This is a genomic window from Marinobacter sp. VGCF2001, assembly GCF_049943275.1.
In the GTDB taxonomy this organism is placed as follows: domain Bacteria; phylum Pseudomonadota; class Gammaproteobacteria; order Pseudomonadales; family Oleiphilaceae; genus Marinobacter.
The window spans coordinates 169,629-226,261 of sequence record NZ_JBNFVX010000003.1; the positions used below are offsets into that span (position 1 = coordinate 169,629).

50 protein-coding genes and 1 tRNA gene (1 of these 51 only partly in view) are annotated in these 56,633 nt (G+C 58.5%); 21 read left to right on the forward strand and 30 right to left on the reverse strand.

Translation table 11 applies throughout. The annotated features are described in order from the left end of the window. Nucleotides 1-119: 119 nt before the first annotated feature. Nucleotides 120-854 carry an SDR family oxidoreductase gene (locus ACP2AU_RS06155; protein WP_426375231.1) on the forward strand — a complete coding sequence of 245 codons (735 nt, stop codon included), beginning with the start codon at nucleotides 120-122 and terminating at the stop codon, nucleotides 852-854. A gap of 30 nt (nucleotides 855-884) precedes the next feature. On the opposite strand, the gene ACP2AU_RS06160 is transcribed toward ACP2AU_RS06155, so the two are convergent. Further along, the gene (locus ACP2AU_RS06160) at nucleotides 885-1,523 is read right to left on the reverse strand and encodes a ChrR family anti-sigma-E factor (protein ID WP_426375232.1); all 639 of its coding nucleotides are present in this window, start codon (nucleotides 1,521-1,523) and stop codon (nucleotides 885-887) included. Further along, nucleotides 1,520-2,119, reverse strand: a complete 600-nt coding sequence (locus ACP2AU_RS06165) for a sigma-70 family RNA polymerase sigma factor (RefSeq protein WP_426375233.1) — start codon at nucleotides 2,117-2,119, stop codon at nucleotides 1,520-1,522. The genes ACP2AU_RS06160 and ACP2AU_RS06165 overlap by 4 nt, the downstream gene beginning before the upstream one ends. 235 nt (nucleotides 2,120-2,354) lie before the next feature. Between ACP2AU_RS06165 and ACP2AU_RS06170 the strand changes: the two genes are divergently transcribed. Continuing rightward, the gene (locus tag ACP2AU_RS06170; protein ID WP_426375234.1) at nucleotides 2,355-3,392 is read left to right on the forward strand and encodes an AraC family transcriptional regulator; all 1,038 of its coding nucleotides are present in this window, start codon (nucleotides 2,355-2,357) and stop codon (nucleotides 3,390-3,392) included. Nucleotides 3,393-3,404: 12 nt separating this feature from the next. Here the strand turns inward: ACP2AU_RS06170 and speA are convergent, their stop codons facing one another. Then, a complete protein-coding gene (gene speA, locus ACP2AU_RS06175) occupies nucleotides 3,405-5,315 on the reverse strand; it encodes a biosynthetic arginine decarboxylase (protein ID WP_426375235.1) in 1,911 nt (636 codons plus the stop codon). A gap of 137 nt (nucleotides 5,316-5,452) precedes the next feature. On the opposite strand from speA, the gene speE reads away from it, so the two are divergent. Then, nucleotides 5,453-6,334 carry a polyamine aminopropyltransferase gene (speE, locus tag ACP2AU_RS06180; protein ID WP_426375236.1) on the forward strand — a complete coding sequence of 294 codons (882 nt, stop codon included), beginning with the start codon at nucleotides 5,453-5,455 and terminating at the stop codon, nucleotides 6,332-6,334. An 88-nt stretch (nucleotides 6,335-6,422) separates the two neighbouring features. On the opposite strand, the gene ACP2AU_RS06185 is transcribed toward speE, so the two are convergent. Beyond that, nucleotides 6,423-7,694, reverse strand: coding sequence for an ammonium transporter (locus ACP2AU_RS06185; RefSeq protein ID WP_426375237.1), 1,272 nt, complete (start codon nucleotides 7,692-7,694; stop codon nucleotides 6,423-6,425). Between the two features lie 67 nt (nucleotides 7,695-7,761). Continuing rightward, on the reverse strand, nucleotides 7,762-8,100 hold the full coding sequence (glnK, locus tag ACP2AU_RS06190; protein ID WP_008940573.1) for a P-II family nitrogen regulator: 339 nt from the start codon (nucleotides 8,098-8,100) through the stop codon (nucleotides 7,762-7,764). 379 nt (nucleotides 8,101-8,479) lie between these two features. On the opposite strand from glnK, the gene ACP2AU_RS06195 reads away from it, so the two are divergent. The 3 genes from ACP2AU_RS06195 to trmB all read left to right on the forward strand — a co-directional run bounded on the left by ACP2AU_RS06195 (nucleotide 8,480) and on the right by trmB (nucleotide 11,117). Further along, nucleotides 8,480-8,731, forward strand: coding sequence for an accessory factor UbiK family protein (locus tag ACP2AU_RS06195; protein WP_426375238.1), 252 nt, complete (start codon nucleotides 8,480-8,482; stop codon nucleotides 8,729-8,731). A 66-nt stretch (nucleotides 8,732-8,797) separates the two neighbouring features. After that, on the forward strand, nucleotides 8,798-10,330 hold the full coding sequence (locus ACP2AU_RS06200; RefSeq protein ID WP_426375239.1) for a YifB family Mg chelatase-like AAA ATPase: 1,533 nt from the start codon (nucleotides 8,798-8,800) through the stop codon (nucleotides 10,328-10,330). A 70-nt stretch (nucleotides 10,331-10,400) separates the two neighbouring features. Next, nucleotides 10,401-11,117, forward strand: coding sequence for a tRNA (guanosine(46)-N7)-methyltransferase TrmB (trmB, locus tag ACP2AU_RS06205; protein ID WP_426375240.1), 717 nt, complete (start codon nucleotides 10,401-10,403; stop codon nucleotides 11,115-11,117). 2 nt (nucleotides 11,118-11,119) lie between these two features. On the opposite strand, the gene ACP2AU_RS06210 is transcribed toward trmB, so the two are convergent. From ACP2AU_RS06210 to ACP2AU_RS06255, 10 genes are all read right to left on the reverse strand, one after another. Continuing rightward, entirely contained in the window at nucleotides 11,120-11,671 is a 552-nt protein-coding gene (locus tag ACP2AU_RS06210; protein ID WP_426375241.1) for a hypothetical protein, read from the reverse strand. Then, a complete protein-coding gene (hemW, locus tag ACP2AU_RS06215) occupies nucleotides 11,671-12,819 on the reverse strand; it encodes a radical SAM family heme chaperone HemW (RefSeq protein WP_426375242.1) in 1,149 nt (382 codons plus the stop codon). The genes ACP2AU_RS06210 and hemW overlap by 1 nt, the downstream gene beginning before the upstream one ends. Before the next feature lie 4 nt (nucleotides 12,820-12,823). After that, the gene (rdgB, locus tag ACP2AU_RS06220) at nucleotides 12,824-13,423 is read right to left on the reverse strand and encodes an RdgB/HAM1 family non-canonical purine NTP pyrophosphatase (protein WP_426375243.1); all 600 of its coding nucleotides are present in this window, start codon (nucleotides 13,421-13,423) and stop codon (nucleotides 12,824-12,826) included. A 4-nt stretch (nucleotides 13,424-13,427) separates the two neighbouring features. Beyond that, a complete protein-coding gene (locus ACP2AU_RS06225) occupies nucleotides 13,428-13,877 on the reverse strand; it encodes a DUF4426 domain-containing protein (RefSeq protein WP_426375244.1) in 450 nt (149 codons plus the stop codon). Continuing rightward, the gene (gene metW / locus ACP2AU_RS06230) at nucleotides 13,874-14,479 is read right to left on the reverse strand and encodes a methionine biosynthesis protein MetW (RefSeq protein WP_426375245.1); all 606 of its coding nucleotides are present in this window, start codon (nucleotides 14,477-14,479) and stop codon (nucleotides 13,874-13,876) included. Before metW ends, ACP2AU_RS06225 begins: the two co-directional genes overlap by 4 nt. Then, the gene (gene metX / locus ACP2AU_RS06235; protein ID WP_426375246.1) at nucleotides 14,476-15,624 is read right to left on the reverse strand and encodes a homoserine O-succinyltransferase MetX; all 1,149 of its coding nucleotides are present in this window, start codon (nucleotides 15,622-15,624) and stop codon (nucleotides 14,476-14,478) included. Before metX ends, metW begins: the two co-directional genes overlap by 4 nt. A gap of 168 nt (nucleotides 15,625-15,792) precedes the next feature. Next, nucleotides 15,793-17,757, reverse strand: coding sequence for a dynamin family protein (locus ACP2AU_RS06240; protein WP_426375247.1), 1,965 nt, complete (start codon nucleotides 17,755-17,757; stop codon nucleotides 15,793-15,795). A gap of 258 nt (nucleotides 17,758-18,015) precedes the next feature. Next, the gene (locus tag ACP2AU_RS06245) at nucleotides 18,016-18,600 is read right to left on the reverse strand and encodes a YggT family protein (RefSeq protein WP_426375248.1); all 585 of its coding nucleotides are present in this window, start codon (nucleotides 18,598-18,600) and stop codon (nucleotides 18,016-18,018) included. A 22-nt stretch (nucleotides 18,601-18,622) separates the two neighbouring features. After that, entirely contained in the window at nucleotides 18,623-19,456 is an 834-nt protein-coding gene (proC, locus tag ACP2AU_RS06250; protein ID WP_426375249.1) for a pyrroline-5-carboxylate reductase, read from the reverse strand. Nucleotides 19,457-19,518: 62 nt separating this feature from the next. Then, entirely contained in the window at nucleotides 19,519-20,232 is a 714-nt protein-coding gene (locus ACP2AU_RS06255; protein WP_426375250.1) for a YggS family pyridoxal phosphate-dependent enzyme, read from the reverse strand. Between the two features lie 52 nt (nucleotides 20,233-20,284). Here ACP2AU_RS06255 and ACP2AU_RS06260 point away from each other — a divergent pair, with 52 nt between their 5' ends. From ACP2AU_RS06260 to ACP2AU_RS06270, 3 genes are all read left to right on the forward strand, one after another. Next, nucleotides 20,285-21,319, forward strand: a complete 1,035-nt coding sequence (locus tag ACP2AU_RS06260; RefSeq protein WP_426375252.1) for a type IV pilus twitching motility protein PilT — start codon at nucleotides 20,285-20,287, stop codon at nucleotides 21,317-21,319. Between the two features lie 21 nt (nucleotides 21,320-21,340). Continuing rightward, complete coding sequence (locus ACP2AU_RS06265) at nucleotides 21,341-22,462, forward strand: PilT/PilU family type 4a pilus ATPase (RefSeq protein WP_426375253.1); 1,122 nt, start codon at nucleotides 21,341-21,343, stop codon at nucleotides 22,460-22,462. Between the two features lie 144 nt (nucleotides 22,463-22,606). Beyond that, nucleotides 22,607-24,121 (forward strand): OmpP1/FadL family transporter, encoded by a 1,515-nt coding sequence (locus tag ACP2AU_RS06270; RefSeq protein WP_426375254.1) that lies wholly within the window; start codon nucleotides 22,607-22,609, stop codon nucleotides 24,119-24,121. Between the two features lie 92 nt (nucleotides 24,122-24,213). On the opposite strand, the gene polA is transcribed toward ACP2AU_RS06270, so the two are convergent. Next, entirely contained in the window at nucleotides 24,214-26,940 is a 2,727-nt protein-coding gene (gene polA / locus ACP2AU_RS06275) for a DNA polymerase I (protein ID WP_426375255.1), read from the reverse strand. Nucleotides 26,941-27,028: 88 nt separating this feature from the next. On the opposite strand from polA, the gene ACP2AU_RS06280 reads away from it, so the two are divergent. Then, a complete protein-coding gene (locus tag ACP2AU_RS06280) occupies nucleotides 27,029-27,367 on the forward strand; it encodes a DUF2782 domain-containing protein (RefSeq protein WP_426375256.1) in 339 nt (112 codons plus the stop codon). A 14-nt stretch (nucleotides 27,368-27,381) separates the two neighbouring features. Here ACP2AU_RS06280 and ACP2AU_RS06285 read toward each other — a convergent pair whose 3' ends face one another. Then, nucleotides 27,382-27,882, reverse strand: coding sequence for a fibronectin type III domain-containing protein (locus ACP2AU_RS06285; protein ID WP_426375257.1), 501 nt, complete (start codon nucleotides 27,880-27,882; stop codon nucleotides 27,382-27,384). Between the two features lie 257 nt (nucleotides 27,883-28,139). Here ACP2AU_RS06285 and ACP2AU_RS06290 point away from each other — a divergent pair, with 257 nt between their 5' ends. Then, a complete protein-coding gene (locus ACP2AU_RS06290) occupies nucleotides 28,140-28,559 on the forward strand; it encodes a hypothetical protein (RefSeq protein ID WP_426375258.1) in 420 nt (139 codons plus the stop codon). Between the two features lie 66 nt (nucleotides 28,560-28,625). On the opposite strand, the gene ACP2AU_RS06295 is transcribed toward ACP2AU_RS06290, so the two are convergent. After that, nucleotides 28,626-29,273, reverse strand: a complete 648-nt coding sequence (locus ACP2AU_RS06295) for a DUF4124 domain-containing protein (RefSeq protein ID WP_426375259.1) — start codon at nucleotides 29,271-29,273, stop codon at nucleotides 28,626-28,628. 3 nt (nucleotides 29,274-29,276) lie between these two features. After that, nucleotides 29,277-29,915, reverse strand: a complete 639-nt coding sequence (gene pyrE / locus ACP2AU_RS06300; RefSeq protein ID WP_426375260.1) for an orotate phosphoribosyltransferase — start codon at nucleotides 29,913-29,915, stop codon at nucleotides 29,277-29,279. Between the two features lie 81 nt (nucleotides 29,916-29,996). On the opposite strand from pyrE, the gene ACP2AU_RS06305 reads away from it, so the two are divergent. Continuing rightward, nucleotides 29,997-30,803: an exodeoxyribonuclease III gene (locus ACP2AU_RS06305; RefSeq protein WP_426375261.1), complete on the forward strand. Its 807-nt coding sequence runs from the start codon at nucleotides 29,997-29,999 to the stop codon at nucleotides 30,801-30,803. A 147-nt stretch (nucleotides 30,804-30,950) separates the two neighbouring features. On the opposite strand, the gene rph is transcribed toward ACP2AU_RS06305, so the two are convergent. Further along, the gene (gene rph / locus ACP2AU_RS06310; RefSeq protein WP_426375262.1) at nucleotides 30,951-31,667 is read right to left on the reverse strand and encodes a ribonuclease PH; all 717 of its coding nucleotides are present in this window, start codon (nucleotides 31,665-31,667) and stop codon (nucleotides 30,951-30,953) included. 180 nt (nucleotides 31,668-31,847) lie between these two features. On the opposite strand from rph, the gene ACP2AU_RS06315 reads away from it, so the two are divergent. Next, nucleotides 31,848-32,717, forward strand: a complete 870-nt coding sequence (locus tag ACP2AU_RS06315; protein WP_426375263.1) for a YicC/YloC family endoribonuclease — start codon at nucleotides 31,848-31,850, stop codon at nucleotides 32,715-32,717. A gap of 72 nt (nucleotides 32,718-32,789) precedes the next feature. Here the strand turns inward: ACP2AU_RS06315 and ACP2AU_RS06320 are convergent, their stop codons facing one another. Continuing rightward, entirely contained in the window at nucleotides 32,790-33,668 is an 879-nt protein-coding gene (locus ACP2AU_RS06320) for a universal stress protein (RefSeq protein ID WP_426375264.1), read from the reverse strand. Nucleotides 33,669-33,812: 144 nt separating this feature from the next. Here ACP2AU_RS06320 and gmk point away from each other — a divergent pair, with 144 nt between their 5' ends. The 4 genes from gmk to ACP2AU_RS06340 all read left to right on the forward strand — a co-directional run bounded on the left by gmk (nucleotide 33,813) and on the right by ACP2AU_RS06340 (nucleotide 37,531). After that, on the forward strand, nucleotides 33,813-34,445 hold the full coding sequence (gene gmk / locus ACP2AU_RS06325; protein WP_426375265.1) for a guanylate kinase: 633 nt from the start codon (nucleotides 33,813-33,815) through the stop codon (nucleotides 34,443-34,445). Nucleotides 34,446-34,534: 89 nt separating this feature from the next. Then, complete coding sequence (gene rpoZ / locus ACP2AU_RS06330; protein WP_426375266.1) at nucleotides 34,535-34,747, forward strand: DNA-directed RNA polymerase subunit omega; 213 nt, start codon at nucleotides 34,535-34,537, stop codon at nucleotides 34,745-34,747. Nucleotides 34,748-34,924: 177 nt separating this feature from the next. Further along, nucleotides 34,925-37,069: a RelA/SpoT family protein gene (locus tag ACP2AU_RS06335; protein WP_426375267.1), complete on the forward strand. Its 2,145-nt coding sequence runs from the start codon at nucleotides 34,925-34,927 to the stop codon at nucleotides 37,067-37,069. Nucleotides 37,070-37,144: 75 nt separating this feature from the next. Beyond that, nucleotides 37,145-37,531, forward strand: coding sequence for a RidA family protein (locus ACP2AU_RS06340; RefSeq protein WP_426375268.1), 387 nt, complete (start codon nucleotides 37,145-37,147; stop codon nucleotides 37,529-37,531). Here the strand turns inward: ACP2AU_RS06340 and ACP2AU_RS06345 are convergent. After that, nucleotides 37,524-38,402 (reverse strand): NAD-dependent epimerase/dehydratase family protein, encoded by an 879-nt coding sequence (locus ACP2AU_RS06345; protein WP_426375269.1) that lies wholly within the window; start codon nucleotides 38,400-38,402, stop codon nucleotides 37,524-37,526. The two genes, ACP2AU_RS06340 and ACP2AU_RS06345, sit on opposite strands and share 8 nt — an antisense overlap. Before the next feature lie 76 nt (nucleotides 38,403-38,478). Between ACP2AU_RS06345 and ACP2AU_RS06350 the strand changes: the two genes are divergently transcribed. From ACP2AU_RS06350 to ACP2AU_RS06360, 3 genes are all read left to right on the forward strand, one after another. Beyond that, nucleotides 38,479-39,438, forward strand: a complete 960-nt coding sequence (locus ACP2AU_RS06350) for a hydrogen peroxide-inducible genes activator (protein WP_426375270.1) — start codon at nucleotides 38,479-38,481, stop codon at nucleotides 39,436-39,438. Between the two features lie 7 nt (nucleotides 39,439-39,445). Next, nucleotides 39,446-41,521 (forward strand): ATP-dependent DNA helicase RecG, encoded by a 2,076-nt coding sequence (gene recG, locus ACP2AU_RS06355; protein WP_426375271.1) that lies wholly within the window; start codon nucleotides 39,446-39,448, stop codon nucleotides 41,519-41,521. 117 nt (nucleotides 41,522-41,638) lie between these two features. Then, on the forward strand, nucleotides 41,639-43,009 hold the full coding sequence (locus ACP2AU_RS06360) for an HDOD domain-containing protein (RefSeq protein ID WP_426375272.1): 1,371 nt from the start codon (nucleotides 41,639-41,641) through the stop codon (nucleotides 43,007-43,009). Between the two features lie 275 nt (nucleotides 43,010-43,284). On the opposite strand, the gene ACP2AU_RS06365 is transcribed toward ACP2AU_RS06360, so the two are convergent. From ACP2AU_RS06365 to rpsU, 8 genes are all read right to left on the reverse strand, one after another. Continuing rightward, nucleotides 43,285-43,743, reverse strand: coding sequence for a DUF2489 domain-containing protein (locus tag ACP2AU_RS06365; RefSeq protein WP_426375273.1), 459 nt, complete (start codon nucleotides 43,741-43,743; stop codon nucleotides 43,285-43,287). Between the two features lie 51 nt (nucleotides 43,744-43,794). Beyond that, on the reverse strand, nucleotides 43,795-46,065 hold the full coding sequence (locus ACP2AU_RS06370; protein WP_426375274.1) for a molybdopterin oxidoreductase family protein: 2,271 nt from the start codon (nucleotides 46,063-46,065) through the stop codon (nucleotides 43,795-43,797). A gap of 164 nt (nucleotides 46,066-46,229) precedes the next feature. Then, entirely contained in the window at nucleotides 46,230-49,541 is a 3,312-nt protein-coding gene (locus ACP2AU_RS06375; protein ID WP_426375275.1) for an Ig-like domain-containing protein, read from the reverse strand. A 13-nt stretch (nucleotides 49,542-49,554) separates the two neighbouring features. Continuing rightward, a complete protein-coding gene (gene aupA / locus ACP2AU_RS06380) occupies nucleotides 49,555-50,892 on the reverse strand; it encodes an alkane uptake protein AupA (protein ID WP_426375276.1) in 1,338 nt (445 codons plus the stop codon). A 400-nt stretch (nucleotides 50,893-51,292) separates the two neighbouring features. Next, nucleotides 51,293-51,369: transfer RNA gene (locus ACP2AU_RS06385), tRNA-Ile, on the reverse strand. A 60-nt stretch (nucleotides 51,370-51,429) separates the two neighbouring features. Next, nucleotides 51,430-53,274, reverse strand: a complete 1,845-nt coding sequence (gene rpoD / locus ACP2AU_RS06390) for an RNA polymerase sigma factor RpoD (protein WP_426375277.1) — start codon at nucleotides 53,272-53,274, stop codon at nucleotides 51,430-51,432. Between the two features lie 118 nt (nucleotides 53,275-53,392). Further along, a complete protein-coding gene (dnaG, locus tag ACP2AU_RS06395; protein ID WP_426375278.1) occupies nucleotides 53,393-55,144 on the reverse strand; it encodes a DNA primase in 1,752 nt (583 codons plus the stop codon). 154 nt (nucleotides 55,145-55,298) lie between these two features. Further along, entirely contained in the window at nucleotides 55,299-55,514 is a 216-nt protein-coding gene (rpsU, locus tag ACP2AU_RS06400; protein ID WP_007153483.1) for a 30S ribosomal protein S21, read from the reverse strand. A 233-nt stretch (nucleotides 55,515-55,747) separates the two neighbouring features. On the opposite strand from rpsU, the gene tsaD reads away from it, so the two are divergent. Next, on the forward strand, nucleotides 55,748-56,633 hold the 5' portion of the coding sequence (gene tsaD, locus ACP2AU_RS06405; protein ID WP_426375279.1) for a tRNA (adenosine(37)-N6)-threonylcarbamoyltransferase complex transferase subunit TsaD. Its footprint extends 170 nt past the window's final position; only the first 886 of its 1,056 coding nucleotides appear in the window; its start codon is at nucleotides 55,748-55,750; its stop codon lies beyond the right edge, outside the window.

Sequence of the window (56,633 nt, forward strand, 5' to 3'; positions counted from 1 at the left end):
GATTCAAGTGCCTTGTTCATACGGGTGTTTGAAAAATTTGGTTTACTCGCCGGTGGCCTGAGAGCATTGAATTTTCGTATCACCGGTGTCGTGTTGATTGATAATGTGGAGGTTTGCCGATGACAACGGTGATTGCCGGTGTGTCCGGTGCGATTGGCGCGGCGTTGGCGCGCCGCTATCTGGAAGTCTGCCCGGGCCAGACGTTGATCGGGCTGTGTCGTGATCCGGAATCGGCGCCCGAGGCGCTCCGGTGTCATGAGTCTGTCCGTGTGCTGGCCTGGGACGCGGAGGACGAGCAGCATCTTGACAGCAGAGGCCTGAAAGCGGCGCTGGAGGCATCACCATCGGTAGAGAACATCATTTACGCTGCAGGATTGCTGCACGACGACGAGATGTCTCCGGAAAAACGTCTTGAGGATATAGACAGTCAGAGCATGATCCGGGCGTATCGCGTGAACTGCCTGGGGTTCGCCCTGTTGATGCCGCACCTTGCTCCGGCATTGCGAGGCAAGCATTTCAAGAGGATAGCGGCGGTATCGGCGAAGGTTGGGTCGATTGCGGATAACCGGCTGGGAGGCTGGTACGCCTATCGGACTTCCAAGGCAGCGTTGAATATGCTGGTCAGGAATCTGTCGGTTGAGTTATCCCGGCGCTATCAGCCGCTTGCCTGTGTGGCGTTGCATCCGGGCACCACACTGTCGGGACTGAGTGCGCCGTTCCAGCAGTCGCTTGAACAGTTAACCGTGCATGAGCCAGAACAAACGGCCGATAACCTGTTCGCGGTATTGGAGCAGCTGGGGCCTGACGATAATGGCCGATTTTTCAGCTGGGACGGTTCGGAGTTGTCCTGGTAGAGGTCGCTGCGGCACAGCCGCAGCATCCGGTTAACCGAGGAAAGGGTTGAGCAGGCGGGTAAAGGTGCCGGTCAGTTTCAACGGCGCACTCAGCACCGACAGAGTGATGCAGTCTTCACACCCAACGGCAACAGGGCGATGTTCGTCGTGTTCGTTCAGAACCACGAAATCCCACTGATTGAACACACCTTTCTGATCGGCGAACGCTCCCTGCAACACGATGGTGGTCTCGTCCCCCCGGTGGGTATGCGCCGGGGCTTTACCTCCGGCCACCAGTTTTTGGAGCACCACCCGCTCGTTCTGGCCGGGAAACTTATCGGTAATGTCCAAAACGCTGACGTCCGCCAATTGCCGCTTCCACGGCAAAGCGTTGATGTCTTCGCCCAGCAATTTCTGCAGTGGGCTGACTTTCGGCTTCGGCACGGGCGGAGCAGATTCCTCGGGTGCACTGTCAATCCTGGCCATCAGCTGATCGAAGCTAGAGGACTCCACCGTTACTTTCGGCTGTTGGTCCATCATGACAGCGCCCAGGCTGTTGAGCGTGTCAACACGGCTGCAACAGTGTGGGCACTGCTCCAGGTGCAGGCGGATACACAGGGCATGTGGATCACTGAGATTACCCGCGCTGTATTCCATCAAACTGAGACTGTCGGGATGATGCCGTGTCATACGTTTTGATCCTGCAAAATCACTTTTAACTTGTTCAGTGCCAGGCGTACCCGGCTTTTCACCGTACCCAGCGGAATCTCGAGCTCGTCGGCCACCATCTGGTGCGACTTGTGCTCCATATACACCTTGGCAATCACCGTAATCTGCTCTTCGGGAAGATGGCTGAGGGACTCCCGTACTCTGCGCTCGGACATCAACCGGTGCAGTGACGCCACGGGTTCGTCTTCGTTATCGCCGGGGATCTGCCAAAGATCTTCCGTCTCGACTGCCATCTCCGCACTGGTGCGCTGCATCTTTCGCAGCATATCAATACGCTGGTTCCGCGCGATGGTGAAGATCCAGGTCGACGCCGCGGCTTTCCGCCAATCGTAAAGGCAGGACCGGCGCCAGATGGAAATAAAGACTTCCTGGACCAGTTCTTCGGCGTGGCTGGCAATTCCGTTGGAAATTGCATAGTACTTGATCTGCGGGGCGAAGTGCTCGAACAGAGCATGGTAAGCGGCCCGATCGTGATGCTTGCCGACTTTCTCCAGCAGAACACCCCAGGGATCTTTGCGCCCTTCGGTTTTTGCTGGTTGCTGCTCCAGTGTGGTCACCGAGCGCTCCTTGACAGTGGTCGTATTTGAGCGGGCTAATGTCATCATTGTATGCACTCGTAACGGATTTGTCAGTCGAAGGTTTTACGGCCCCGATTCGCCAGCGGATCGGTATTCCCCCGAAAAAAATACCGGAGTGGCTCAAAGGCCGGGCAGCGGCGTCACCGGAGTGATTGTCGGTTACACAGGCAGGGATTAGTCTGGCTGGTAAAACAATAACCACCTATTGCAGATTATGAACGGATTGCTTTCTGATGGCTCTTTGCCCGGTATGCGGGTGCATTACGCTGAAATTCTGTGCCAGCTGGCAGAGGAAAGACATATCTGTCGCACGGAGCTGCTGCTGGCATCCGGTATCCGCCACCACCAGCTCAGTCATCCCGACAACTTCATCACACTCAACCAGTTCATCGCACTGTGTGAGGCGGTGCTTGCCCGCTGTGATGACGATTGTCTCGGCCTGGAGTATGGCACACGCCTGAAGTTCACCGCCCATGGTGCTTTGTCTCAGGCGGCGATCAGTTGCGATACGCTGGAGCAGGCGCTGCAGGTGCTGATTAAATATTTCCGCACCCGTTTTGCCTATATGTCACTCTCATTCTTTGTGGAAGAGCGAGACGCGGTACTTCAACTCGAACTCCGTCATGGCACGGCAAGGCTGCATCGGTTTAACGTTGAAGTGGTGCTGGCAACGCTGATGGAGGTCAACTATCTGCTGTTTGGCACCCGGCTGCTGGATGGCGGGCGGTGCCTGGTGGATTACCCGCGCCCGAACCGTGCCGGGCGTTACCAGTCGTTGTTCGGTGGCGAGATCGAGTTTTCCAGAAACGTGAATCAGCTGCGCTTTCGCCGAAAGTTTTTGTCGTTGCCGATGTCGTTGTCCAATCCTGTGGCCCGGCGTGTGGCCGAGGCCCAGTGCGAAGAGGAAATGCGCCAGATTGAAGCCGCCACATCTGTGGCCGGGAGAGTGCTCAGGCTGCTGGAGACAAGGCGGGATGGGCGTTTGCCCGGCGTTGAGGAAGTGGCGCTGCACATGGGGGTGTCCCCGCGGACCCTCCGGCGACAGCTTGCCGCCGAAGGAAACGGGTTCCAGACGCTTCAGGAGAGGGTGCGCCAGCAGCGTGCTCTGGAACTGTTGCGGGGACACTCGGCCATGACCATTGACCAGATTGCCGAGCATCTCGGCTACAGTGACCCCTCCAATTTTGGCAGGGCGTTTCGGAAGTGGCAGGGTGTCTCGCCGTCAGTCTGGCGAAAGCAGAACCAGGTTTAGACTGCCGCCGCGTTATTCCTCAAGATAGGTGTAGCCGTCCAGCCCGGCCGATACTTCATCAAGCAGGGCTTTTTGCAGTTCCGGCTCAAGATTGCTGAGCTGGAACTTCTGCCGGTAGGACTCGAGTAATGCGTCGGGCTCGAAGTTTACGTAACGCAGTACTTTGGCCACAGTGTCTCCGGTTATTGGATGCCCCACCTGATAGTGCCCGTGTGCGCTCAGTTTCACATCGACCGAATGGGTATCCCCGAACAGGTTGTGCATATCGCCGAGAATTTCCTGATAGGCACCGGTCATGAAAAAGCCCATCAGCAACGGTGAGTCGGGGTTGTGTTCCGGTAACGGCAGGGTGCTTTCTATGCCCTGGCCGTCCACGTACTGATCAATCCGGCCATCGGAGTCGCAGGTAATATCCTGAATAATGGCGCGGCGGTTCAGCGGGCGATTGAGCCCGTTAATCGGCATGACCGGGAAAATCTGGTCAATACCCCAGACATCCGGCAGCGACTGGAACAGGGAAAAGTTCACAAACAGCTTTTCTGCCAGTTTCTCGTTCAGTTCGTCAATAATCTCCCGGTGTGCCCGGTTGGCGCTGTCCAGCTCACCCCGCAGAATCCGGCAGCATTTCACGTACAGGGTTTCAGCCTGGGCCCGTTCGGATAACGACAGCAGTCCGTGGGCAAATTGCGCGTTAACATCGGCTATAGCGTGCAGGATGTTGTGGTAGACCTCTGCCAGAGAACGGGGGGAGTGCGCATCCTGCAGGCTTTCCAGATCGCGCCAGAGGTCGTGTAACGGTGCGGGAGCAGCCGCAGATGGTGCGGACGGTTCGTGATGGTTTGGAGTCTCCCGGTCGATGACGTTGGTAACCAGCACTGAATGGTGTGCGGTCAATGCCCGCCCCGATTCACTGATGAGATCCGGGTGCGGAATGCCCTGGCGATCACATTCTGCCTGTAGCACGTGCACCACGTTATACGCGTATTCGAACACGCTGTAATTCATGGAACAACTGCTGCGCGAACGGGTGCCCTCGTAGTCCACACCAAGGCCGCCGCCGATATCCACGGTGCCGATCGGGGCGCCAAGGGCGTGGAGCTCGGTGTAAAAACGCGCGCATTCGCGCAGGCCGGTCTGGATGTCCCGGATGTTGGCAATTTGCGAGCCCAGGTGAAAATGCAGCAGTTGCAGGGTGTCGAGGGCGCCGGCCTGTTTCAGGGTATCCACCACCTCCAGTATCTGGCTGGCAGACAGGCCAAATTTGGATTTTTCGCCTCCGGTATTCTGCCAGTTGCCCTTGCCAATGGTTGCCAGACGGGCCCGTACACCGATCAGCGGCGAAACGCCAAGCTGTTCTGCCTCCGCCAGAATCAGGGGCAGTTCGGATTGTTTTTCCACCACGATAAACACCCGGTGCCCCAGCTTCTGGCCAATCAGCGCCAGCCGGATGTATTCCCGGTCTTTATAGCCATTGCAGACAATGACTGAGCCCGCTTGTCTGGCCAATGCCAGCACGGCCATCAGTTCGGGTTTGCTGCCGGCTTCAAGGCCCACCTGGTTGGCCGAGGCTGCAGGTTCGGCCGCGAGTAATTCCTCCACTACCCGGCGCTGCTGATTAACCTTGATCGGGTAGACGGCGGTGTAGCGGCCCTGATAGCCCTGCTCCCGGGTAACCGTGTTGAACGCATTGCAGAGCTTGCTCACCCGATCGTGCAGGATGTCGGTAAAGCGGATCAGTACCGGTAAAGCAATGCCTGACTCCGCGAGTGAGCGGGTCAGGGCGGGCAAGTTGATGCGCGCGTTGCTCTGGCCTCGGTCAGGGCAGATTTCCACCTCGCCCTGATCATTGACCGCAATGTAGCCGTCACTCCAGTGCGCGATGTTGTAGACCCTGTGAGCGGGTGATGCAGCGCTTTCAGCCATAATTGCTATCCTGTCAGGAAACCGGGGCGGCCGGCAGGCCAGTAACAGGCTGCATTGTAGGAGTTGACTACTGCACCTACAATACGCCCCTTTCAGATGCCCCGGCAGATCGCAGCGGCACATTGTGGGAGGCAGACATGACCGCATTGAACGAAGGTTGGTTCACCGAAGTATTTCAGGATCAGGGCACGGCTTTTTCCCTGCAAGTAAAGCGCAAGCTCCATGAAGAGCAGACGCCGTTCCAGACCCTGGAAATTTACGAAACGGAAACCTTCGGCAACCTGATGGTGCTGGATGGCTGCGTCATGCTGACCACCCGGGACAATTTCCTGTATCACGAGATGATGACCCATCCTGCGCTGTTCACCCACAAGGCCCCGAAGAAAGTGGTGATTGTGGGGGGCGGCGACTGCGGCACCCTGAAGGAAGTGCTGAAGCACCCCGGCGTGGAAGAAGCCTGGCAGGTGGAGATTGATGAGCGGGTAACCCGTGTGTCCGAGACGTATTTCCCGGAGCTGTGCTCGGCCAATGGCGACCCCCGGGCAAACTTCTTCTTCGGCGATGGCATCCAGTGGATGCGCGATATCGAACCCGGCAGTATCGATGTGTTGATTATCGATAGCACAGACCCGGTCGGCCCCGCCGAAGGTCTGTTTGCGCTGGATTTTTATCGCGATGCCATGCTCGCCCTGAAGGAGGGCGGGATCATCGTGCAGCAGAGCGAATCTCCCCTGTTGCATACCGACAGCATCATCAAGGACATTCACCAGGATATGCGCAAGGCGGGCTTTGATCATGTGCAGACGTTGCCGTTTCCCCAGCCGGTATATCCCACAGGCTGGTGGAGTTGCACCATGGGCAGCAAGGAAAACCCGCTGAAGTATTTCCGAGAGGAAGACGCCAACGACCGTCCTTTCGTTACCCGTTACTACAATTCCGGGGTTCATCATGGAGCCCTGGCCATGCCGCAGTTCATGGTGGACGCATTGGAAGACGAGGTGCGCCCGGAAGAGGGCTGACTCGGGGTTGGCCACAGGGGAGGGAAAGCACCTATAAGAAAGGGGCGCCCGGATGGGCGCCCCTTTTGGGTTCCGGGTTGCTGGCGGTTTACTGCTTGCCGCTGACAAACTCCGGGTAGGCTTCCATGCCACATTCGGACAGGTCGACACCTTCGTATTCTTCCTCTTCGGTGACGCGGATGCCCATGACGGCCTTGAGAACACCCCAGACTACCAGGCTGGCTACGAAGACCCAGATGAAGATGGTCAGGGCGCCGATGATCTGGCCGCTGAAGGTGGCGCCGTCATTGGTGATTGGCACCAGCAGGAGGCCCAGCAAACCACAGACACCGTGGGCCGAAATGGCGCCAACCGGATCGTCGATGCGCAGCTTGTCCAGAGTGACGATGCTCAGGACCACCAGGACACCGCCCAGAGCACCCCAGACCGTAGCGGTCAGCGCGCTCGGCGTGGACGGCTCGGCGGTGATCACCACCAGCCCGGCGATAGCGCCATTCAGCAGCATGGTCAGGTCCGCTTTGCCAAACATCAGGCGCGCGGTGATCAGGGCGGCGAGGGCACCACCGGCAGCGGCGGCATTGGTGTTCAGGAACACCATGGCGACCGAGTTGGCGCTGGCCACGTCACCGAGTTTCAGAACCGAACCACCGTTGAAGCCGAACCAGCCCATCCACAGGATGAAGGTACCCAGCGCCGCGAGCGGCATATTGGCACCCGGGAAGGCACGGATTTCACCGTTGGGGCCGTACTTGCCCTTACGGGCGCCGAGCAGGAGGACACCGGCCAGGGCGGCAGCGGCACCAGCCATGTGCACGATGCCGGAGCCGGCGAAGTCACTGAAGCCAAGGTCGCCCAGGTTATACATTCCGAAAACGTCGGCACCACCCCAGGTCCAGGCACCCTCGAGCGGGTAGATGAAGCCGGTCATGAATACCGCGAAGATCAGGAACGCCCAGAGTTTCATGCGCTCGGCGACCGCACCGGAGACAATCGACATGGCGGTGGCCACGAACACAACCTGGAAGAAGAAGTCAGAGGCAGCCGAGTAGATGGAGCCGCCGGTGAAGCCGTCTTCGCGGGTTGCAAAGTCGCCCAGTACGCCGTCTACGTCTACATCGGCAATGCCGGACAAGAAGACGTTACCGCCATACATGATGGCGTAGCCACACACCAGGTACATGGTGCAGGCCACCGCAAACAGCGCGACGTTTTTGGTCAGGATTTCGGTGGTGTTTTTAGCACGCACCAGGCCGGACTCGAGCATGGCGAAGCCGGCTGCCATCCACATGACTAATGCGCCACACACGAGAAAATAAAAGGTATCTATTGCGTACTGCAGGTGAAAGAGATTGCTTTCCATGGGAAGCCCTCCGCACAAGGCTCTTCAGGTTATAAGTTTTTTGCGTTGGCTGAGTGTCAGTTCAGAATCAGACCGCTTCTTCGCCGGTTTCGCCTGTCCGGATTCGGATAGCCTGTTCCAGTTCCGTCACGAAAATCTTGCCGTCGCCGATCTTGCCGGTGTTGGCCGCCTTGGTGATGGACTCGATGACCTGGTCCAGTAGATTGTCGCCGATGGCGATTTCCACTTTGACCTTGGGCAGGAAGTCCACCACGTATTCCGCGCCACGATACAGTTCTGTGTGGCCTTTCTGCCGACCGAAGCCTTTGACTTCAGTGACGGTTACGCCTTGTACGCCAATCTCGGATAGTGCCTCACGGACATCATCCAATTTGAAAGGCTTGATGATCGCTGTCACAAGTTTCATTGCTTTCTCCTTGGTAAAGCCGTCCCAACAGTGAGGGCCGCCGGCCAGTTGTTGAGCTCGGGATGCTGCCACCTCGCACATCAATTGTGCGGATTGTGTACGTAGGCTTTAGCATCGGGTGTGCCAACGCAAAAAAAGTTATTTAAAACAAATTGTTATGTATCGGTTGTGCCGAAATGGCGCAATCTTCTGCACCATAGTGGTGCGCTGCGCCCGCGACTGTCTCAAAACAGCGCAGTCTCGCCTTCGGCCGCGGCCATTATAATGCCGACCGGGCACAGTATGGCAGGGGGGTGGGTGTGATACACTGGTTTCAACGCGCCCGGCGAGAGATAAAATGGTCTTATTGTGCCGGTAATCCAAATTGACGAGGTGATTGATGAAAGGGCCGCAGGAAATTTTTTCTCAGTTGCAAGGCCAGTTTGGCCAGTTTGTTCCGGATATGGCCCGCGCGGCGCGGGAAGATTTCGAGGCCCAGGCCAGGGCCACGGTGATGACGGTTCTGTCGCGGCTCGAGCTGGTGACCCGTGAAGAATTTGATGCCCAGCAGGCGGTGCTGATGAAAACCCGTGAAAAGGTAGAGGCTCTGGAAAAGCGCGTGTCCGAGTTGGAGCAGCGCCAGAGTTCCTGACGGGTCAGATGGGTGGCAGGGTCGCTGCCCGCAACGATTGATGATTATTTGCCAGGGAAGGTTACCATGCTCGCTATTGTCCACTCGCGCGCCAGTGTTGGCGTGTCTGCTCCGCCCGTAACGGTTGAAGTGCACCTGTCGGGCGGCTTGCCTGCGTTGTCCATTGTTGGCCTGCCGGAAACCGGTGTACGGGAAAGCAAAGACCGGGTCCGCAGCGCCCTGCTTAATGCCGGCTTCGAGTTTCCCGCCCGGCGCATCACCATCAATCTGGCACCGGCTGATTTGCCGAAGGAAGGCGGGCGCTTTGATCTGCCGATTGCGCTGGGGATTCTGGCGGCATCGGGCCAGATTCCCCCGGAGAGCCTCCGCAATCAGGAATTTCTCGGTGAGCTTTCCCTGGATGGCGCACTCCGGCCCCTCAAAGGCATTCTGCCGGCTGTGCTGGCTGCGCGTGCCGCTGGCCGGTCGTTACTGGTGCCTCAGGACAATGCCCGTGAGGCAGCCCTGGCCAGCCGTGAAGATGTGTTAGCGGCCAGCCACCTGCTGGCGGTGTGTGAGCATTTGTCGGGGCGCGCCCGCCTGGTGCCGGTGCCACGGTCTCAGGCTAACGATGATGATTCATCCCCGGCCGCGACGGCCGATCTTGCCGATGTGCGCGGCCAGCCGGTACCCAGACGCGCGCTCGAGGTAGCGGCAGCGGGTGGGCACAACCTGCTGTTCTTTGGCCCGCCGGGTACCGGCAAGAGTATGCTTGCCAGTCGTTTGCCCGGCATTTTACCGGCGCTGGCGGATGAAGAGGCCATGGAGGTTGCCAGTGTGCACTCGGTGGCGGGCCAGCCGCTGGCAGCCGGGGGCTGGCGCCGGCCGCCGTTCAGGGCACCGCATCACACGGCCTCGGCCGTGGCCCTGGTAGGCGGTGGCAGTAGCCCCCGGCCGGGAGAAATCTCGTTGGCGCACCGTGGAGTGCTTTTTCTGGACGAGTTACCCGAGTTTGAGCGCCGGGTACTGGAGGTTCTCCGGGAACCCATGGAGACCGGAGTCATTTCGATCAGTCGGGCGGCCCGGCAAGTGACGTTTCCTGCCCGGTTTCAGGTCATTGCAGCCATGAATCCGTGTCCCTGTGGTTACAGCGGTCATCCCGGTATCGAGTGTCAGTGCTCGCCCACGCAGGTAACGCGATACCGCGCGAAGATATCGGGTCCGTTGCTGGACCGGTTCGATTTGCACGTGGAGGTGCCGGTCCAGGCTGGTGGTGTTTTGCTGGGCTCAGCCGAGGCCGGGGAAAGCAGCGACTGTGTCAGGGCCAGGGTGCTGGCGGCCAGGGCGCGACAGGACAAACGGGGCACTCTCAACGCGGCTTTGTCGGGCAGCACCCTGGATCGGGCCTGCAAGCTGGATATGGCCGGTGAGCGTTTGCTGACCCGGGCCATGGAACGCCTGGGCCTTTCGGCCCGGGGCTTGCACCGTGTCTTGAGGCTTGCTCGCACGCTGGCCGATCTGGAAGGGGTTGAATCTCTGAGTCAGTCGCATTTGATGGAGGCGTTGGGGTATCGCCAGCTCGACCGTCAGGCCGGGCAGGGGTCGGTTGTCTCCGCCTGACGTCCCGGACTCTGGTAAACTCAGGTTCTGACTTTCATACAAGACGTGCTTTGAAGCTTGAGGACATACAATGAGTGACCAGAACGAGACTCCGGACACCAACCCGGTCACCACGCGCCGTGGTGTTCGCAGCTTTGTGCTGCGCCAGGGGCGGATGACCGAAGGCCAGAAAAAAGCCTTCGACCGTAATTGGCCGAAATACGGTCTGAGCCGCGAGCACGGCATGATCGATCCGCGCGAAGTATTCGGGCGGGATAATATGCTCAACCTTGAAATCGGCTTCGGTATGGGGCAATCGCTGGCGCAAATGGCAGAAGCTGCGCCGGAACAGGACTTTATCGGGGTTGAGGTTCACTTGCCGGGCGTTGGCGCATTATTGAAAGATGTCGAAGAGCGGGGCCTGGAGAACGTTCGGGTTTACAGCATCGACGCCAATGACGTGATTGATCTGTGCCTTCCGGACGCCTGCCTGGACCGCGTGATGGTGTTTTTTCCGGACCCCTGGCACAAGAAAAAACATCATAAGCGCCGCCTGATCCAGTCTGAGTTTATTCAGCGCATCCGTCATAAACTGCGGGTGGGTGGCATCCTGCACCTGGCCACCGATTGGGAGAATTACGCCGAGCATATGTTAGACGTGATGAATGCCTCGGAAGGTTTTGCCAACACCCAGGAGCAGGGCGGCTACTCGCCAAAACCCGAAGACCGGCCCATCACCAAGTTTGAAAAGCGCGGTGAAAAGCTGGGTCATGGGGTCTGGGACTTGCTGTTCTATCGCACCAACTGAGTTCAGTGGGGTGTGCTTAGCGGCCGCCGGCGGGACGCCCGGATAACGACCAGTCCCGCCATCCCCAGTATCAGCCCGGTGAACTTGAGCAGGGCCAGAATCGTCGCCGTCAGGCTGAGAGTGTCTGAGGGCGGGTTGAAGTTGTTCAGCAAAACGATGTTTTCGGCGACATCACTGAGGCCGGCGATCACGAACAGCACCCGCACCCAGCGCGCAACCATGCGCTCGCGGACGCCGGGCCGGTCGCGCGTGAAATGTCGTGTCAGCTGAAGCAGTGTCGCCAGGTAGACCACGATAAAGGCCAGATCAAGCCACAGAGACAGCCTGGCCAGCCCCAGATTGCCGTCACGCCAGCTGCGCAGGATGGCGTGGGTCTGATCAGCTGTACCGGCCAATTGTAAACTCACCATGCCCTGAGGTGCGGCGGCTGTGTGCAGGGGCTGATTCAATGCGGCCAGCACCAGCCATAGCGCCAGAGCTGTCACCAGAGACAGCTTCATGGGCAGCTTCATGGGGCGCATGGGGATCAGTGGTGGGCGCCGGGCTGAGTCCATCAGAGAAATTGCTCCAGCAGGTTGTTCAGGTATCTTTGCCCCTGCTCTGTCGCCTGCAGACGAGTCGGGGACATCAAATTTTGAGCTCTCAGGGACTCCAGTTTTACCGCAATGGACGACAGCGGTAAACCTGTACGTTCACTGTACAGGTTTTCGCTGGTGCCGGTTTTCAGCCGTAAAGCGTTCATCATGAATTCCAGGCCCCGATCTTCGGCTTCGATGGCTTCACTGCCTGCGGTTCGGGAGCCGATCCGACGAAGAAAGGCCTCCGGCTGTCGGGTCTTCCAGTAACGGAGGATACGGCTATCGGCAAGGCTCACTTTGCCGTGGGCGCCGGCTCCCATGGCCAGATAATCGCCGAAAGTCCAGTAGTTCAGGTTGTGACGGCTCTGAGCATCGGGCCGGCTCCAGGCGGAGACTTCGTAGTCCTCGAAGCCCTCTGCGCGCAAGAATTGACCGCCTCGCTGATAGATTTCCCACAACCGGTCGTCATCTGGCAGAGCGGGTGGTCGCGAGAAAAACTCGGTGTTGGGCTCGATGGTAAGCTGATACCAGGACAGATGGCTCGGGCCATGCTCGAGCGCCGCCCGTAAATCGCTCAGCGCCTGCTCGGGGGTTTGACCGGGCAAGCCGTGCATCAGGTCTATGTTGAAATTCTCGAAGCCGGCATTGCGGGCAGCGGTAATGGCGTCATGGGCAGCCTGGCTGTCGTGGATGCGGCCCAGGGTCTTCAGGTGGTCCGGATTGAAACTCTGCACACCAATTGAGAGCCGGTTTATGCCGGCCTGCCGGAAACTGTCGAACCGGCCGGCTTCGACGGTGCCGGGATTGGCTTCGAGGGTAATTTCGGCGCCCGGGCTGAAATTCACGCGCTCCCGGAGACGGGTGAACAGCTGGCGGTAGAAGTCACCGCTCATCAGTGACGGAGTGCCGCCGCCGATGAACACGGTCTCGATCGGGCGTTCCCGTACCAGATGAAGATCCTGATCGAAATCTTCCAGTAGTGCGTTCAGGTACGCCTGCTCGGGGATGTCACCCCGGATGGCATGGGAGTTGAAGTCGCAGTAGGGGCACTTGCGCACACACCAGGGCACATGGATATACAGGCTCAGGGGCGGGCAGACCGCCACGGGCTCGGCGGCGGCCATGATCCTAGAGTTCCGCCTGAAGTTGCTCTGCCAGTTGGGCCAGTGCCCGGCCCCGATGGCTGATGAGTGCTTTCTTTTCCCGGGGCAGCTCTGCCGCACTGACCCCGTGTCCCGGCACCAGAAAGACCGGATCGTAGCCGAAGCCGCCCGTTCCTCTGGGCGCCGTCAAAACCTGGCCAGGCCAGCGGCCATGGCAGATGATGGGGGTTGGGTCATCGGCATGGCGCAGATACACAAGGGCGCAATGAAACTGTGCGCCACGCTGTGCTTCCGGGACGCCGTCCAGAGCCGCCAGTAGTGCCTGCACGTTATCCGTGTCGCTGGCGTTGTCGCCGGCGAATCGGGCTGAGCGCACGCCGGGCCGCCCATCGAGCGCGTCAACGGCCAGGCCGCTGTCATCGGCCAGGGCTGGCATACCGGTCAGCCGGGCGGCATGCCTGGCCTTGAGAATGGCGTTTTCAACGAAGGTAACGGCGGGTTCCTCCGCCTCCGGAACGCCAAGCTCGCCCTGGGCGACCGGGGTCAGGCCCAGGGGGGCAAGCAGGCTGTTCAGTTCGGCGATTTTGCCTTGGTTGTTACTGGCGATAACAAGTTTCAGTGGCATGGGCTCAGTCATTGAACAGGGTGTGAGAAAAACGTACCGGCAAATCCTGAGTGCCGCCGCTGGGGCGGGCGGTCACGTTAAAGGTCATCAGGTCTCCGGACTGGTACTGGTACTGCGCGATAAAGTACACCGAGTTGCCTTCCTGGATACGCCGGAAGGCCAGAAATTTCACCTGTTGGATGTCATTGGATACCTGCCCCTCAACCTGGCCGCTGACCGGTGTTGGTTGGCCGTGTTCATCCTCTTCCATGATCGAGATGTTGACCACGCCGATGCCCTGGCTCCGTTGCAGGTTGTTGGCTCTGGCCACCTCGGGCGTCAGAAATGTGCTTGGAAGCACGCTCCAGCGTACCTGGTAGTCACCAAAATCTTTTTGCCCGGCCTGGCTGTGCGCCGATACCAGAAGCAGTCCGAGCGCCAGAAGCAGCGCCTTACTTGCAGTTTGAAGGTTCATTCGTTGGTCTCCCGTGTGATGCGGTAGATGGCGATTTCTCCCAACAGATTCGGCCAGAGCCGCGCCAGCCAGCTGTTCTGGTGCTGGCCGTCTACCACCCGGCGGCTTTTGATCCGAATCCCTTTCTGCCGGCACAGCGCCTCAAAATCTTTGAAGGTGCATAGCCGGATATTGGGAGTGTTATACCATTTATACGGCAGTGCGTCGGATTCGGGCATACGACCGCTCAACGTTAGCCCCCAGCGCAGACGCCAGTGGGCGAAGTTGGGGAAAGTGACGATGCCCTCGCGACCCACCCGGAGCATTTCATCGATGACTTTGTCCGGGCGGCGGACGGCCTGCAGGGCCTGGGTCATCAGCACGATGTCGAACATTCCGTCATCGAAATTGTCCAGGCCCTGGGTGTCGAGGTTCTGCTCAATGGCGCACACCCCCCGCCCCATACAGGTGGTGATGTGCTCCGGATTGATCTCCAGGCCAAATCCTGTGGCATTCCGCTCTCGTTGCAGGAAATCCAGCAAGGTGCCATCACCACAGCCCAGGTCGAGCACGTGGTGCCCCGGGCGCACCCACTGCTGGATAATTTCAAGATCCGCTCTCATGCACCAACCTCCCGTGCCACCCGATCCATATACGCGGTAAAAACATCTGTGTATCTGGGGGTCGGGATCAGAAACGCATCGTGGCCCCACGGGGCATCGATTTCGGCATAGCTAACCCGTTTTCTGGCCGAGATCATGGCGTTAACGATTTCCTCGGAACGTGCCGGCGAGAACCGCCAGTCGGTACTGAACGACAGCACCAGGTATTCGCACCGGGCCGGGGCCAGGGCTTTGGAAAGATCGCCGCCAAAGTCATAGGCCGGATCAAAATAGTCCAGAGCACGGGTCATCAGCAGGTAGGTGTTGGCGTCGAAGGTCTCGGAAAAGCGCTCGCCCTGATAGCGTAAATAGCTTTCCACCTGAAATTCGGCGTCAAAGCCGAACTTGTAGGCTTCTTCCCGGAGTTCCCGGCCAAATTTCTCACCCATGGAGGCATCCGAAAGATAGGTGATGTGCCCCACCATGCGGGCCAGCATCAAGCCCCGCTTGGGGACCAGGTTCTCGTCGTAGTAGCGGCCATCAAAAAACTCCGGGTCTGAGGTGATGGCTTGTCGGGCCACTTCGTTGAATGCGATGTTCTGCGCCGTCAGGCGCGGGGTTGAGGCGATGACCACTGCATGGCGGAGCCGGTCCGGAAAGTCCAGGCTCCATTGCAGCGCCTGCATACCGCCAAGAGAGCCACCCACCACGGCGGCCCATTGCTCAATGCCGAGGTGATCGGCCAGGCGGGCCTGGCTGGCAACCCAGTCTGCCACCGTGACCACCGGAAAGTCCGGGCCGAACGGTTTGCCGGTATCCGGATTGATGGAGTTGGGGCCGGTGCTGCCGTGGCAGCCGCCGAGGTTGTTCAGGCTCACCACAAAAAAACGATTGGTGTCGATGGGCTTGCCCGGGCCAATACAGCTGTCCCACCAACCGGGTTTCCGGTCGTCCAGGGAATGGTAGCCGGCGGCGTGGTGATGTCCGCTCAGGGCATGGCAGATGAGCACCGCGTTACTGGCATCGGCGTTGAGTTGACCGTAGGTTTCTACTACCAGGTCGTAGCGATCGAGTGTCCGGCCGCAAGCCAGTTCTAAGGGTACGTCCACATGGATGGTTTTCGGGCTAACAAGGCCCACGGAATCCGAGGGCAGGGAATCAGGCATGGGTGTGATGAGTTCCTGGTTCGGTCCACTGGTGTCTGGCCACAGGCCCTGAGTGGCGCTCTGCACGGCGCCAGCATTGCAGTTTAAAGGCGGGGGGTGGTTGCTGCAACCGGCGTTTCCGGTGTGGCCCGGTCGGCTGCACTCCACGGATGCGGCCGGCCAGTCCGCTCAGACCGCACCGGAAATATTAACGACTTTCTGCTGAATCAGAGTGGGGGCCGGTTTGCGTATCTGGCGCATCATCGCATCTGCCAGTTCCAGTTGCTTGCGCAGGTCTGCCAGGGCGTGGTCGAGGCGCTGGCGCTCGGCCCGCGAATCCCTGTCGGTGCGCACCATGTCGCGCAGTCGGCGGATCTGGTGTTCCAGCAACTGCTTTTGTTCCTGTGAGAACTGCATGATGGGGAGCAGGGCCTCATGGGGCCAGCGTTCCACGTCTTTTCGTACCCGGTTGTGCAGCGTGCGGGCCTCGCTGACCATGACATTGAAAAAGCGCTGTACCACCGTTGATTGCTCGGAGAGCAGGTTTTTGGGGTTGACCCGGAAACGCCGGGCCTTCTTGCGCAGCTCGCGAATTGCGATGACGTGGCGGCCGGCTCTGAGCGGGATGGGTTCAAGATGCCGGGCCCGGCTGTCTTCGTTGTAGCGTCGGTAGATGGCCGCGACCATTTTCTCGGCCAGCCGGCCCTCGCTTAACAGGTTGGTGAGATCGCTCTCCAGCAACTCGAAGAAGTGGTCCATGGCGCGATTCATGCCCGCCGTGGTCCAGCTTTTCGACATCAGTTTCCGAACCTGGTTGGCGTGGCCTTCGAAGCGTGCCTCGCTCACCAGCTTGGCCAGCATATCCCCCTGGGAATCCATCAGCCGGCGGGATGAACGCAGGGTGATCAGCTTTTTATAGTAAAAGTCGTAATCTTTCTGGGCGCGCTCTGCCAGCCGGGCCAGGGCTGCCTTATCCAGGGTAGCGCCCGCGCAGGCCTGTCGCTCTTCCTCCAAGGCGTCGAGGCGGTATTGCATGGCGGCCTGGCTGTTCTGCAGCATTCCGAGCAAATCGTTGATCAGATTCTGGGTAATCAGTTGCTCTTTGTGCATGAGGATGCGCTGGATGATCAGTTGTTCCAACTGATCGATGTTAGAGCGCTGGAGCAGATCCTTGTCTTTTTTTACCCGGGCAAACAGTCCTTGTTTGGCGGACAGCGGGATAACATCCTGCTGGCGAATGCCGAGGTGGTCTGCGGTGTAGTGGCGAACCCGGTCGATCGAGTTGCGGGTATGGCTATCGCCCTGCAAGTCGTCCCAGAGCACGTCGATCTTGTTCAGCACCGCGAATCGCCCGGCGCGATGGTCGGCGTGCTCGGTATCGATGTGCTCTTTCCAGATAGTCATGTCGCTGGCGGTCACGCCGGTGTCGGCGCTGAGCACGAAAATAACGGCGTGGGCCCGGGGCAGCATGCTGATGGTCAGTTCGGGCTCAGAGCCAAGGGCGTTCAGCCCCGGAGTGTCCAGAATGCGCAGACCCCGCTCGAACAGCGGGTGGCGAATGCTGATCTGTGCGTTGCGCCAGGCCGGCACCAGCACGTTGCCCGGGTTGTTTCGGTCGTGCTCCAGCATGGCTTCGTCAAAGCCCAGCTCCCGGGCCTGTTCCGGAGACACGCTCTTGATCCGCGCCACTTCAGCCAGGACTTCGCGCATGACTTCCGGATTCTGTTCGTCGAGTTCGTGGCGGATCCACTGGTGGGGTTGCTTGCGCAACTGCTGCAGCGACAGCTCCCCGGTGCGGGTTTCGATGGGCAGCAGAAGCAGGTAGTTCTGGTTGGCGCTGCGGTCGAAAAACAGTTCGGTCGGGCACATGGTGGTGCGCCCGGCCTGGGACGGCAGCATTCTTTGCCCGTAGTCCGAGAAAAACAGTGCGTTGATCAGCTCCGTTTTACCGCGGGAGTACTCGCCCACGAAGGCGATGGTCAGCTCATCTTCGATGAGCAGCTCCAGCCCATGCCGAATGCGGGTGCTGACGTCTTCGGAAAACAGGTTGTTGTCCTGCAGCCACAGCCGATAGCGGCCAATCTGCCGGATCAGTTCCTTTTTCCAGTTGTGATAAGCCTCAACCTGCTGCGACAGAGTTCCCTGCGGGGTCATCGGATAATCCTTCTGCGCGACTTCCGGGTGTGTACCGAGAGCGCCAATGGCAATGCATGGGCCGCCAGCCACTCTCCAGATTAAATGGACTTAATAATAACCTGTTTCGCCATGGCAGGAGGGTGCGCGAGTCGGCAGTTTCAGGGGAATGGTACCGTTTTTCAAGAAAAAGGCCAGCAATTCATGATCTTGAGTTGCTGGCCCTGATTCGTTACCGATAGGTGCATTATGTAACAAAATGTAGATCTGAGGCGCCTGTTACATTCCCAGCCCGATCGAGCCCAGCCCGGCCGCCAGTTTCATGTGGTCGATCACCACCGTCACCACGTTCAGAATCAGGAACACGATGATCGGAGAGAGGTCCAGGCCGCCCATGGACGGCATGATGTTGCGTACCGGGCGCATCACCGGTTCGGTGATTTGTGCCACCAGCTGTATCGCGGGATGGCCGCTCTGGGGGGCAATCCAACTCACCACAACCACCGCGATGACCGACCAGAAGTAGATCTTCACGATCAGACTGAGCACGTTCAAAACCGCCCATACCATGAGCGTGACAGGGTTGACGGCGGGAATGCCGCCGTTGAGAGCCACCAGGATGAAGAAAAAGGTGATGGCCTGAATGATCACGGCCAGGACCAGAGACGCTCCGTCGATGCCGCCCCAGCCGGGAATGAAGCGGCGCAGGGGGCGCAGTGGCGGGTTGGTGGCCTTCACCACAAATTGCGAGATGGGATTGTAGAAATCCGCCCGCGCCAACTGCAGCAGAAACCGCAGTAAAACGATGGTCATGTAGAAGGTGGACGCAATCAGCAGGATCGTTATGACAATATCTGCCAGCATGAAGCTGAGTCTCCGTTATCAGTTACTGTTTATCGGCCAGTTCTTCAGCCATGTCGCGCGAACGTTCGAACGCGGCGCCGTAGGCTTTTGTGACCAGGTCCCGCAGGCCGCCATCTTCGAAGGTGTTAATGGCGCGTTCGGTGGTGCCGCCGGGTGACATAACGTTGCGCTTGAGTTGTCCCGGGTCGTCGTCACTGCGCGCCGCCATCTCGGCGGCGCCGGCCATGGTCTGGATTGCCAGGGCCCGGGCGGTCTCCGGCTCGATACCGGCATTGGTTGCTGCCGATTCCAGGGCCTCAAGCATCAGGAAGAAGTAGGCGGGGCCGCTGCCAGACAGCGCGGTGACGCTGTGCAGCAGATTCTCATCTTCAACCCACAGGGCCAGACCGATGCTCTCGAATACCGTCTGGACGGCTTTTTTCTGTTCTTCTTTTACCTGGCGATTGGCGAACAGGCCCGCGGCGCCCTTGCCGACCAGTGATGGCGTGTTAGGCATCACGCGTACCAGCGGCAAACCGCCGCCAAGCCAGGTGTCCAGAGTCTCGACGGTCAGCCCGGCGGCAATGGACACCATCAGGGGGCGGGTGTTCTGGACCACCGGGGCAATGTCCCGGCAGACGTCGCCCATCACCTGGGGCTTCACCGCAAGCACCACAATATCAGCCTGCTGCGCGCAGTAACGGTTGTCGGTAGTCACGCTGATGCCGAAACGCTTGCGGATGGATTGCAGATGGCCGTCATCGGGGGCGCTTACCCAGATGTCGCCGGCTTTGAAACCGCTGTCCAGCATACCGCCGATGATGGCGCTGGCCATATTGCCTGCGCCGATGAATGAGATGGTGGGTGATCTGCTCAAGGTTCACTCCCGGTCTGGATCATTTGAATCGTTGGTTCGGATGATAGCAGGAACCGCCCGGTTCAGCTCTGGCTGTGTTTGGCTGGCCGGTCTCCGAAGACAGCGGTACCCACCCGAACCCAAGTCGAGCCTTCGGCGATCGCCGTTTCCAGGTCGCCGGACATTCCCATCGACAGGGTGTCCAGCGGCCCGGACTCCGGATGATTCTGCCGCAGTGTCGACAGGGTGCTGGCCAGTTTTCGGAAGCTCAGCCGGAGATCGGCTTCCGACTGGCCCGGATCGGGAATGGCCATCAGCCCCCGCAGGCGCAGATTCGGCAGTTCGCCGATCGCGGCGACCAGTTCGTCAAGCGCCTCCAGGCGACAGCCGGATTTGCTGGCCTCGTTATTCACGTTCACCTGCAGACAAATGTTCAGCGGCGGCTGTTCGCCCGGGCGCTGCTCGCTCAACCGGCGCGCAATTTTCAGCCGGTCTACGCTGTGCACCCAGGCAAAGGCTTCGGCAATCTGGCGGGTTTTGTTGGACTGGATCGGGCCGATGAAGTGCCATTCGATGCCATTCACGCTCGAGAGCGCCTGCATTTTATCCAGGGCTTCCTGCAGGTAGTTTTCGCCGAATGCGGTTTGCCCGGCCTTGACGGCAGCGTGCAGTTCTTCCGGGCTCCGGGTCTTGCTGACGGCCAGAAGATTCACGCTTCCGGGCGCCCGGCCGGCCTGCAATGTTGCTTTTTGTATGCGTCGGGTTACGCTCCCGATGTTGTCTGCTATGCTGCTCATAGTGTGAGTTTGCCGCTTCTGGACTAAAAGAAAAAGCCCTCCGAGGAATCCTATGGATATTACTGAACTGCTTGCCTTTTCGGCCAAACAGGGTGCGTCGGATTTGCACCTGTCTGCCGGTTTGCCCCCGATGATTCGTGTCGACGGCGATGTACGCCGCATCAACCTGCCGCCCATGGAACATAAAGAAGTCCACGGGTTGATTTACGACATCATGAACGACAAGCAGCGCAAGGATTACGAAGAGTTCCTGGAAACCGACTTCTCGTTCGAAGTGCCCGGCGTGGCCCGTTTCCGGGTTAACGCCTTTAACCAGAACCGGGGCGCGGGCGCGGTTTTCCGGACCATTCCCTCGAAAGTGCTTACCATGGAAGATCTGGGCATGGGCCAGGTTTTCAAGGATATTGCCTCGGTTCCCCGGGGACTGGTGCTGGTGACCGGCCCTACCGGTTCAGGTAAGTCCACCACGTTGGCGGCGATGATCGATTACATCAACGACAGCCGTTACGAGCACATCCTCACTATTGAGGATCCCATCGAATTTGTGCACGAATCCAAGAAATGCCTGGTGAACCAGCGGGAAGTTCACCGTGACACCCTGGGCTTTAACGAGTCGCTGCGTTCGGCCCTGCGGGAAGATCCGGATATCATTCTGGTGGGCGAGCTCCGGGACCTGGAAACCATTCGCCTGGCGCTGACGGCCGCCGAAACCGGCCACCTGGTATTCGGCACCCTGCATACCACCTCCGCCGCCAAAACCATCGACCGGGTGGTGGACGTGTTCCCGGCAGAAGAGAAGTCCATGGTGCGCTCCATGCTCTCGGAATCCCTGCAAGCGGTTATCTCGCAGACGCTGATGAAGAAGATGGGCGGTGGCCGGATTGCCGCCCACGAGATCATGATTGGCACGGCCGCCATCCGGAACCTGATACGGGAAGACAAAATCGCCCAGATGTACTCGGCCATCCAGACCGGTGGTTCACTGGGTATGCAGACTCTGGATCAATGTCTGGAGCGCTTGCTGCAGAAAGGCCTTATTTCCCGCGATGCTGCGCGGGCGAAGGCGAAGATGCCTGATAATTTCTGATAACGAACACTGGGTAAGAAAATGGAATTCGAAAAACTGTTACGGCTGATGGTAGAGAAGGGCGGTTCGGACCTGTTTATTACGGCGGGGGTGCCTCCCAGCATGAAGGTGAACGGGAAGGTGCTGCCGGTTACTAAAAATGCTCTGACGCCCGAGCAGACGCGGGAATTCGTGTACGGCGCCATGAACGACAAGCAGCGCGCTGAATTCGAGGAAACCCACGAGTGCAACTTTGCCATCAGCGCCCGCGGTATCGGCCGGTTCCGGGTGTCGGCGTTTTTCCAGCGTAACCTGTGTGGCATGGTGCTGCGCCGGATTGAGGTGAAAATTCCGCAGATCGACGACCTGTCGTTGCCGGAGATCATCAAGGATCTGGCAATGACCAAGCGTGGTCTGATCATGTTTGTGGGTGCTACGGGTACCGGTAAGTCCACCTCTCTGGCGGCCATGTTGGGGCACCGGAATCGCAACAGCCGCGGCCATATTATTTCGATCGAAGATCCGATCGAATTCGTGCATCAGCATCAGGGCTGCATCGTGACCCAGCGGGAAGTGGGCATCGATACCGACAGCTTTGAAGTGGCCCTGAAAAACACCCTGCGACAGGCACCGGATGTCATCCTGATTGGTGAGGTGCGCACGCGCCAGACCATGGAGTATTCGGTGCAGTTCGCTGAAACCGGCCACCTGTGTCTGGCCACGCTGCACGCCAACAACGCCAACCAGGCGCTGGACCGCATTATCCAGTTCTTCCCGCCCGAGCAGCACAACCAGATCTGGATGGACCTGTCTCTGAACCTCAGGGCCATTGTCGCCCAGCAATTGGTGCCAACGCCCGATGGCAAGGGACGGAAGGCGGTGATTGAGGTGCTGATCAACACCCCGCTTGTGGCCGACCTGATTCGCAAGGGCGAGGTGCACAAGCTCAAGGAATTGATGTCCAAATCGAACGAGTCTGGTATGCAGACCTTCGACCAGGCGCTGTACCAACTGTATGCCGAAGGTTCGATCACTTACGAGGACGCCCTTGCTCATGCCGATTCCGCCAACGATCTGCGCTTGATGATCAAGCTTGGCACCGATGCCCAGGGCGCGGACAAGCTGTCCTCCTCGGTCGACAAGCTCACCATTCAGGACGATTGATGCTCCGGTTACGCCCCCCGGTCCGCGGGGGCGTCGCTACGACTAAAGTGGCAGATAGTTAGTTCTGCGAACCGGTAGTTTTGGCATTTGAGGCCATAACCCAGTGCTGCGTATACTCCGCGCGATCTTATAAAAGGAGATACCATGCACAAAAATACCAACGCACTCGTAAAAGCGATTCGTTTGGCCACGCTGGCGGCCGTTGCGGCTCCTGCCAGTGTTTTCGCCGGCGGTTTTTCCCTGAATGAACAGAGCGCCAGCCAGATGGGCGTGGCCAACGCCGGCGCGGCTGCCAATCCCGAGAACGCCACCACCGTACTGTTCAACCCCGCGGGTATGAGCCAGCTGTCTGGTACCAATATTTCTTTTGGTGCGGCGGTATTGGATATTGATGCCGAGGCGAAAAGTGACGCGGCTGCGGTTAACCAGCTCGGGGGTGAGGTAAACGGTTCCCGAGGCGGTGACATTGCCGATCCTGCGGTTTTGCCGAACTTCTATCTGACCCACGAGATCAACGATTCCATCGACGTGGGCTTCGGCATCCATGCGCCATACGGCCTGGCGGCAGACTACGATAACGATTTTGTGGGCCGTTACTTTGCCGACAAGACCGAGCTGACGGCGATTGCCTTTACGCCCTCGATTGCCGTTAATAATGGCAATGGCCTTTCCATGGGCGCGACTCTAAACATCATGTACGCTGAGGGCCGACTCAGTAAGTTCCAGGATATTCGCGGTGGAGCTTATCAACAAGGTATTCAGCGGGCGCTTCAAGCACAGGGTGTTAGCAGCTTGGATCAATTGCCTCCTAATGTTCAAGAGGCGATTCAGCAGCAAGCACAGCAAGGAGCAGCTCAGCTGGGAGATGCTTATGAAGCCAACTTTGGTGCACCCTATGCAGATATCGAGGGTGACGACATCGCCGTTAATTTCCGGGTTGGCTTCCTTTACGAACTGTCAGAACGAACCCAGGTTGGCTTTACCGCACAGACTGGCACCGAGTTTGAGCTGAAGGGTGATATTGAGTTGTCCGGCTATCCAGATCGCAATGGGCAACCGCCTCTGGGTGTTGGAAGCAAGACCCTTGAGGAACGTGTAGAGGTGCCATTGGCAATTCCTGAGAGCGCTACGCTAGGTGTGCGCCATCGATTCACTGACAACGTTACACTGTTAGCGGGTGCTACTTATGCCCGTTGGAGTCGATTCGAAGAGCTCGACATCAACAGCCGTGAGGGGCAATCGGGTGCGGTTTCGGATGAGACTGGCCGAGTAGGTGATATGCCCATCACACACATTACCGAAGAGTGGAAGAACACCTGGCAGTTCAATGTGGGTGGTATCTGGCAGGCAACACCGGAGTGGGCGTTCAAAGCCGGTTATGCCTTTGATGAATCCCCTGTTGACCAATACGTGACTGCACGAATTCCCTCAGAAGACCGCCATTGGCTGACTCTGGGTACTCAGTGGAATGACGTACAAAGCGGTTGGACCGTGGATGTGGCTATCGGCACGCTGATTTTTGCTGACGATGCCAAGGTCGATGATCGTGAGTACAGTCACGCTGATCCGACGGGCCAGCCGATCTCAAATGCAAACTACCAGGCTGAATACGAACTCAGCGCCTGGAGCGCGGCATTCGAGGTCAGCAAGGCGTTTTAATGCCAGCCTGAGTCGAACGAGAGGCGGCCCCAGGTGTCGCCTCGCCTTTATCAAAACAGCCCCTGCCAGCGATGGTCAGGGGCTGTTTTGTATCAGTGGGCCTGATCCCAGTTATCACCCACACCGGCTTCCACCAGTAGCGGCACGTCCAGGCTGGCGGCGGCAGACATCCGTTTGACCAGGCCGTCTCTGACCTTCTCCACAGCGTCTTCACGAACCTCGATGATCAGTTCATCGTGCACTTGCATGGTCATGCAGGCATCGTCCGCGTGTTCGCTGCGCAGCCAGTTGTCTACGTCGATCATCGCCCGCTTGATAATGTCGGCTGCGGTACCCTGCATCGGCGCGTTAATGGCGGTGCGTTCTGCCGCCTGCTGCAGCTGTTTGTTGCGGGCGTTGATCTCCGGCAGGTACAGGCGGCGACCGTAGAGTGTCTCCACGTAGCCGTCGTCGTGGGCCTGCTTGCGGATGTTGTCCATGTATTTCAGCACGCCGGGGTAACGCTCGAAATAGCGGTCAATGTAGGCCTGAGCGGTTTTCCGGTCTACCTCCAGCTGGCGCGCCAGGCCGAAAGCCGACATACCGTAGATTAGCCCGAAATTGATGGCCTTGGCGCTGCGGCGCTGGTCGCCGGTTACCTCATTCACCGTCACGCCGAAGACCTCGGCGGCGGTGGCTTTGTGGATATCCTCGCCGTGTTCAAAGGCGGTCAGCAGGCCCTTGTCGCCAGACAGGTGGGCCATGATGCGCAGCTCGATCTGGGAGTAATCCGCGGCCAGCAGCTTGCAGCCCTCTGGCGCAATGAACGCCTGGCGGATGCGGCGGCCTTCGGCGGTGCGGATTGGAATATTCTGCAGATTGGGCTCGGACGACGACAGGCGCCCGGTGGCCGTCACGGCCTGATGGTAGGAGGTGTGCACCCGCCCGCTGCGGTGGTGAATCAGCTCCGGCAGCGTGTCCGTGTAGGTCGACTTCAGCTTGCTCAGGCTCCGGTGCTCCACGATCAGTCGTGGCAGCTCGTGTTCATGGGCCAGTTCCTGCAGCACAGGCTCGGCGGTAGAGGGCGCGCCTTTCGGGGTTTTCTTGATCACCCGCAAGCCGAACTTGTCGTACAGAATGGCTTGTAGCTGCTTGGTAGAGCCCAGGTTGAAGGCCTCGCCGGCCACGTCGTGGGCTTCTTTTTCCAGCTCTGCCATGCGCTCGGCCAACTCTTGGCTGTGACGCCTCAGTGTGCTGGCGCTGATGAGCGCACCGCGCTGTTCCATGCGGGACAGTACCGGCACCAGGGGCAGGTCGATTTCCCGATAGACGGAAGCCAGTTTGCCGGTCTCGTTGAGCTTGGGGCTGAGGGCCTGGTGCAGGCGCAGAGTAATGTCGGCATCTTCGGCGGCATAGGGGCCGGCCTTCTCCAGATCGATCTGGTTGAACGTCAGTTGCTTGGCGCCTTTGCCAGCAATGGATTCGTAGCTGATGGTGTCTTCATCCAGATAGGCCCGGGCCAGGCTGTCCATATCGTGCCGCGTGGCGGTGGAGTTCAGCACGTAGGACTCCACCATGGTGTCCTCGGCAATACCCTCCAGGCAGATGCCGTGGTTGGCCAGTACGTTCTTGTCGTACTTGAGGTTCTGCCCCACTTTCCGGTGCTTCGGGTTTTCCAGCAGCGGTTTCAGTTGCTGCAGCACCGAGTCCCGATCCAGTTGCTCCGGTGCCCCCATGTAATCGTGCCCCAAAGGCACGTAGGCGGCTTTGCCAGGTTCCACTGCGAACGACACGCCAACAATTTCGGCGTCCATATAACGGAGGCTGGTGGTTTCGGTATCAAACGCAAACAGGTCGGCGCTCTTTAACGTGTCCAGCCAGTGGTCCAGCTCGGCCTGTGCGGTCACGATCTCGTACTGTTTCTCGAGCACGGTTTCGGGCTGTGCCGGCGAATCATCGGGTTGGGAGGTGGCAGGCTGCTCACGCTCCAGTTCGCTGATCCAGCCGCGGAACTCATATTCCTTGAACAGTTCCAGCAACGTATCGTTATCCTGCCGGCGCTCTTGCAGGTCTTCCAGGCCGAACTCCAGTTCTACGTCCGTCCTGATGGTGGCCAGGTCCCGGCTCAGAGGCAGGGTTTCCGTCGCGTCTCGCAGGTATCCCCCGATCTTGCCTTTAATCTCGTCGGCATGGCTAACAAGAGTGTCCAGGTCCTGGTAATTCTGGAGCCATTTGACCGCTGTCTTGGGGCCGCATTTGTTAACGCCGGGGATGTTGTCCACTTTGTCGCCTACCAGGGCCAGGTAGTCGATGATCTGCTCGGGTGTAACGCCGAATTTCTCGATGACACCATCCCGGTCCATGGCTGTTTCGGTCATGGTGTTGATCAGGGTCACGTGATCACTGACCAGTTGCGCCATGTCTTTGTCTCCGGTGGAGACAACAACATCGATGCCTTTGCTGGTGGCTTCATGGGCCAGAGTGCCGATCACATCGTCGGCTTCGACGCCAGGCACAATCAGCAGTGGCAGTCCCATGGCCCGGACTATGTCGTGGATTGGCTCGATCTGAATGGCCAGATCATCCGGCATCGGGGGGCGATTGGCCTTGTACTCTTCATACATATCGTGACGGAAGGTTTTGCCCTTGGCATCGAACACCACAACGGTTTTCGAGCCGGGAAAGTCCTGTTCAATCCGCCTCAGCATACTGATGACGCCCTTGATGGCACCGGTTGGGTGGTTCTTGCTGGTGGTCAGCGGTGGTAGGGCATGGTAGGCGCGGAACAGATAAGAGGATCCGTCTACCAGAACCACGGGAGGGTGGGTTCGTTCAGTCATATCAAAACACGTCCGGATTCTGATTGAAGCGTTGGTTGGCTTGTGCAACGCTTGTGGCTATCACAATGGTCTGAAGGGTATCACGAAAATGAAACGAATCGCCTGCTCTGCAATGCTGTTGGCCTGCGTCTCCGGGCCGTTGCTGGCTCAGGAGGAGGGCGCGCTGGATGCCACCCCGGTGGTTACGCCGCAGGAACCCGTGGTGATTTCCGATTACCAGCCGCCGGAGGGCGGAGCCGAAATTGTCATCCGCCCGGGTGAGGACGAAGTGTTCTACGAGTACCGGGTGAATGGCCAGCTAATGGAGATCAAAGTGGTCCCTGAGGCTGGCCCTGAGTACTACCTGGTGCCGGCCGATGGCGGCGGCTGGGTTCAGGATACGGAGTCCGATCTGCTGGTACCCAGCTGGGTACTTTTCCGCTGGTAAATACCCACGGCTGCTCAGATCAGGTTAACCTCCACCGGGTCTGAGCGCCGGCTTTCCAGGCCGTCCTGGTCAACGGTTGTGATGCTGAATTCATAGGCGCCGGGTGGCATCTCTGCCAATACATACCGGGTGACGCCGGGATCATTCAGGGGAATGGTACGGAAACTGTCCTGATGTTTGAGCCGGAAATAGATCCGGTATCCGGCAATCTGGCCGGCCGACAGCGCCGTGCCATCCTCCCGGGTGAGTGGAGGGCTCCATACCAGTGTTTTCGGAGAACCTGGTACCGTGCTTTTTTCTGCGGGCTCGCCCCCGGGTGCGCTCTGGCCGAGTGTCGCAAGCAAATCGCCCTGTGCCTGTTTCAGCCTGCTGCCGGCTACTTCCGAGGCGCGCTTTGAGTCCAGTTTGCTGGCTCGCGTGTCTTCCTGGCAGCCGGTCATCAACAAAACAGCGCATAGGCCCAGGAAAGTGGCGGCTGCGTGCGAACGCCGGCAATGGTGGAGTTTTCTGGTCATGGATACTCGCATACGGGGCGTTGCAACGCCCTCTGGAATTCGTGCGTATGGAGCCTGAATAACACTGGGAGACGGGCTTCGTTAAAACAGTGAGCGATTATGCCAGCGGTTAACCTGTGATCAAGTGAATAATCGGTAAAATCCCGTATCTGCGTTTAGTGTGAACATTCTAATTTTTAACCGTAACGTGTCAGGTGAAAGTTACCAGAGGCTCCGACACTCGGAGCCGGCCGATTCGGAAAACAGGGAGAACACACATGGGTAAGCTCAAATCCTATCAGGAACAACTTCAGGACATCGTAGAGAAGGGCATCAACGCTGCGGAAGATCAGCAGAAGAAGCTGGCCTCCAAGCCGTTTGATTACGCAGAAAAGCTGGAGTCAGAAGCGCGCGAGTACAGCGTCAAGACCCTGCGCAAGCGCTACAACGGTTATTCCGAGAACCTGTTCGGGCAGCTGCGTTCGCTGAACTCCCGCTTCGGTAGCTTTGCCGCTGAGCTGGTTGCGAAGCTGGAAAAAGAAGCCGTTGAAGGCGCAGACGCCGTATCAGAGGCAGCTGAGGACGTCTCCGAGGCGGCTCAGGATGCCAAAAAAGCGGTAACTGCCAAGAAGCCGGCGGCGCGCAAGACCTCAGCCCGCAAGACCACCGCCAAGAAAAACACCGCAGCAACAGCCTGATCGGTTGCGAGTACGGTGAAAAAAGGGGCGCTCTGCGGAGCGCCCCTTTTTCTGCGTTAATGCCTGTCAGTTTTCTTCCGGTTCCAGGGGCAGGGTGCGTTCCTCGCCGGTAATCACTTCAAGCCGTTCGATATCCTCTTCGAAGGCCTTTTTCATCTCACCGATGTCTTGCCGTTGAGCTGAGATTTCCCGTTCTATATCGCGAATCTGCGCTTCCAGCCTGCGGATTTTCTCGAGGGTTGACTCCGGAATGGTGCGCCCGGCTCTCTCCATGTCAGCCGCGCGACTCTGCTCGTTGTCCAGTTGGCTGGAAATAACCGAAATGTTGCCGCGTTTGAGCTGGATGATGCCCTCAAGCTCACGGATTTTCCTGTGCATGGCCCGCACCGCCTGGTCCGGATGGCTGAAGCGCTTCAGGAGACGACGATCCTGCGCCTGTTGCATCTCTTCCTGTTTCTGGCGGGCTTTCTCCGCTTCCCGGGCGGCAATCTCTTCGGCAGTGGGAGCGGGGGGCACGGTTTCCATTACCCGGCCGTTGTTGCTCAGGATATCGTAGCCGCGCCTGGTTGCCTCCTGGGGAATAGAGCTGCCGATCACCAGCTGACCATTTTCATCCGTGTACCGGTACATGGTTGCGCAGACGCTGGCTGACAACAGCAGGCATGCGGCTGCAACAACGCCGATAACAGAAGAAGTGGTCAGACGGTAACGCATTCGTCAGACTCCGTAACGGTCCCGGTAGCGGGCCACGTTTTCCGCATGGCCGGCAAACTCTGGATTAGCTTTCAGGTAGTCCAGTACCTGCTCGAGGCGGATGATGCTGATAACAGGGATGTTGTATTGTTTTTCCACCTCCTGAATCGCCGACAGTTCGCCATTGCCCTTTTCCTGCCGGTCCAGAGCAATCAATACGCCAGCCGGCTCGGCACCTGCGGCCCGGATAATGTCGATGGATTCGCGGATGGCGGTGCCTGCGGTAATCACATCATCGACAATCAGTACCTTACCTTTTAGCGGGGCGCCGACAATATTGCCACCTTCGCCGTGGTCTTTCTTTTCTTTGCGGTTGAAGGCAAAGGGCTTGCTGTCACCGTCTGTGGCCAGCGCCATGGCGGTTACCGTGGCCAACGGAATGCCCTTATAGGCAGGCCCGAAAATGATGTCATAATCCAGCCCGCTGCGTGCTATCGCGGCGGCGTAGGCTTTGCTCAGTTCGAGCAGGTCGTTTCCGGTGTTGAACAGCCCGGCATTGAAAAAGTAGGGGCTGGTGCGCCCGGATTTGAGTGTGAATTCTCCAAAACGCAGAACGTTCCGCTGGATGGCAAACTCAATAAAATTTTGCTGATAGTCATGCATGGCAAGGCTTCTGGCGGGGTTTGATCTTTAATTAAAGCGTAAAAACGGTATCATACACACAAACCGAATCAGGGAACACGTATGCGGGTAGTATCAATCAGCGTCAATGGTCTTGAACAGGCCGTTGAAAAGGGGTTTTTCGACTGGCTTGCCGGGCAGGATGCTGATGTGGTCTGTGTGCAGGATCACCGTATGCGTGCCTATGAAATCGAAGATAAAAACCTGATACCGGAAGGCTACGAAGCCTATTTTATTGACGGCGAACTGAACGAGCACGGTGGGGTTGGCATTTATACCCGCCATTTTCCGAAAGCGATTATGTACGGTTTTGCCAATGAGCAGGCTGATCGCGAAGGTCGTTTTATTCAGGCCGACTTCGACAAAGTGTCGGTTGCCTGTGTGCTTGCCCCGTGCGCTCTTGGCCGTGAGGAAGAGCTGACCGGCGACGATGACCTGACGGTGCTGGACCACAAAGACGAGTTCATGGAAGCCTTCGGCATCCATATGCAGAAAACCCTGCGCAAGCGTCGCCAGTTTATTCTATGCGCCAACCTGCAGACGGCCCATCATGTCACCGATGCCAGCCCGCTGTACCACAAGACAGATTTTTCCGGTTTTCTGCCCCACGAGCGCGCCTGGCTCGACCGTTTGTTTGAGGAAATGGGCTGTATTGATGCTTTCCGGGAGATTAACAAGCAGAGCAACCAGTTCACCTGGTGGCCGGAACAGACGGAAGGTTCACGCAAGAAAGCGGGCATCCGGGTGGACTATCACCTGCTAACGCCGGGCATCCGCAAGACCATCCGCGATGGCTGGATTGATGAAGATACCCGTTTCTCGGACCACGCCCCGGTGGTCATGGATTACGATATCGAAATCGGGTTCTGACGCTAAGCGGGCAATGTCAACGTAGCGGGCTTGGAGGGGAATGCCTTTCCGGGACCGTCTCCGGCCAGGGACGGCCGGAGTCGAGCGCACATGGATGTGCTTGTAGCGTGTCCCGGAAAGGCATTCCCCTCCGGGCACGCGGTCGGCTTACTCAGCCAAAGCCGCCTTCTGAATTTCAAACAGTTCGTTAATCGCTTTTCTCGCCAGCACCAGCATGCTGTCCAACTCTGACTGCTCGAACGGCGCACCTTCGGCCGTGCCCTGGATTTCAATAAAGCCGCCCTTGTCGGTCATGATCACGTTCATGTCGGTTTCGGCTTCAGAGTCTTCCGGGTAGTCCAGATCGGCCACCGGAGTGCCTTTGAATACGCCCACGGAAATGGCCGCAATCATCTGCTTCAGTGGAGATTTCTTCAGGCGTTTTTCGTTTACAAGGTGATTCAGAGCGTCTACCAGAGCCACACAGCCACCGGTAATCGCGGCGGTGCGGGTGCCGCCATCGGCCTGGATGACGTCGCAATCGATGGTAATGGTGTGCTCGCCCAGCGCTTCCAGATCGACAGCGGCGCGCAGGCTGCGACCGATCAGGCGCTGGATTTCCACGGTGCGCCCGCCCTGTTTGCCCCGGGCGGCTTCACGGCCCATCCGGCTGCCGGTGGAGCGGGGCAGCATACCGTACTCGGCGGTAATCCAGCCTTTGCCCTCACCGCGCAGAAAAGGCGGCACTTTGTTTTCCACCGAGGCCGTACAGATAACCTTGGTATCGCCAAATTCCACCAGCACCGAGCCTTCGGCGTGGCGTGTGTAGTTGCGGGTAATGCGGACGTTTCTGGGTTGCTCGGGCGTTCTGCCGCTGGGTCGCATAGTGTGTCCTGTTTTCTCGAATGAATGTCCGGCCCGTGCCGGTCGGTAACAATGAAAGGTGCCCGAGTATAACACGCCGGGCGGCGGAGGCGGTCAGGGTGGGGCTCGCCTGATCGGGTTCGCCGCCCCGGGCGTTTGCCTGTTAGACTCAAGCCTCTGTTGTTGGACACTGGAGCCACTATGATCCGCAGTATGACTGCTTTTGCCCGCAAGGATACCCAGAGTGACTGGGGTACGCTCACCTGTGAGATCCGCACGGTTAACCATCGCTATCTGGAACCGTCTTTCCGTTTGCCGGAGGCTTTGCGCGAGCTTGAAACCGGCTTTCGCGAGGAGTTGAGAAACCAGGGCCTGAAACGGGGCAAGGTGGATATCTCCATGCGCCTGCAAGCAGCCGAGAGCGAGGATCACAGCTTCGAGATTAACGATGATATGGCAAAGGCGGTGAACGAGGCCGCGAACCATATCAACCGGATGTTAGATAACCCGGCGCACATCAATGCGCTCGACATTTTGCGCTGGCCTGGAGTGATGTCCCTGCCAGAGAAGGATTACAGCGCCGCCAAAGAGGCTGCCTCGGAATTATTCGCCGCGACAGTTTCCGAGCTGACTCGGGTCCGCGAGCGGGAGGGCGAGCGTCTGCGACCGTTGTTCGAGGATCGTCTGGCCACCATGAGCAAGCTGGTTGCCGAGGTGCGCGGGAATATGCCGACCTTGCTGGCAGCCCAGGAGCAGAACCTGAGAGACCGGTTCGAGAAAGCAAAAGTGGAGCTGGACCCCGAGCGGGTGGCCCAGGAGATGGTCATGCTGGCCCAGAAGAGTGATGTGGCCGAGGAACTGGATCGGTTGGATGCTCACATTGGTGAGGTGGCCGATACCCTGAAAAACGGCGACGCCATTGGCCGGCGCCTGGATTTCCTGATGCAGGAGCTCAACCGCGAAGCGAATACACTCAGCAGTAAAAGCATCGATGCGTCTGTTACCCGTTCCGCGGTGGATCTGAAAGTGTTGATCGAGCAGATGCGCGAGCAGGTGCAGAATCTGGAGTGATGCCACCAGGCCGGGTTGCCCCGGCCCTTTGGCCCGCGCCGGGCCTCAGGTGAACTGAGCGCCCTGTTCTGATTACTCGGCGGGCGTGATCGTCAGGAGGTCTGTCCGCAGGTGAGTCAGCACCTTTTCGGCCGTGTTGCCGATGACCCTGGCGGCAAGACCGGTCTTGCCGGTCGTGCCCATCACCACCATGTCGGCTTTGATTTTGTTGGCGATGCTGGGAATGATCTTCTGCGCCGGGCCACTTTCGATATGAACCTGTTCCGGTGTCAGATGCCAGGTGTTGCACAGATGCTCAATCTGAGGTTTCAGGGCGGCCTTACGCTTTTGGGCATGGCTCACCGGGTCGATGATGTCCAGGTCTGCCAACAGCACGGATGTGTGCAGGGCGTGCACCAGGTGCAGCTCGGTGCCCAGCGCTTTTGCCAGGTGCCAGGCCTGGTTAATAACGCGAGTGTTCAGTGCTTTTTTGGTCGCTTTGTCTGAACTCAGGTCCACGGCCGCCAGGATGGGGTGGGCCTTGTTCCATTTTTTTTCAGCCACCAGCATGACCGGCGCCGGGCACTCGCGAATCAGGTGCCAGTCTGTTGGTGTGTACAGGAAGGTTTCCGAGCGGTTACCGGTCTTGACCACCGCGCCGATGTTTGTTTTCCCGCATTCGGCGGCCACCCACAAGTGAATCTGTTTTTCCCAGACCGTTCGGGCGTTAATCGTCAGGTCGGTGCAGTCGGTCAGTGCCAGCATCTGCTCGAGCCACTTCTGGCGATGTTCCAGCAGCGCCTGGCGGGCTCTTCTCTGCACCTCCGGGTCGCCGGGGAGGGCGTCCAGGTACTCATGCACGAATGCCACCACCTCGACGGAGGCCCCGGTTGCCCGGGCCAGTCCCACACCGCGGGTCAGCGCCATCTGGTGCTTGTGGTGGTTGTCCATGATGATCAGAAGTTTTTCCATGGCGGTATCCGTTTGCTGGGGGTATTTCGCGTAATACTAACAGTTACGGAGGGGCGGGATGCGGAGGTAAGTCAAACCCCGTATAATTCGCCGTTTTCTGGCCATCTGTGTTGGCCGCAAACTGCTTTCAGGAGTCATCAAGCCATGAGTCAGGCCGGTGGGCAGGGTACTCTGTTCGTGATTTCCGCTCCCTCGGGTGCGGGCAAAACCAGCCTTGTGTCGGAAATGCTCCGCAAGGATGCCTTGCTGGGGGTGTCGGTCTCTCATACCACCCGGCCGATGCGGGAGGGTGAACAGAACGGAGTGAATTACCACTTCGTGAACCGGGACGAGTTCGAAGCCATGATTGTCCGGGGCGATTTCCTCGAACACGCCGATGTCTTTGGCAACTATTACGGCACCTCGCAGGTCTGGGTACGTGAAACCCTGCGGACGGGGCGGGACGTTATTCTGGAAATCGATTGGCAGGGCGCCGAACAGGTACGCCGGCTGATTCCTGAGTGTGTGAGCATTTTTATCGTGCCACCTTCGGCGGACATTCTGCGCCAGCGGCTGGTCGGGCGTGGTACCGATGCGCCCGAAGTGATCGAGCGGCGCCTGTCGGAGGCCGAGGAGGAATGCCGGCACGCGGCAGAATTTGATTACCTGGTGGTTAATGATGAATTTGCGGAGGCGTTGGCAGATTTGTTGGCCATTGTCCGCAGTCAGCGCCTGCGCATGGTCACCCAGCAGGCACGCCACGGTGCGCTGCTGGAGAGCTTGTCAGCAGGCATCTGATGGTGGTTTCCACTGTATACAAATTGAACCGGGGCCAGTAAACTACGCGGTCTGCTAAATCAGTGATTCTTTTTTTTTCGGGGAAGATAATGGCACGAGTTACCGTTGAAGATTGTCTGGAAAACGTAGATAACCGCTTTCAGCTGGTTATGCTGGCCACCAAGCGCGCCCGCCAGATTGCCACCAAAGGGGCAGAGCCGACAGTGCCGGAGGAGAACGACAAGCCGACCGTGATTGCGCTGCGCGAGATTGCAGAAGGCCATGTTTCTCGTGATCTTCTGCTGGAAGAAGAGGAAGATTAAGAGCCTCGGATTTGCCGTCGGTGAGTAAAAGTACCTGTCGGCGAGCGCAAAGCATTGAAATCTTCCTCTGCAGTTTTATAGTGTAAGTGTAGAATCTGCCAGGAAGGACGAAAAAAGCCCGGATGCACGCATTCGGGCTTTTTTGTCTCTGGTGAATGCAAACATAACGGAGGCGCGGTGGTCGTAGCAGAGGCATCAGTAGAAGAACTGGCCGGAGCGCTTGGTTCCTACCTGGACACCAATCGCATCAATCAGGTGCGCCGGGCCTATTATTACGCCGAGCAGGCGCATGAAGGCCAGATGCGCAAAAGTGGTGACCGGTACATTACCCACCCTCTGGCTGTGGCCGGTATTCTGGCGGATCTCCGGCTTGACCATCAGAGTTTGATGGCGGCCATGCTTCACGATGTCATTGAGGACACCGGGATTCCCAAAGATGCGTTGGCGGAGCAGTTTGGTGATGATGTGGCCGAACTGGTCGACGGGGTTTCCAAGCTGACCCAGATCGAATTCCGTTCCCGGGCCGAGGCCCAGGCCGAGAATTTCCAGAAGATGACCCTGGCCATGGCCAAGGATATCCGGGTGATTCTGGTCAAGCTGGCCGACCGGCTGCATAACATGCGCACCCTTGGCCCCATGCCCTACGAGAAACGCCTTCGTATTGCCACCGAAACCCTGGATATCTACGCGCCGATTGCCAACCGCCTGGGGATGCACTCGATCTGCACCGAGCTTGAGGATCTGGGGTTCTCTTCGCTTTACCCCATGCGCTCGAAATACATCTCCAAGGCGGTGGAAAAGCTGCGGGGGAGCCACCGTGAAATCATCGAGGACATCCGGGGCAAGCTTCAGGAGAAACTGGAAGAGCGGGGCTTGCCTGGGCGCATTCTGGGGCGGGAAAAACACCTGAATTCCATCTACAACAAGATGAAATTCAAGCAGAAATCTTTCCATGAAATCATGGACGTCTACGCCTTCCGGATCATCACCGATACCGAGGACGACTGCTACCGCATTCTCGGAGCCGTGCACAGTCTGTACAAGCCGTTGCCGGGCAGGTTCAAGGACTACATTGCCATGCCCAAGGCCAATGGCTACCAGTCCATTCATACCACCTTGTTTGGTATGCACGTCAATATCGAAATCCAGATCCGCACCGAAGAGATGGAGCACATCGCCAACAACGGGATTGCGGCGCATTGGATGTACAAGAACGAAGCCTCTGGTGTTACCACGGTTAATCAGTCGAGGGTCGACCGCTGGGTGCAGGGGCTTATGGAAATGCGCGAGCGCGCAGACGACTCCATGGAGTTCATTGAGCACGTAAAAGTAGACCTGTTCCCCGATGAGATTTACGTGTTCACGCCGCGGGGCCGCATCATGGAGTTGCCCAGCGGGGCTACGCCGGTGGATTTTGCCTATGCCATTCATACCGATATCGGTAACGCCGCAGTTGCCTGCCGGGTCAATCGCAATCTGGCTTCATTGAGCCAGCCCCTGCAAAGCGGGCAAACCGTGGAAATTATCACCGCTCCCGGCGCACGCCCCAACCCGGCGTGGTTGAGTTTTGTGGTGACGGGCAAGGCCCGGAGCAGCATTCGCCATGTGCTCAAGACCCGTAAGCGGGCCGAGTCCATGGAGCTGGGGCGGACACTGCTCAAACGCTCCCTGAAAGGGTTTGGCACGGGACTCTCCGATATCAGCGATGCCCAGAAACAGGCTGTGGTTAATCACAATCAGGTCAATAGCTTCGATGACCTGATCAGCGACATCGGGTTGGGCAACCGCATGGCCTATCTGGTCGCGCGCCAGTTGGTATCCGGCAACGAAGTACTGGATGCGCCTGCCAATCTGGAGAATGCGCCGAGCGACAAACAGGGCGCCGTGACCATCCGCGGTACGGAGGGGCTACTGGTCCGGTTCGCCAATTGCTGCAAGCCCATTCCGGGGGATCCGGTGGTCGGTGTTATGGATTCCGGCAACGGCATGGTGATCCATTCCGATACCTGTTCCCGCCTGCCGGAGGACGGCGAGGGCAGGGCACGGCTGACGCACTTGAAATGGGCCAAGGACATCACCGACGAGTTTTCCGTGGAGTTGAGGGTTGAACTGGAGCGCCAGCGTGGCGTTATCGCCGAAATGGCCAATGCGGTTGCCATGGCTGACGGCAACATAGAGCGCATCAATGTAGAAGACCAGAATGCCCGATTCGGTATTGTCAGCCTGGTTGTTCACGTCCATGGCCGCAAGCATCTGGCGCGAGTGATGCGGCGGGTTCGTAACATTCGGGCGGTTACCCACATCAGCCGGGTCAAGCACTGAGCCTGCTTACGTGGTTGACAGTCGCCGTATCCAGAGGTGACGATTGGCGTTTTGCAAAAGAGGAAATTGCAGGCCATGACCAACAAATCTGTTATCCAGACTGAAAACGCCCCGCAGGCGATTGGTACCTATTCTCAGGCAGTTAAAGCCGGAGATACCGTGTATCTGTCTGGCCAGATTCCGCTGGACCCGGAAAGCATGGAAGTGGTGGCGGGCGATTTTGCCGCCAAGACCCGCCAGGTGTTTGAAAACCTCAAAGCCGTTTGTGAAGCGGCCGGTGGCGAGCTCAAGGATATCGTCAAGCTGAACATTTACATGACCGACCTCGCCAATTTTGCGACCGTGAATGAAATCATGGCGACGTATTTCCAGGAACCCTACCCGGCCCGCGCTGCCGTGGGCGTAGCAGCGCTGCCCAAAGGTGTGCCGGTTGAAATGGAAGCCGTCATGGTGCTCAGCTAGGCCTCTGAAGCTGGCTGATCATTTCTCGGTACCCCGCCTGATAATCGGGGTACCGGAAAGAGAAACCACTCTCCAGCAGTTTTCGATTGCTGCATCGCTTGCTCCCGGCCCTGCCCCCTTTGCGGGCACCCTCGACGGGGGCTTTACAGGGCACTTGGGTGCGCACCCACTCCACAACCTTATCCAGCCGCACCGGCTCGCAGTCACTGGCCACGTAAAGTTCCGCCAGTTTGTCATTTGCGAGCGTTTTTTCCGTTAGCCAGGCGATAACCCGGGCCGCGTCCACTTCGTGTATCCGATTGCTGAAAGGCGCCGGTGGCAACGGATTCATCCGGCCTTCCAGGACTTCTTCCAGAAAGCGCTGACGACTGGGGCCGTAAATGCCGCTGTAGCGCACAACCGTAGCCGGATGCGGGCTGGCCAGGGCCGTCGCCTCACCCTGCAGGATCTGCTGCCCGGAAAAACGGTCAGGTTCGGTCGGGCTGTTTTCGTCTACCCAGCTGTCATCGTTCTGGGCGAACACGCTTGTACTGCTGATGAATATCAGGCGCTTCAGCGGCTGGTCGCCCACGGCGTGAAGCAGATTTTCCAGGCCGGTTACGTAGGCGTCGTGGTAGCCCTGTTCGTCGTAACTTGACGGGGTCAGGCAGTAGATCACCACGTCCAGATGCCCGGGGAGTTGCCCGGCCAGGGTTTCCGGGCGGGTCAGGTCGGCGCCAATGCCTTTTACGCCGGGGGGAACACGGTCTGGATTGCGGCGTAGCCCGTATACCTGGCCGGTGTCCAGAAGCGCAGTGGCGATATCGCCGCCAAGTTTGCCGCAACCGGCTACCAGAATTTGTGTTTCTTGCTTGCCCTCAGTCATTGCCATAGACAATTTCAATCCTTATGCTTTGGCTGATAAAGTAAGTGAAACTTCGACCTGAGTACGTTGACCGGAGCTCACCATGACCCTCACCGAGTTACGATACGTTGTTACCCTTGCCCGGGAAAGGCATTTTGGCCGCGCGGCAGAACGCTGTCATGTCAGTCAGCCGACCCTGAGTGTGGCGGTGAAAAAACTTGAGGATGAGCTCGGCATCCCGCTGTTTGAGCGCAGCAAGAGCAGTATTCGGGTCACGGAAGTTGGTCAGCGGATTATTGAGCAGTCCCAGCGGGTTCTGGACCAGGTGGGGGTCATCAAAGACATGGCCCAGGACGGCAAGAACCAGCTCAACTCCCCCTTGAAGGTGGGTGCCATCTACACCATCGGCCCCTACCTGTTTCCGCATCTGTTGCCCGAGCTGCGCCGCGCGGCGCCGGATATGCCGCTCTTTATCGAAGAAAACTACACGGCCAGCCTGCGCCAGAAGCTCCGGCATTCGGAGCTGGATGCGATCATTATTGCGTTGCCGTTTGAGGAGCCGGAGGTTGTTACTCTGCCGCTGTATGACGAGCCGTTTGTGGTGCTTCTGCCTGCCGGCCATCCGTTGACAGAAAAAGAGCAGATTACCGCTGAAGAGATGGCGAAGGAGCAGCTGTTGTTGTTGGGGCCGGGCCACTGTTTCCGTGATCAGGTGCTGGAATCCTGCCCGCCGCTGGTGGAGGCCATCACCAAACGGGTCGATAACGGCCGGCCGCAACTGGTTACCGAAGGCAGTTCGCTGGAAACGATCCGGCACATGGTGGCCTCGGGCCTGGGGATTACCGTACTCCCGCTCTCTGCCGCCACCGCCATCAAGTATCAGGAAGACATTCTCACTGTTCGGCCGTTTGCGCCGCCGGTGCCTTTCCGCACCGTGGCCCTGGCCTGGCGGGTGACCTTCCCGCGGCCTAAAGCCATCGACGTCTTGTCTCTGGCCGCCAGTCAGTGCCGGGTTATCGAAAAAGCCAGAACCGAAACACCGGCGGTTGCCGAAAGCGCCTGAGGGCCGTATGACGTCACTGGATGAGATCCCGGTAACCCAGCTCAAGGGTGTAGGCAAAGCCCTGGCGGAAAAGCTCGCCAGGCTGGGGATCCAGTCTCTTCAGGACCTGCTGTTTCACCTCCCTTACCGATACGAGGACCGCACCCGCGTGGTACCCATGGGGCGCTTGCGAATTGGTGACAGTGCGGTGGTGGAAGGTGAGGTGATGAAAGCGGATCTGGTGATGGGGCGTCGTCGCAGCCTGCAGGTCACCCTCCGGGACGATAGCGGTTTCCTGGTGATGCGGTTTTTCCATTTCAATGCTGCCCAGAAGAACCAGCTTTCTGAGGGAACGCGGGTACGCTGCTTTGGTGAAGTGCGGCCGGGGCGGGCCGGTTACGAATTCTACCATCCCGAATACCAGGCCAATCCTCCGCCGATGCCGCCGGCCGACCGGGCAACCCTGACACCGCTTTATCCGCTCACCGAGGGCATACAGCAACCCCGGGTAAGGGGGTTGTGCCAGCAGGCCCTGGGCTATCTTGACCGTTATCCCATCAAGGACTGGCTGCCTGCGGCGTTGCTGGCGGATTATCAACTGCCAGGCATTACCGAGGCCGTTCGCCTGGTGCATTCCCCGCCTGCGGGAGCGCCGGTGCACCTGCTGATGGAGGGCAAACATCCTGCCCAACAAAGGCTGGTCATGGAGGAGTTGCTGGCGCACCAGCTCAGCCTGTTGCAGGTGCGTGAGCAGATTCAGACCCGGGATGCCTTGCCTTTATTGCCCGGCGGAGACCTGGCCCGACGGTTTCTGGACCAGCTTCCGTTCAGCCTCACCGGGGCTCAGCGCCATGTCATGGCGGATGTTCGCCAGGATCTGAGCCAGCCGGTGCCGATGCTGCGCCTGGTGCAGGGCGATGTCGGCTCCGGTAAAACCATTGTGGCCGCCTTGTCGGCGCTTCAGGCCATTGAAGCCGGTGCGCAGGTTGCCCTGATGGCGCCCACAGAAATTCTTGCCGAACAGCACTATCAGAACTTCCGCAGCTGGCTTGAGCCGCTCGGGGTCAATCTGGCGTGGCTGTCTGGCAAAGTGAAGGGCAAGGCCCGCCAGGAGGCACTGGCCGCCGTTGCTGAGGGTAGTGCGCAGATTGTGATCGGCACCCACGCCTTGTTTCAGGATGAAGTGCGCTTCGAGCGTCTCGCTTTGGTTATTGTCGATGAGCAGCACCGGTTTGGTGTACACCAGCGGCTGGCTCTCCGGGAGAAAGGGGTGGGTGGCACCCTGGCGCCGCACCAGTTGATCATGACCGCAACACCCATTCCGCGAACCCTGGCGATGAGTGCCTATGCCGACCTGGATACCTCGGTTATCGACGAATTGCCACCGGGGCGCAAACCGATTGAAACCATTGTGCTGCCCGAGAACCGCCGGGAAGACATCATCGACCGTGTACGTAAAGCCTGCCGGGAGGGCCGGCAGGCTTACTGGGTGTGTACGCTGATTGAGGAGTCCGAGGCATTGCAGTGCCAGGCGGCTGAGGTGACGGCTAAAGAGTTGGCTGAGCGATTGTCCGATCTGAATATCGGTCTGGTGCATGGTCGACTGAAGGCCCGTGAAAAAGCGGAGATGATGGAAGAGTTCAAAAATGGTGACCTTGATTTGCTGGTTGCCACCACCGTCATCGAAGTCGGCGTGGATGTACCGAATGCTTCGCTGATTATTATCGAGAATCCTGAAAGACTGGGGCTTGCGCAACTGCACCAGTTGCGTGGCCGCGTCGGGCGGGGAGAGCAGGCCAGTTTCTGTGTGCTGATGTATCACCCGCCTTTGTCGGATAATGGCAAGGCGCGGTTACAGGCACTTCGTGACAGTCAGGATGGTTTCTACATTGCTGAAAAAGATCTGGAAATACGGGGGCCCGGCGAGGTCCTTGGCACCCGCCAAACCGGCCTGATGCAATTTCGGCTGGCAGAATTTGAGCGGGATAAAGGGTGGATTGAGGCCATCCGGGAAATGGCTCCGGCTTTGATGAAAGAGCCGGAGCGGGTCGCAGCGCTCATCCGGCGCTGGCTGGGTGAGAAAATCCGTTACGGCGACGTGTAGTAAACCGCCGGGAATTTGACCGGGCCCGCAACCTGGCCCGATGTTGCCCTGTTAATACGGGGTGAATGACTGCAGAATGCATCTACGCTGATTGTTAAATTTGGTCCGGAGAAAGCTATGGAACTTCCTGTCGTGGTACAGCAGGCACTTGGTGATAACGCGCCCGGGGTATCGTTCCGGAATGTCACCCAGATTGATGCCCGTCATCGGTTAAGAATGGTCTTGCTCAGTGACAGTGACGGCAATCTGCAGGCTATTTGTCGCCGGGAAGACCTGCTGGATCTCGAAGCTCTGAACAAGGCGCTGGGGCGAGACCTGCGCATGATGCAGCGGCGCGAACAGGTTCGGGTCCGGCAAAAGGCCGGCCTTCAGCAGTTGCCGGCGCTGCCATCGCTGACCGGTTGGCCAACGGTCGTGGATGTGCGGGTAGATCAGCTTGATGCGGTTGCGCTGGAGTCCGGCGAGCAGGATCTTGGCCTGGTGATGCCGGGCGAAGACTTTCGGCGCCTGACCGTAAAAGCAGGGCGGCAGGATTTCGCGGTTGAAGCCTCGGAGATCTCGGTCAATGTCGACAACCATGCGGCAGATCGTGACCAGTTGCACTCGGCCATTAAAAAGTTCACCGGGTTGCGGATTCAGCAGCGTCTTGAAGATACTCTGGAGTTGCCACCTTTGCCGGAGACCGCCCAGCGCATTATCCATCTGCGGGTAAATCCGAATGCGGTGATGGGAGATCTGGTCGATGTGGTCGAGAGTGATCCCAGCCTGGCGGCCCAGGTTGTGAGCTGGGCATCGTCCTCTTTTTACGCAGCGGCCGGCCAGGTGCGCTCCGTGCACGACGCGGTTTCCCGGGTACTGGGGTTCGACCTGGTCATGAATCTCGCCATGGGGCTGGCATTGGGCAGGGCGTTGAAGCATCCCAAAGATCACCCGGACGGCTATGTGGATTACTGGCAACAGGCAATCTGGCAGGCTCAGTCTGCGGGTATCCTCGCGAGCATGATGCCCCGGGGGCAGCGCCCGCTATTCGGTCTCGCCTATCTTGCCGGGTTGCTACACAATTTTGGGCATCTGGTGCTGGCGCAAGTATTTCCACCGCATTTCTGCCTGGTTTGCCGGTCTCTGGAGGTGAATCCAGATATCGACTCCAGCGTCATCGAGCATCATCTTCTGGGCATCACCCGGGAACAGATTGCGGCGCAATTGATGGAAAACTGGGGTATGCCAGACGAAGTAAATCTGGCCATTCGATATCAGAAAAACCCCTCTTATCAGGGGCCTTGCAGCGTCTACGCACGCCTTTTGTGGCTGGGGCGGCAGTTGCTGACTGAGCGCGGTATTGCCCTGGGTGCCGGCGGAGAGGTGCCGCAAGCGATTTACGACGAGCTCGGGCTGGATAAACAGGCCGTGGAGGAACAGTTTGACGAGCTGGTCAGCCGGAAGGACAGCATCATGGCGATGGCGGGGATGATGAACCCCAGCGTATAAAAAAACGCCGGCCTTTGAGGCCGGCAAGTTACCCGCTTGTTGCAGAGTCGCCCAAACTTTTCAGGAGAAAACAACGCGGAGGCCGCTCCTGTGCGGTGGTAGCGGCCTCCTGATTTAAATTTAGACAAGCTTGCTGAAAAGGAAAGGCTGGTCGTGGAATAGGGGATACATGAGTGCCGCGTCAGCTTTTGCTGATGCCCAAAGCCCCTGTTTTCCCTGAACAATTCAATCACACAGGGCGCCGCCCTGTAACAAAACGTTACAAAGCTGCAGGTCTAGTCGAACCGATGGTGTCGTAAGGCAGTGGCCGCACGCCTGATCTCGTCCGAAAACTGCCGTTCGATAGCAAACCGTTCCTTATCCAGTGCCTTGATGGTCTCCGCGTCAGTGTTCTTTCGTGCCCGGTGTGTTGGCATATGCTGAATCTTGTCGTGCACTGTCTGAAATACCTGGAACGGGGGTTTCTCCAGCAGGCCCGGATCGAGATAATCCAGTAGCCCTTTGAAACGCAGGCAGGCTTCGGAATATTCAACCTGATCCTCTTCCACCGCCATGGCGATAATGCGGATACTCTCAATCATTTCGTCGCGTCGCCGGGCCTGGAACTCTTCGGTTTTCTTTTGCCTTAGCCGCTGTTCGGACAACAGCCGCGACTGGCGCCAGATGTACAGCAGCAACACACCGATGACAATCAGCCCGATGATAATAAAGACCAGTTGCAGCCCTCTGGGCATGGTTCGTCTCCCGTTAGCGGTTAAAGCCCGGACCAGGCCCGGTTAGAGTTCTCACCGGCAGACTCTGACACTAACCGTCTGGCCGTTCAAGACCGAGGTTCCGGAAACCGGGTCAACCTGGCTGTCATCCAGCAAGTCGTTGATACTGACGCCGGCATGAGATGCCGCCACGGTTTGCCGGATACCGGCCCGATGATGTCCCCAGCCGTGCGGTATCGAGACCACCCCCGGCATGATGTCGTCAGTGACTTCAACCGGGAGCGCAACTTCCCTGTTCTCAACGGAGACACTCGCCCGATCACCCGTTTTCAGGCCCCGCTGGCTGGCATCGTCGGGATGAATCAGCAAGGTACAGCGGTCTTTGCCTTTCACCAGCCGCCGGCTGTTATGCATCCAGGAATTATTGCTGCGGACATGGCGGCGCCCAATGAGCAGAAGCTCACCGGCCGGAGCGGCCTCCAGCACGGTTTTCATGCGCTCCACATCCGACAGGTAGCGCCGGGGAGCCATGTGAATTTTACCATCCCGGGTAAACAGTCTTTCCGGCAAGGCGGGTTGCAGTGGCCCCAGGTCGATACCACTGGGAGCCTCTTTGAGAGCCGCCAGTGACAGACCTTTGGGCAGGTTGTCCCAGCGCCGGTTGAGCGGGCTCAGCCGGGCAAGCCCCCGGAGGGGGTTCCGCTCTGGCAGAATATCCATAACAAGCTCGGTCGCGGTCTGAACCAGAGGGCGCACGGGCCCCGCATCAGCGCCGTATGGGCCGGAGCGCAGGAGCATGTCTAGGATGGGGTCTGGCCCCAGGGTCTTGAAGGCCTTCCAGCCGAGCTCCGAGCGCAGAGGCAGTCGGCCGCCTTTGCGTTGTTTCTCAAGCCGGTGGGCCAGCTCCAGCAATATCTGCCAGTCATGCCGGGCATCGTCTGCTGCCGGAAACAGGGCTTCACTGTATTTGGCCACGTTGCGCACAGCAAACTGGCTGAAAATCAGATCATAATGGCTGCGTTCGAGCGCGGCGGTCGGGGGCAAAATAATATCGGCATGGCGGGTGGTTTCGTTCAGGTAGTAGTCCACCGACACCATGAAATCGAGGCCTTCAAGAGCCTGATCCAGGCGCTCTCCGTTAGGGCTCGAGAGTACCGGATTGCCGGCCACCGTCACGAATGCACGAACCTGGCCTTCGCCCGGCGTGAGTATCTCATCCGCCATGGTGCTGGCCGGGTATTCCCCGGCAAACTCTGGCAAGCCGCGAACCCGGCTGTGTCGTTTGCCGAAGTGGCCTTGTTGCCCGGACATGGCGCCCAGGGCTACGAGATCCACGGCTGGCTGGGTAAACAACACACCGCCGGGGACATCCAGCTTGCCCGTCAGAACATTAAGGCAGTAGGCCAGCCACGTGGTGGTGCCGCCGAAGGCCTGGGTACTGGTGCCCATCCGGGAGTACAGGGCCGCCCTGGGCGTATTGGCCAGCTGTCGCGCCAGCTCCCGGATGGCTTCGGCTTCAATTCCGGTGTGGCTTGCCACCGCCTCGGGAGTAAAGCCCAGGGCGGCCAGCCTCAGCAGGTCTACGTCTTTCACCAGCCGCTCGGCGGCCCCGGCGTCCACCAGGTCCTCAGCGAACAGCGTGTGTATCATCGCCATCAGCAGAAAGGCGTCGGTGCCCGGCCGGATAAAATGGAACTGATCGGCAAGGCGCGCGGTCTCGGTGCGCCTGGGGTCGATAACCACCAGTTGCCCGCCCCGCTGTCGAAGCGCTTTCAGGCGACCCCGAATATCCGGCACCGTCATCAGGCTGCCATTGGAAGCCATCGGGTTGCCGCCAATGCAAATGAACAGGTCGGTGTGGTCTATGTCCGGGATCGGAAACAGAATTTGATGACCGAACATTTCAAGACTGGCCAGCATATGGGGTAACTGGTCGTTGGAGGTGGCCGAAAAGCGGTTCTGGGTACCAATGGCCCGCAAAAACGGCATGCTGGTCATCAGCGCGCCATGGTTATGCACGTTCGGATTGCCCTGGTAGACCCCGATGCTGTTCCGGCCATAGGTCTGGCGGATGCCGTGAAGCTTTTCGGCCACCAGATCGAAGGCCTCGTTCCAGGACAGCTCTTCCCAGCCCTGGTCGGTCTTGCGTATGGGTTTCTTGAGCCGGTCGGGATCCTCATGCAGGTCCTGGAGCGCAACGGCCTTCGGGCAGATATGGCCCTTGCTCAGCGGGTCCTTGTCGTCACCTTTGATGGACAGGATGTTGCCGTTGTCGACTTCAATGGCAACGCCACACATGGCTTCACAAAGATGACAGGTGCGGTAATGGACGCCGTTTTGCATACGGGCTCTCCCGGAATTCTTGTTGTTGGGTTTCATATTGCAACCAGATTATCAGGAAAAGCGTTCGGAATGACAAACCGATTGTGATTCTGGCCCGGAAAGGCCCATAAAAAAGGCCAGTCCGAAGACTGGCCTGAGAGCGATAGACCTGAGTTAACCGCTGTTTAGTCGTACTGTGCCGGCAGGTCTTTTACCGGGTTGGAGATGAAGTTGAGGTAGGTGCCGCCCACCGGAATTTCCAGCGGTAACTTGATGGTTACCAGGCCGATCTGAGAGATTCCCGCCGTGTTGGCTGTCACCAGAAGTTCATCCGCATTGCCAACAAAATTCACATTACGTTGCTCGATCTGCATACGCCCGTCATCAAAGAAGGTGATGTCTCCTTTGAGGTCGAGAGTGAATGGCCGCCCATAGAGATCATGGGTGCCGCCCAGTGGAATGACCATGTCCGGAGCGTCCAGCAGCAGGTCCGCTTTGGTGATGAACACTGGCTGACCATTGTCGCCTTCAGCGATCACCCCGGGAATGAGTGAGTTGCGTGCGCAGTTGCTACCGGTGCACGAAGGATCATCTTTCGCGTAACGCATCCTGAGAACCTGGGTGTTTGTCACTGTCTCTTCCTGCAGCGGGATGAGTTTTATCAATTTAATCTTGGTGAAAACGCTGATGGAGCTGGTTGCGAGCAGTGTTGGATAAAGATCCACAAGAATGCCCTCGATCTCATCACCTTCAACGGTTGGGTCAGGATCATAGGTGCCGGGGCCTTTTACCTCGGTGTTCAGGGCGTAGGTCTGGTAAATGAACTTGCTGCGAGGGCAGGAGACCCCTTCGCCGGCGTCACAACCGACCTGCGCCGGTACATTACCACCGGCAAGTGCACTGGCTTGAGCTGTTTGATTGCGAACGGCCAGCTTGGTTGCGTTGGCAGAGGGAGCCCATCCCTCCGCATCACTGCCTTCATGGGCAAACGGCTCGAGGCAGTCGTCGGTATTCTCAAATGCCCGGTTACCCTTGCTGCTGTCATAGGGGTTGCAGTCAATCAGGAAGTTCGAGTTGGTATCGCGAATGGGAAGGTTCCTCAGCGGTGTGAATACCGTCGAGACCGCTTCTGTGGCCGTAAAATAGATCACCAGCGGATCATTTCCACCATCCGGGTCGTTAAGGCCCTCGAGCAGATCCGTTTTCAGAGCCAGGCCGTCGGTGTCGCAGATTGCGCTGTAGCTCCCGGCCGAGCAGGCGCCCGAGCTCTCTGAGGATTCCAGGGTATAACGATAGTGAGCACCGGGTTCCCAGGGTTGATCCGGAAAGAACCGCACCCGCTGAGTGTTTTTCTCTAGCCGTCCGGGCACGCTCTCGACAACGCTCACAGTTCCAGCGCCGATACCGGACTGAGTCACTTTCTCAACGGCGAAGGTCTGGCCGAGAATAAAGGAGTCGATATCCATCGATTTTGAGAAAACCACGGTGATGGGCCGATCCGCCGGCATTTCACTGACCGGCATGGTGTCCACTGTCGCTGCCCGCCCTCCGTTATAGGCGTCGCCCCTCACGTCATAGCAATGGCCAAGCACACCATTGGCAAGGTCTAGTGCACTATGATTCGTTTCGCAGGGGAAACCGGGATAGGTAGTAAGTGCCAGTGGCGGGCGAACCTCAACGTTATTGCCGTCGGTGGGATCCAGCGAGAAGGTCAGCGTATCGAGGGCGACGACATTCCCGGCCAGATCGGATAAGCCGTTGACGCTCACCTCATAGGTTTTGCCATGTTCCAGACCGCCGGCTTTGTTCAGGGTTACCGTGGTGCCGTCTATAGCATACTGAACGTCGATCGGGCTGCCATTTTCCGACACCGTAATGCCAGTCTGGATGGACTCTGGATCAAGCGGCTCATCAAAGAACAGAATGATTGGATCGCCTGGCCGCTGCATCGACTGCCGGGTCGCGGGAATCGCATTATCCGGCCCGGGCATCCAGCTCACCAGGCTCGGTGGTGTGGCATCCAGCTCCCGAAGGTTTTCTGCGTCGAGTGCCGAATCGGCATCGGTTTCGGCCTGCAGATGAAAGGCAATGGTCGAATCGGTGTATTCCTGGCCCAGCAGGTTTGGTTCCACCATACCAATGGCATCGATGGTGAGCACGCCATCCCGAACCAGGGCAATGCCCCTGAGTTCCACTCCCATCAGATCCTGGGAAAGCGCCGCGTTGGGCTGGGCATCTTCGGTATTCATGGAGACGTCCATGAACAGCGTGATATGGCGCGGGGCGCTCATATCGTCGGTGTACTGGTTCGGGCTCATGTAACCGGAGGCATCCGAAAGCATGGTCACTTTGATGGTGCCGGTCTGCTGATCCTCGCCGGTTGCGGCATCCAGAACCTGCACCTTGCCACCCACCAGTACGTTCAGGCTGGTGCTTTCGAGCACGCTGCCTTTTGGAATTCGCAGGGGCAAGGCTTCATCGGCTTCAAACGCCGGGGCGTAGGCAAGCTCGGCAAACAGGTCACCCGTTTGCTGGGACGGCCCCGCCTTGCCCTGCAGCACGGAGTTTAACGTGACGGCATTGAGGGCCTGGCCGTTGAGCACGGAGGTCAGCTCGCCATTGCCGGAATCTACGGCGGTTTGTTGCAGTACGACCGTTGGCCCGGTGTCTCTCGGGGTGAAGGTAAACTCGTCGGTGAAGCGGTTCTCTTCACGGGTGTCCGTCAGGCTGGCGAGGTTGGTCAGCTGCAGCGTGTAGGTTTCGCCGGCATTGAGAATGTCTTGTTTACTGCCGCACTGGGGCGCTTCAGGGGTCACGCAGGGGTCGACCGTAATGCGGTTCCCTTTGACCAGTACCGTTGCCGGAACTTCTGCGCCATTGGCGTCCAGCAGTTTAATGCTGCCGCCGAGTGCCTGCCATTGCGGGTGCAGCGGTTGTGTCATGGCAAACCGGAACGTCGAGAAGTTCATTGCGTGAAACAGGTTGTCCTTGGCTGTCTCATCATCGGCGGGGATTTTCCAGGAAATGCCAAAAGAGTTGTCGGTTCCGGCCAGTTCGGCTACCCCGGAATACGATCCTCGGGTTGTGAACTGGACGCCTTCCTCACCGGTAGCGTTTGGCGTGGTAATCTGGCGATCGCCTTCCGCTGCCAGTGGCTCCTGGAAGGTTACGGTGAACTCCTCGCCGGTCGCGAGTGGCGTAGCGGGCTCAAGCTTCAGGCTTTTGCCGCTATCGATCCTTGCTACCGTAAATGGCTGGGGCTGGCCGCCACTCTCGAGGCGAATCTTGTTCTGCAAAGCCGCATTATCATCGGTAATCGCATGAGAGAAACGCAGCACAATGTCGGCTTTCGGGCTGACGTCAGCTTGCCCGTCCATCGGGAAGGAATAGACCATCGAGCCGGGGCTGGGCTTTTCGTCAATGGTCTGTTTGTCGCCACCGCCGCAGGCGGCCAGCAAAATTGCAGGAATCAGTGCCAGGGTCTTGTTGTACTTCATGGCAGGCCTCTCCTCAGAATTTCAGTGTGATGGAGCCGCTTAAGACATGGATATCGCCGTCGGCGGTAATGCTCGTCTCGTCGCCGTCGTAATCCACCAGGGTGAAATCACGCTCTTGCAACTGCTGGTACTGGTAGCCAAGGTCGAGGCGCACCGGATATGCCAGCAAGCGTGTGCGGTCGTAGGTTGCACTGATGCCAAGGCCAACCACGAGCTTGTCTGTGTCGAGGTAGTTCAGCTCCGGGTTGCGGGTGCTTTTCAGAGGAGATTCTTCGTATGCAATGCCGCCCCGAAGCGAGAAGTTCTTGTTGAGCTGATACTCGGCGCCCAGGCGCGGCACGAGTATGTCATCGAAGCCGATGCGGTTTCCGGCACCTACGGAGCCCTGATCCTTGATGGTATCGCTCGCGAATTCATCTTCCAGTTCGGACCAGTTCTGCTGTTCGATACTGCCGCCAATGCGCCAGCCGTCACCGGAGTACTGGGTGCCGATGGCAATGATCTCTGGCTGGAACGAATCAATGGTCGACACCGCAAGGCTCAGGCCCGGGTCCGGAATGGTCTGGGTGACGATGATGTTGGAATCAACCGTGGTCGAGGCCGAGGATTTGGTTCGGTAGGTGAGGGCCGTTTCCCAGCCGGTCAGGAAACATTCGCTTTCAGGGCAGAATGTACTGCCCATGTCGATATTAGTGCCCAGGATCGTCTTCAGCGAGGGCTCGGCGTCCACGGCCAGGCGTTCACGGCTGGTTTCGCCCCCAAGCGTTGAGACGGCATCCAGGCTGGCGGTGGCTTCCAGTGTTACGCGTACGGACGCACCCGCGGAAATGCCCCGCCAGATCGGTGTTGCGCCGCCCACATTCAGGAACAGAGGCTCTTTGCCGTATTGCAGGAACTGGCCGCTCTCGTTGGTTTCTGAGCTGAATGCCAGCATTTCCTTGCCGTATTTCTCGACCCCTGCGATAAACCCGAGGTAGATGGGATGATCAAATCGCGTCAGTGAACCCAGGTTGGTCTTCATGCCGATAAGAACGTGTTGGCTGGGGGAATCGGAGACAACCTCGCCGCTCGCATTCGGGTTGTCTGAGCGCAGTTCCTGTTCGGAATGCAGAATGCCGGTGGTCAGCTCACCGCGGGGGTCTTTGGTTAAGGCCGCCGGATTGTAATAGGTGGCCGAGACCTGGTCATTGAACATCGAGAGGGACTGGGCGGTAGCGACATCAACAGGCATCACGCCATAGCTGGTGCCCAGGTTGCCCATGCTGGCGCTGGCCGGCAAAGACAGGGATGCGGATACTGCTGCAACGGCAAGGGATACCGCCCGTACTGAGAATCGGGGGGAAAGAACCATGAATACACTCCGTTCACTCATTGTTTTTGTGCTCAATCCTGAGGCATTCCGTTCAGGACTGGTACGCTTGTTCAGTTTTAAGTGTATGGGGCGGGTTTAACAGCGGCGTTGGCTTTTTTGACATGGCCGGTTGTCGGTATGACCACGTAGGGAAAATATTGCCAAAAAGGCCATAAAACTCAGAGTGTTAACCAGTGAGGGTGGGTGTGTTTCTGTTGTTTAATCTTTGCGGTTTTGTGAACGGGCACAAAAAAGGCAATCAGGCTTCTGGCGGTCGCTGTGATTTTTGCGGTGACCAATCTTGACTTTGAGGCGAACGGGGAAGTTGCTTTTAATACAGCGGGGCCAAAAGCGGTGTGATTGGCAACCTGCAGGGATATGAAAAAACAGCAGAAGAATATGGTGGGCCCAGCTGGACTCGAACCAGCGACCAAGGGATTATGAGTCCCCTGCTCTAACCAACTGAGCTATAGGCCCGGAAAGGAAAACGGGCGCCATTATACCCACGAGGGGTGGCGCCCGCTACTGTCTTTGGGATTAACCGTTGCCCTGATCGTCAATGAAGCCGCGCAGGTGATCGGAGCGGGAAGGATGGCGCAGTTTGCGCAGGGCCTTGGCTTCGATCTGACGGATCCGCTCCCGGGTAACGTCGAACTGTTTGCCGACTTCTTCCAGCGTGTGGTCCGTGTTCATTTCGATACCGAAGCGCATACGCAATACCTTGGACTCACGGGCGGTGAGGCCTGCAAGTACCATCCGGGTCGATTCACGCAGGCCTTCGGCGGTGGCGGAATCTACCGGAGAGAGCGCCTGGATATCTTCGATGAAATCGCCCAGGTGGCTGTCTTCATCGTCGCCGATCGGGGTTTCCATGGAGATCGGCTCTTTGGCGATCTTCAGTACCTTGCGGATCTTGTCCTCAGGCATTTCCATACGCTCGCCAAGCTCTTCGGGCGTGGGCTCCCGGCCCATTTCCTGAAGCATCTGACGGGAAATCCGGTTCAGCTTGTTGATGGTTTCGATCATGTGCACCGGAATACGAATGGTGCGGGCCTGGTCCGCGATAGAGCGGGTAATGGCCTGACGAATCCACCAGGTGGCGTAGGTGGAGAACTTGTAGCCACGACGATATTCGAACTTATCCACGGCCTTCATCAGGCCAATGTTGCCTTCCTGGATCAGGTCAAGGAACTGCAGGCCACGGTTGGTGTACTTCTTCGCAATGGAGATCACCAGGCGAAGGTTGGCCTCAACCATTTCCTTCTTGGCGCGGCGAGCTTTGGCCTCACCGATGGATACCCGACGATTGATTTCCTTGATGTCTGCCACATCCAGGTCTACTTCTGCCTGAACGTTCTGAATCCGCTTTTGCAGGCGGACAATTTCATCAATTCGCTCGCCGATAGCGGCTGCGTAGGGCTTTTTGGTGGCAGCGATTTCGCTGGCCCATTCCAGATCGATCTCGTTGCCCGGGAACCACTTGATGAAATCCTTGCGGGGCATTCTGCTTTCGCGCACGCAGATCTTCATGATGGCCCGCTCATTTTCGCGCACGAGATCGTTGGTGGAGCGAACCACGTTGACCAGCTCGTCGAATGCCTTATTTGCCAGTTTGAACGGCGCAAAGACCTGCCCCAGCTCGTTCAGTGCTGCCTGGGTCTTCTTGTCAGTGCGGCCGTGCTTGGCCAGCGCCTTGTCGGCGGCGTCCAGCTTTTCTTTCAGCAATTCGAAGCGCAGCCGGGTTTCTTCCGGATCCGGCCCGTTTTCGGTTTCTTCTTCATCCGAATCGTCATCGTCGTCGGAAGATGAGTCGGAATCGCTCGAGCTGTCGGTGGCGGTCTCTTCGCCCATAAACGGCTCAGCGCCATCCGGATCAAGGAAGCCGGTTACGATGTCGCTGATACGGCCCTCGTTCTCGATGATGCGCTCGTAGGCCTGGATGACCGTGCCGGCCGTGCCCGGGAAATGGGCAACCGCAGCCATGACATCGCGAATGCCTTCCTCGATGCGCTTGGCAATGACGATCTCGCCTTCGCGAGTCAGCAGCTCAACCGTGCCCATCTCGCGCATATACATACGAACCGGATCTGTTGTGCGGCCTGCGTCAGTCTCCACGGCCGCCAGGGCAGCGGCAGCCTCGGCAGCGGCAGCCTCATCGGCAGTCGAGTCGCCCTCGGTCATCAGCAGGGTATCGGCGTCCGGTGTTTCCTCGCACACCTGGATACCCATGTCGTTAATCATCCGGATGATGTCTTCAACCTGGTCCGGATCTGCGATATCTTCCGGCAGGTGGTCGTTTACCTCGGCGTAAGTCAGGTAACCTTGTTCCTTGCCTCGTGCGATGAGGTCTTTCAAACGTGATTTCTGCGAATTGCCTGACATAGACACCCTGTGAACTCGCTTTTAAAGAGGAAAAAAGTTAAACAGCCATTATAGCTGTCGCTCGGTTGCGCTGCCACCGAATGGTTAGATGGTGATCAGGGCAACAGGTTTCAAGTGCTCAGCTCTCAGCCTTCGGATTTAACGTACCTGCGCTGAGCGTTCGTAGCTCTTCCCGTTCTTCCGGAGAGAGCTGGGCCAGATTCCGGAGCAAGGTTGCCAGTCTTTGCTGGCGCGCGGCCTCTTCGTTCGGGCTGAGCAGTTCTCTGGCGGCTGCCAGTGTGCTGTCCCGTGCCGGTATATGCTCCAGTGCATCGAACAGGTTGTAAAACCTGTCTCTGGCCTGCTTGTTCGTAGCCAGTCCCGCGGCCAGTGCCTTGCGGGTCTGGATGTTTTCTTCCAGCAGCCAGCGGGCCAGTCGTTCTGCCTGGTCCAGTTGGCGTGTATTGCCTGCCAGGGCCCTGACTTCGGTTGCCAGTTCCGGCGCCTCCAGGAGAGCCAGGCACAGCGTGCTGTCTTTGCTCAGTTTTACGTCAATCCGGTCTTCCGGAGGCCGGCTCTGGCCTTCGCCCCGCCAGCCGCGTGCCCTGTTGCCCTGGCCCTGTTGGCGTTTCTGCCACTGGTTCCGGCCCCCGCACAGGCGCAGCATTTCGTGCCACATGGCGTCCCGCAGCGTGCTGCGGGACATTTTGTTCAGCAGCGGCTCTACTCTTGCTCTCAGCTCGCCCCGATGTTCCGGCAGTTGCAGGTCCAGGCCTTCAGCCTGGCGGTCCAACAGGTAGCGGGAAAAGGGTGTGGCTCCCTCTACGCGTTTTTGAAACGCGTCTGCCCCTTCTTTGCGTACGAGCGTGTCCGGGTCTTCACCCTCGGGCAACATTAAAAATTGCAGGTGCTGCCCGTCTGCGATCAGTTCCAGAGCGTTTTCCATGGCGCGGTCCGCTGCGCGAAAGCCGGCCTGGTCGCCGTCAAAGCAGAATACAATGTGCCGCACCTGCCGCAGCAGGGCGTTCAGGCTATCCTGGTTGGTCGCCGTTCCAAGCGTGGCGACCGCGTAATGGATGCCGTGCTGGGCCAGGGCAATGACATCCATATAGCCCTCTACAACCAGTAGCTTGTCCAGTTGCCGGACAGCCTGCCGGGCCTCGAACAAGCCGTAGATTTCCCGGCTTTTATGGAAAACGTCCGATTCCGGCGAGTTGATGTACTTGGCCTTGTCATCACCGAGCGTGCGGCCGCCGAAGGCGATGGTTTTTCCTCTGGTATTCCGAATCGGGAACATGACCCGGTTCCGGAACAGATCCCGTGGGCGCCCATACTGGTCCGATACGGTACGGGTCTCGATCAACGGCTCTTTAAGGTCCTTCGGCGCCGCGTCGTAAAGAGCGGTGCCGGTGCCGGGTGCGTAGCCGATCTGATACTGCTGGATGATATTCTCGTCCAGCCCGCGCTGTGTCAGATAGTCCCTCGCGAAATTGCCTTGTTGGCTGGCCAGTGTGGAATGATAAAACCGGCTGGCAAAATCCAGGGCGTCGGTCAACGTGCGCGCCTGCTGCATTTCCTGCCTGGCAGCCCGGTCGTAGGGCACTTCGAGGCCGGCCCGCTTGGCCAACTCTTCCACCGCCTCGGTAAAGCCCAGGCCCTCGAACTCGCGGACAAAGCTGATGGCGTCGCCATGGGCTCCGCAGCCAAAACAGTGATAGAAGCCTTTGTCTGGCCGGACATTGAACGATGGCGTTTTTTCGTCGTGAAACGGGCAGCAAGCCTTATAGTTGGCGCCGGCTTTTTTCAGCGTAATGCGGGATCCGATCAATTCTGCCAGATCAATACGATCCAGCAGGTCTTCAACAAATCGTTGAGGGATCAGTCCGCTCATGATGGCTCCACTTCAGCCGGGCTGCCGGTCGCGACTATATTTCCGCCATAGCCAAAAATGCCGCCGAAGCCAGGCCTCGGCGGCATTTCCAGCTTGCCGGGTAGGGCGAAACGCCGTTCCGGCAATCAGTTGTGCAGTCGATGCGCGCCTGAACTCAGTACAGACGCTCGAACTTGCGCTGTTCCCGCTGAAGCTTCTTGAGATGACGCTTAACGGCAGCGGCTGCTTTACGCTTGCGAACAGCGGTTGGCTTCTCGTAGTGCTCACGACGACGTACTTCAGACAGTACACCGGCCTTCTCGCAGGAACGCTTGAAGCGACGCAGTGCTACGTCAAACGGTTCATTCTCTTTCACTTTAACAGCTGGCATTCGAAAATCACCTACCTGATAGATTCGGTTTCAATGTGTTCCGCGGGGCGTTGCCGCGCGGGCTCGATCCCTGGTCAGATTGGCTAAAACTCGACCAGTGCTAATTTAGGGCGGCAATGATAGCCGTTGGGCTGGCCGAGGTCAATCACTGTTCAACGAAACTGACGGAAGCTTTCGGGTTTCTGCTAAAATGCGCGAACGACAATCGAACTCCCTCAAGTGTAGCGCCCATTATGCTGATTCTAGGTATTGAAACCTCCTGTGACGAGACCGGCGTGGCCCTGTTTGATGATGAACAGGGGCTGCTGGCTCACGCTCTCTTCAGCCAGATTGATATGCACGCGGATTATGGTGGTGTGGTGCCAGAGCTGGCTTCCCGGGACCATGTGCGTAAATTATTGCCGCTCTGTGATCAGGTGCTGGCGCAGGCAGGTAAAGTCCGCTCCGATATTGAGGGGATCGCCTATACGGCCGGCCCCGGGCTGGTTGGCGCGTTGATGGTCGGGGGCTCGGTTGCTCACGCGCTGGGATTTGCCCTCGGGGTGCCGGTACTGGGGGTTCATCACATGGAGGGGCACTTGTTGGCGCCCATGTTGGAGGACAATCCTCCGGCTTTTCCTTTTGTCGCTCTTCTGGTGTCGGGGGGGCACACGCAGCTGGTGCGCGTCGATGGCATTGGCGAGTATCAGATGTTGGGGGAATCGGTGGATGATGCAGCCGGAGAGGCCTTCGACAAAGCCGCCAAGATGCTCGGCTTGGATTATCCCGGGGGGCCGCGGGTGGCAGCACTTGCCGAAAAGGGGAGGGAGGGGCAGTACCGTTTTCCCCGCCCGATGACCGACCGGCCGGGGCTGGACTTCTCTTTCAGTGGCCTGAAGACCTACACCCTTAACACCGTTAATGAGGCGGCAGACAGAGGGGCTCTGGACGAGCAGGTCAAAGCGGATATTGCGCTGGCTTTTGAGGCGGCTGTCGTGGATACCCTGATGATCAAATGCCGCCGGGCGCTGGAGCAAACCGGCTGCAAACGACTGGTGATTGCCGGCGGTGTCAGTGCCAACAAACGGTTGCGGGCGGCACTGGAAGCGATGACGAAGAAGCTGCACGGCAGCGTGTTCT

Coding starts and splice junctions, on each gene's coding strand:
- ACP2AU_RS06155 (WP_426375231.1), top strand. CDS start 120: ATGACAACGGTGATTGCCGGTGTGTCCGGTGCGATTGGCGCGGCGTTG.
- ACP2AU_RS06160 (WP_426375232.1), bottom strand. CDS start 1,523: ATGACACGGCATCATCCCGACAGTCTCAGTTTGATGGAATACAGCGCG.
- ACP2AU_RS06170 (WP_426375234.1), top strand. CDS start 2,355: ATGAACGGATTGCTTTCTGATGGCTCTTTGCCCGGTATGCGGGTGCAT.
- speA (WP_426375235.1), bottom strand. CDS start 5,315: ATGGCTGAAAGCGCTGCATCACCCGCTCACAGGGTCTACAACATCGCG.
- speE (WP_426375236.1), top strand. CDS start 5,453: ATGACCGCATTGAACGAAGGTTGGTTCACCGAAGTATTTCAGGATCAG.
- ACP2AU_RS06185 (WP_426375237.1), bottom strand. CDS start 7,694: ATGGAAAGCAATCTCTTTCACCTGCAGTACGCAATAGATACCTTTTAT.
- glnK (WP_008940573.1), bottom strand. CDS start 8,100: ATGAAACTTGTGACAGCGATCATCAAGCCTTTCAAATTGGATGATGTC.
- ACP2AU_RS06195 (WP_426375238.1), top strand. CDS start 8,480: ATGAAAGGGCCGCAGGAAATTTTTTCTCAGTTGCAAGGCCAGTTTGGC.
- ACP2AU_RS06200 (WP_426375239.1), top strand. CDS start 8,798: ATGCTCGCTATTGTCCACTCGCGCGCCAGTGTTGGCGTGTCTGCTCCG.
- trmB (WP_426375240.1), top strand. CDS start 10,401: ATGAGTGACCAGAACGAGACTCCGGACACCAACCCGGTCACCACGCGC.
- ACP2AU_RS06210 (WP_426375241.1), bottom strand. CDS start 11,671: ATGGACTCAGCCCGGCGCCCACCACTGATCCCCATGCGCCCCATGAAG.
- hemW (WP_426375242.1), bottom strand. CDS start 12,819: ATGGCCGCCGCCGAGCCCGTGGCGGTCTGCCCGCCCCTGAGCCTGTAT.
- rdgB (WP_426375243.1), bottom strand. CDS start 13,423: ATGCCACTGAAACTTGTTATCGCCAGTAACAACCAAGGCAAAATCGCC.
- ACP2AU_RS06225 (WP_426375244.1), bottom strand. CDS start 13,877: ATGAACCTTCAAACTGCAAGTAAGGCGCTGCTTCTGGCGCTCGGACTG.
- metW (WP_426375245.1), bottom strand. CDS start 14,479: ATGAGAGCGGATCTTGAAATTATCCAGCAGTGGGTGCGCCCGGGGCAC.
- metX (WP_426375246.1), bottom strand. CDS start 15,624: ATGCCTGATTCCCTGCCCTCGGATTCCGTGGGCCTTGTTAGCCCGAAA.
- ACP2AU_RS06240 (WP_426375247.1), bottom strand. CDS start 17,757: ATGACCCCGCAGGGAACTCTGTCGCAGCAGGTTGAGGCTTATCACAAC.
- ACP2AU_RS06245 (WP_426375248.1), bottom strand. CDS start 18,600: ATGCTGGCAGATATTGTCATAACGATCCTGCTGATTGCGTCCACCTTC.
- ACP2AU_RS06255 (WP_426375250.1), bottom strand. CDS start 20,232: ATGAGCAGCATAGCAGACAACATCGGGAGCGTAACCCGACGCATACAA.
- ACP2AU_RS06260 (WP_426375252.1), top strand. CDS start 20,285: ATGGATATTACTGAACTGCTTGCCTTTTCGGCCAAACAGGGTGCGTCG.
- ACP2AU_RS06265 (WP_426375253.1), top strand. CDS start 21,341: ATGGAATTCGAAAAACTGTTACGGCTGATGGTAGAGAAGGGCGGTTCG.
- ACP2AU_RS06270 (WP_426375254.1), top strand. CDS start 22,607: ATGCACAAAAATACCAACGCACTCGTAAAAGCGATTCGTTTGGCCACG.
- polA (WP_426375255.1), bottom strand. CDS start 26,940: ATGACTGAACGAACCCACCCTCCCGTGGTTCTGGTAGACGGATCCTCT.
- ACP2AU_RS06280 (WP_426375256.1), top strand. CDS start 27,029: ATGAAACGAATCGCCTGCTCTGCAATGCTGTTGGCCTGCGTCTCCGGG.
- ACP2AU_RS06285 (WP_426375257.1), bottom strand. CDS start 27,882: ATGACCAGAAAACTCCACCATTGCCGGCGTTCGCACGCAGCCGCCACT.
- ACP2AU_RS06290 (WP_426375258.1), top strand. CDS start 28,140: ATGGGTAAGCTCAAATCCTATCAGGAACAACTTCAGGACATCGTAGAG.
- ACP2AU_RS06295 (WP_426375259.1), bottom strand. CDS start 29,273: ATGCGTTACCGTCTGACCACTTCTTCTGTTATCGGCGTTGTTGCAGCC.
- pyrE (WP_426375260.1), bottom strand. CDS start 29,915: ATGCATGACTATCAGCAAAATTTTATTGAGTTTGCCATCCAGCGGAAC.
- ACP2AU_RS06305 (WP_426375261.1), top strand. CDS start 29,997: ATGCGGGTAGTATCAATCAGCGTCAATGGTCTTGAACAGGCCGTTGAA.
- rph (WP_426375262.1), bottom strand. CDS start 31,667: ATGCGACCCAGCGGCAGAACGCCCGAGCAACCCAGAAACGTCCGCATT.
- ACP2AU_RS06315 (WP_426375263.1), top strand. CDS start 31,848: ATGATCCGCAGTATGACTGCTTTTGCCCGCAAGGATACCCAGAGTGAC.
- ACP2AU_RS06320 (WP_426375264.1), bottom strand. CDS start 33,668: ATGGAAAAACTTCTGATCATCATGGACAACCACCACAAGCACCAGATG.
- gmk (WP_426375265.1), top strand. CDS start 33,813: ATGAGTCAGGCCGGTGGGCAGGGTACTCTGTTCGTGATTTCCGCTCCC.
- rpoZ (WP_426375266.1), top strand. CDS start 34,535: ATGGCACGAGTTACCGTTGAAGATTGTCTGGAAAACGTAGATAACCGC.
- ACP2AU_RS06340 (WP_426375268.1), top strand. CDS start 37,145: ATGACCAACAAATCTGTTATCCAGACTGAAAACGCCCCGCAGGCGATT.
- ACP2AU_RS06345 (WP_426375269.1), bottom strand. CDS start 38,402: ATGGCAATGACTGAGGGCAAGCAAGAAACACAAATTCTGGTAGCCGGT.
- ACP2AU_RS06350 (WP_426375270.1), top strand. CDS start 38,479: ATGACCCTCACCGAGTTACGATACGTTGTTACCCTTGCCCGGGAAAGG.
- recG (WP_426375271.1), top strand. CDS start 39,446: ATGACGTCACTGGATGAGATCCCGGTAACCCAGCTCAAGGGTGTAGGC.
- ACP2AU_RS06360 (WP_426375272.1), top strand. CDS start 41,639: ATGGAACTTCCTGTCGTGGTACAGCAGGCACTTGGTGATAACGCGCCC.
- ACP2AU_RS06365 (WP_426375273.1), bottom strand. CDS start 43,743: ATGCCCAGAGGGCTGCAACTGGTCTTTATTATCATCGGGCTGATTGTC.
- ACP2AU_RS06370 (WP_426375274.1), bottom strand. CDS start 46,065: ATGCAAAACGGCGTCCATTACCGCACCTGTCATCTTTGTGAAGCCATG.
- ACP2AU_RS06375 (WP_426375275.1), bottom strand. CDS start 49,541: ATGAAGTACAACAAGACCCTGGCACTGATTCCTGCAATTTTGCTGGCC.
- aupA (WP_426375276.1), bottom strand. CDS start 50,892: ATGGTTCTTTCCCCCCGATTCTCAGTACGGGCGGTATCCCTTGCCGTT.
- rpoD (WP_426375277.1), bottom strand. CDS start 53,274: ATGTCAGGCAATTCGCAGAAATCACGTTTGAAAGACCTCATCGCACGA.
- dnaG (WP_426375278.1), bottom strand. CDS start 55,144: ATGAGCGGACTGATCCCTCAACGATTTGTTGAAGACCTGCTGGATCGT.
- rpsU (WP_007153483.1), bottom strand. CDS start 55,514: ATGCCAGCTGTTAAAGTGAAAGAGAATGAACCGTTTGACGTAGCACTG.